General features: G+C 41.8%; 47 protein-coding genes, 10 tRNA genes and 2 rRNA genes. 16 read left to right on the top strand and 43 right to left on the bottom strand.

Features of this window, described 5'->3' with window-relative positions; all coding sequences use genetic code 11:
• Window positions 1-460 precede the first annotated feature (460 nt).
• From BMZ06_RS13705 to BMZ06_RS13695, 3 genes are all read left to right on the top strand, one after another.
• Window positions 461-3283, top strand: coding sequence for an EAL domain-containing protein (locus BMZ06_RS13705; RefSeq protein WP_089752656.1), 2823 nt, complete (start codon window positions 461-463; stop codon window positions 3281-3283).
• A complete protein-coding gene (locus BMZ06_RS13700; protein ID WP_089752654.1) occupies window positions 3280-4914 on the top strand; it encodes a thiamine pyrophosphate-binding protein in 1635 nt (544 codons plus the stop codon). The genes BMZ06_RS13705 and BMZ06_RS13700 overlap by 4 nt, the downstream gene beginning before the upstream one ends.
• A 155-nt stretch (window positions 4915-5069) precedes the next feature.
• A complete protein-coding gene (locus BMZ06_RS13695; RefSeq protein WP_089752651.1) occupies window positions 5070-5870 on the top strand; it encodes a DUF2935 domain-containing protein in 801 nt (266 codons plus the stop codon).
• A 25-nt stretch (window positions 5871-5895) separates the two neighbouring features.
• Here the strand turns inward: BMZ06_RS13695 and BMZ06_RS13690 are convergent, their stop codons facing one another.
• A complete protein-coding gene (locus tag BMZ06_RS13690) occupies window positions 5896-6492 on the bottom strand; it encodes a flavin reductase family protein (protein WP_089752649.1) in 597 nt (198 codons plus the stop codon).
• A gap of 153 nt (window positions 6493-6645) precedes the next feature.
• Between BMZ06_RS13690 and BMZ06_RS13685 the strand changes: the two genes are divergently transcribed.
• Window positions 6646-8058 carry an alanine/glycine:cation symporter family protein gene (locus BMZ06_RS13685; protein ID WP_089752647.1) on the top strand — a complete coding sequence of 471 codons (1413 nt, stop codon included), beginning with the start codon at window positions 6646-6648 and terminating at the stop codon, window positions 8056-8058.
• Between the two features lie 66 nt (window positions 8059-8124).
• On the opposite strand, the gene BMZ06_RS13680 is transcribed toward BMZ06_RS13685, so the two are convergent.
• A complete protein-coding gene (locus BMZ06_RS13680) occupies window positions 8125-8706 on the bottom strand; it encodes a cell wall hydrolase (protein WP_089752645.1) in 582 nt (193 codons plus the stop codon).
• A gap of 182 nt (window positions 8707-8888) precedes the next feature.
• Here BMZ06_RS13680 and BMZ06_RS13675 point away from each other — a divergent pair, with 182 nt between their 5' ends.
• Entirely contained in the window at window positions 8889-9470 is a 582-nt protein-coding gene (locus tag BMZ06_RS13675) for a CDP-alcohol phosphatidyltransferase family protein (protein ID WP_089752643.1), read from the top strand.
• A gap of 15 nt (window positions 9471-9485) precedes the next feature.
• Here the strand turns inward: BMZ06_RS13675 and BMZ06_RS13670 are convergent, their stop codons facing one another.
• The 9 genes from BMZ06_RS13670 to ribF form a co-directional block, all read right to left on the bottom strand.
• Window positions 9486-9953, bottom strand: coding sequence for a nucleoside deaminase (locus tag BMZ06_RS13670; RefSeq protein ID WP_089752641.1), 468 nt, complete (start codon window positions 9951-9953; stop codon window positions 9486-9488).
• A gap of 38 nt (window positions 9954-9991) precedes the next feature.
• Window positions 9992-10948, bottom strand: a complete 957-nt coding sequence (gene uvsE, locus BMZ06_RS13665) for a UV DNA damage repair endonuclease UvsE (protein WP_089752639.1) — start codon at window positions 10946-10948, stop codon at window positions 9992-9994.
• 157 nt (window positions 10949-11105) lie between these two features.
• Entirely contained in the window at window positions 11106-12479 is a 1374-nt protein-coding gene (locus BMZ06_RS13660; protein ID WP_089752637.1) for a hypothetical protein, read from the bottom strand.
• Window positions 12480-13048: 569 nt separating this feature from the next.
• Window positions 13049-13873 carry an aldo/keto reductase gene (locus tag BMZ06_RS13655; RefSeq protein WP_089752636.1) on the bottom strand — a complete coding sequence of 275 codons (825 nt, stop codon included), beginning with the start codon at window positions 13871-13873 and terminating at the stop codon, window positions 13049-13051.
• Between the two features lie 100 nt (window positions 13874-13973).
• Window positions 13974-14486, bottom strand: coding sequence for a DUF4362 domain-containing protein (locus tag BMZ06_RS13650; RefSeq protein ID WP_089752634.1), 513 nt, complete (start codon window positions 14484-14486; stop codon window positions 13974-13976).
• A 65-nt stretch (window positions 14487-14551) separates the two neighbouring features.
• The gene (locus BMZ06_RS13645) at window positions 14552-15391 is read right to left on the bottom strand and encodes an SAM hydrolase/SAM-dependent halogenase family protein (protein WP_089752631.1); all 840 of its coding nucleotides are present in this window, start codon (window positions 15389-15391) and stop codon (window positions 14552-14554) included.
• Window positions 15392-16419: 1028 nt separating this feature from the next.
• Window positions 16420-16908, bottom strand: coding sequence for a DUF1189 family protein (locus BMZ06_RS13640; protein WP_089752629.1), 489 nt, complete (start codon window positions 16906-16908; stop codon window positions 16420-16422).
• A 14-nt stretch (window positions 16909-16922) separates the two neighbouring features.
• Window positions 16923-17171, bottom strand: coding sequence for a YuzB family protein (locus tag BMZ06_RS13635; RefSeq protein ID WP_089752627.1), 249 nt, complete (start codon window positions 17169-17171; stop codon window positions 16923-16925).
• Window positions 17172-17196: 25 nt separating this feature from the next.
• On the bottom strand, window positions 17197-18135 hold the full coding sequence (ribF, locus tag BMZ06_RS13630) for a riboflavin biosynthesis protein RibF (RefSeq protein WP_245756015.1): 939 nt from the start codon (window positions 18133-18135) through the stop codon (window positions 17197-17199).
• A gap of 146 nt (window positions 18136-18281) precedes the next feature.
• On the opposite strand from ribF, the gene BMZ06_RS13625 reads away from it, so the two are divergent.
• On the top strand, window positions 18282-18821 hold the full coding sequence (locus BMZ06_RS13625) for an HD domain-containing protein (protein WP_089752623.1): 540 nt from the start codon (window positions 18282-18284) through the stop codon (window positions 18819-18821).
• A 41-nt stretch (window positions 18822-18862) separates the two neighbouring features.
• Here the strand turns inward: BMZ06_RS13625 and BMZ06_RS13620 are convergent, their stop codons facing one another.
• The 3 genes from BMZ06_RS13620 to BMZ06_RS13610 form a co-directional block, all read right to left on the bottom strand.
• Window positions 18863-20356, bottom strand: a complete 1494-nt coding sequence (locus BMZ06_RS13620) for a UDP-N-acetylmuramoyl-L-alanyl-D-glutamate--2,6-diaminopimelate ligase (RefSeq protein ID WP_089752621.1) — start codon at window positions 20354-20356, stop codon at window positions 18863-18865.
• Window positions 20357-20761: 405 nt separating this feature from the next.
• Window positions 20762-22897: a heavy metal translocating P-type ATPase gene (locus BMZ06_RS13615; protein WP_089752619.1), complete on the bottom strand. Its 2136-nt coding sequence runs from the start codon at window positions 22895-22897 to the stop codon at window positions 20762-20764.
• A gap of 14 nt (window positions 22898-22911) precedes the next feature.
• Window positions 22912-23250 carry an ArsR/SmtB family transcription factor gene (locus BMZ06_RS13610; protein WP_089752618.1) on the bottom strand — a complete coding sequence of 113 codons (339 nt, stop codon included), beginning with the start codon at window positions 23248-23250 and terminating at the stop codon, window positions 22912-22914.
• Between the two features lie 194 nt (window positions 23251-23444).
• On the opposite strand from BMZ06_RS13610, the gene BMZ06_RS13605 reads away from it, so the two are divergent.
• A complete protein-coding gene (locus tag BMZ06_RS13605; RefSeq protein ID WP_014641488.1) occupies window positions 23445-24104 on the top strand; it encodes a type 1 glutamine amidotransferase domain-containing protein in 660 nt (219 codons plus the stop codon).
• 203 nt (window positions 24105-24307) lie between these two features.
• On the top strand, window positions 24308-24730 hold the full coding sequence (locus tag BMZ06_RS13600; RefSeq protein WP_089752616.1) for a VOC family protein: 423 nt from the start codon (window positions 24308-24310) through the stop codon (window positions 24728-24730).
• Window positions 24731-24974: 244 nt separating this feature from the next.
• Here the strand turns inward: BMZ06_RS13600 and BMZ06_RS13595 are convergent, their stop codons facing one another.
• From BMZ06_RS13595 to BMZ06_RS13585, 3 genes are all read right to left on the bottom strand, one after another.
• Window positions 24975-26099 (bottom strand): NAD(P)/FAD-dependent oxidoreductase, encoded by a 1125-nt coding sequence (locus BMZ06_RS13595; RefSeq protein WP_089752659.1) that lies wholly within the window; start codon window positions 26097-26099, stop codon window positions 24975-24977.
• 403 nt (window positions 26100-26502) lie between these two features.
• Window positions 26503-26883 carry a carbonic anhydrase gene (locus BMZ06_RS13590; RefSeq protein ID WP_089752614.1) on the bottom strand — a complete coding sequence of 127 codons (381 nt, stop codon included), beginning with the start codon at window positions 26881-26883 and terminating at the stop codon, window positions 26503-26505.
• 121 nt (window positions 26884-27004) lie between these two features.
• The gene (locus BMZ06_RS13585; RefSeq protein WP_089752613.1) at window positions 27005-27949 is read right to left on the bottom strand and encodes an MBL fold metallo-hydrolase; all 945 of its coding nucleotides are present in this window, start codon (window positions 27947-27949) and stop codon (window positions 27005-27007) included.
• 129 nt (window positions 27950-28078) lie between these two features.
• Here BMZ06_RS13585 and BMZ06_RS13580 point away from each other — a divergent pair, with 129 nt between their 5' ends.
• Entirely contained in the window at window positions 28079-28453 is a 375-nt protein-coding gene (locus BMZ06_RS13580; RefSeq protein WP_217646824.1) for a hypothetical protein, read from the top strand.
• A gap of 127 nt (window positions 28454-28580) precedes the next feature.
• Here the strand turns inward: BMZ06_RS13580 and cydC are convergent, their stop codons facing one another.
• The 6 genes from cydC to BMZ06_RS13550 all read right to left on the bottom strand — a co-directional run bounded on the left by cydC (window position 28581) and on the right by BMZ06_RS13550 (window position 35223).
• Window positions 28581-30290, bottom strand: a complete 1710-nt coding sequence (cydC, locus tag BMZ06_RS13575; protein WP_089752611.1) for a thiol reductant ABC exporter subunit CydC — start codon at window positions 30288-30290, stop codon at window positions 28581-28583.
• Window positions 30287-32026 (bottom strand): thiol reductant ABC exporter subunit CydD, encoded by a 1740-nt coding sequence (gene cydD / locus BMZ06_RS13570; protein WP_089752608.1) that lies wholly within the window; start codon window positions 32024-32026, stop codon window positions 30287-30289. The genes cydC and cydD overlap by 4 nt, the downstream gene beginning before the upstream one ends.
• Before the next feature lie 174 nt (window positions 32027-32200).
• Window positions 32201-32722, bottom strand: a complete 522-nt coding sequence (locus tag BMZ06_RS13565) for a P-loop NTPase family protein (protein WP_089752606.1) — start codon at window positions 32720-32722, stop codon at window positions 32201-32203.
• Window positions 32723-32755: 33 nt separating this feature from the next.
• Window positions 32756-33298, bottom strand: coding sequence for a GNAT family N-acetyltransferase (locus BMZ06_RS13560; RefSeq protein ID WP_089752604.1), 543 nt, complete (start codon window positions 33296-33298; stop codon window positions 32756-32758).
• A gap of 21 nt (window positions 33299-33319) precedes the next feature.
• On the bottom strand, window positions 33320-33775 hold the full coding sequence (locus tag BMZ06_RS13555) for an NUDIX hydrolase (RefSeq protein WP_089752602.1): 456 nt from the start codon (window positions 33773-33775) through the stop codon (window positions 33320-33322).
• Between the two features lie 668 nt (window positions 33776-34443).
• Window positions 34444-35223, bottom strand: a complete 780-nt coding sequence (locus BMZ06_RS13550; RefSeq protein ID WP_089752600.1) for an alpha/beta hydrolase — start codon at window positions 35221-35223, stop codon at window positions 34444-34446.
• Between the two features lie 251 nt (window positions 35224-35474).
• Between BMZ06_RS13550 and BMZ06_RS13545 the strand changes: the two genes are divergently transcribed.
• The 5 genes from BMZ06_RS13545 to BMZ06_RS13525 all read left to right on the top strand — a co-directional run bounded on the left by BMZ06_RS13545 (window position 35475) and on the right by BMZ06_RS13525 (window position 41521).
• The gene (locus BMZ06_RS13545; protein ID WP_089752598.1) at window positions 35475-36431 is read left to right on the top strand and encodes a glycosyltransferase family 2 protein; all 957 of its coding nucleotides are present in this window, start codon (window positions 35475-35477) and stop codon (window positions 36429-36431) included.
• A complete protein-coding gene (locus BMZ06_RS13540; protein WP_089752596.1) occupies window positions 36400-36786 on the top strand; it encodes a GtrA family protein in 387 nt (128 codons plus the stop codon). Before BMZ06_RS13545 ends, BMZ06_RS13540 begins: the two co-directional genes overlap by 32 nt.
• A 12-nt stretch (window positions 36787-36798) precedes the next feature.
• Complete coding sequence (locus BMZ06_RS13535; protein WP_089752594.1) at window positions 36799-39384, top strand: YfhO family protein; 2586 nt, start codon at window positions 36799-36801, stop codon at window positions 39382-39384.
• A 128-nt stretch (window positions 39385-39512) separates the two neighbouring features.
• A complete protein-coding gene (locus BMZ06_RS13530; protein WP_089752592.1) occupies window positions 39513-40223 on the top strand; it encodes a GntR family transcriptional regulator in 711 nt (236 codons plus the stop codon).
• 137 nt (window positions 40224-40360) lie between these two features.
• Window positions 40361-41521 (top strand): M24 family metallopeptidase, encoded by a 1161-nt coding sequence (locus BMZ06_RS13525; protein WP_089752590.1) that lies wholly within the window; start codon window positions 40361-40363, stop codon window positions 41519-41521.
• A gap of 408 nt (window positions 41522-41929) precedes the next feature.
• Here the strand turns inward: BMZ06_RS13525 and trxB are convergent, their stop codons facing one another.
• A complete protein-coding gene (trxB, locus tag BMZ06_RS13520; RefSeq protein ID WP_089752588.1) occupies window positions 41930-42883 on the bottom strand; it encodes a thioredoxin-disulfide reductase in 954 nt (317 codons plus the stop codon).
• A gap of 389 nt (window positions 42884-43272) precedes the next feature.
• Here trxB and BMZ06_RS13515 point away from each other — a divergent pair, with 389 nt between their 5' ends.
• Window positions 43273-43542 (top strand): phospholipase, encoded by a 270-nt coding sequence (locus BMZ06_RS13515; RefSeq protein ID WP_089752586.1) that lies wholly within the window; start codon window positions 43273-43275, stop codon window positions 43540-43542.
• Window positions 43543-43606: 64 nt separating this feature from the next.
• Here BMZ06_RS13515 and glmS read toward each other — a convergent pair whose 3' ends face one another.
• From glmS to sigW, 6 genes are all read right to left on the bottom strand, one after another.
• Window positions 43607-45409, bottom strand: coding sequence for a glutamine--fructose-6-phosphate transaminase (isomerizing) (glmS, locus tag BMZ06_RS13510; protein WP_089752583.1), 1803 nt, complete (start codon window positions 45407-45409; stop codon window positions 43607-43609).
• A 472-nt stretch (window positions 45410-45881) separates the two neighbouring features.
• Entirely contained in the window at window positions 45882-47234 is a 1353-nt protein-coding gene (gene glmM / locus BMZ06_RS13505) for a phosphoglucosamine mutase (RefSeq protein WP_089752581.1), read from the bottom strand.
• Window positions 47235-47370: 136 nt separating this feature from the next.
• On the bottom strand, window positions 47371-48327 hold the full coding sequence (locus BMZ06_RS13500; protein WP_089752579.1) for a CdaR family protein: 957 nt from the start codon (window positions 48325-48327) through the stop codon (window positions 47371-47373).
• Complete coding sequence (gene cdaA / locus BMZ06_RS13495; protein ID WP_089752578.1) at window positions 48320-49129, bottom strand: diadenylate cyclase CdaA; 810 nt, start codon at window positions 49127-49129, stop codon at window positions 48320-48322. Before cdaA ends, BMZ06_RS13500 begins: the two co-directional genes overlap by 8 nt.
• 158 nt (window positions 49130-49287) lie before the next feature.
• On the bottom strand, window positions 49288-49950 hold the full coding sequence (locus tag BMZ06_RS13490; RefSeq protein WP_089752576.1) for an anti-sigma factor family protein: 663 nt from the start codon (window positions 49948-49950) through the stop codon (window positions 49288-49290).
• 13 nt (window positions 49951-49963) lie between these two features.
• Window positions 49964-50527 carry an RNA polymerase sigma factor SigW gene (gene sigW, locus BMZ06_RS13485; RefSeq protein WP_089752574.1) on the bottom strand — a complete coding sequence of 188 codons (564 nt, stop codon included), beginning with the start codon at window positions 50525-50527 and terminating at the stop codon, window positions 49964-49966.
• A 160-nt stretch (window positions 50528-50687) separates the two neighbouring features.
• On the opposite strand from sigW, the gene BMZ06_RS13480 reads away from it, so the two are divergent.
• Window positions 50688-50861: an aspartyl-phosphate phosphatase Spo0E family protein gene (locus tag BMZ06_RS13480; protein WP_089752572.1), complete on the top strand. Its 174-nt coding sequence runs from the start codon at window positions 50688-50690 to the stop codon at window positions 50859-50861.
• Between the two features lie 24 nt (window positions 50862-50885).
• On the opposite strand, the gene rocF is transcribed toward BMZ06_RS13480, so the two are convergent.
• From rocF to BMZ06_RS13415, 13 genes are all read right to left on the bottom strand, one after another.
• Entirely contained in the window at window positions 50886-51788 is a 903-nt protein-coding gene (gene rocF, locus BMZ06_RS13475) for an arginase (protein ID WP_089752570.1), read from the bottom strand.
• 211 nt (window positions 51789-51999) lie between these two features.
• Window positions 52000-52072: transfer RNA gene (locus BMZ06_RS13470), tRNA-Ala, on the bottom strand.
• A 3-nt stretch (window positions 52073-52075) separates the two neighbouring features.
• A tRNA-Gly gene (locus BMZ06_RS13465) sits at window positions 52076-52150 on the bottom strand.
• Window positions 52151-52188: 38 nt separating this feature from the next.
• Window positions 52189-52261: transfer RNA gene (locus BMZ06_RS13460), tRNA-Lys, on the bottom strand.
• A gap of 324 nt (window positions 52262-52585) precedes the next feature.
• Window positions 52586-52660 (bottom strand) — tRNA-Gln (locus BMZ06_RS13455).
• Between the two features lie 123 nt (window positions 52661-52783).
• Window positions 52784-52869 (bottom strand) — tRNA-Tyr (locus BMZ06_RS13450).
• Window positions 52870-52889: 20 nt separating this feature from the next.
• Window positions 52890-52965: transfer RNA gene (locus BMZ06_RS13445), tRNA-Thr, on the bottom strand.
• Between the two features lie 17 nt (window positions 52966-52982).
• Window positions 52983-53058: transfer RNA gene (locus BMZ06_RS13440), tRNA-Val, on the bottom strand.
• Window positions 53059-53064: 6 nt separating this feature from the next.
• Window positions 53065-53139, bottom strand: a tRNA-Glu gene (locus BMZ06_RS13435).
• A 20-nt stretch (window positions 53140-53159) separates the two neighbouring features.
• Window positions 53160-53231: transfer RNA gene (locus BMZ06_RS13430), tRNA-Thr, on the bottom strand.
• A gap of 3 nt (window positions 53232-53234) precedes the next feature.
• A tRNA-Asn gene (locus BMZ06_RS13425) sits at window positions 53235-53309 on the bottom strand.
• A 39-nt stretch (window positions 53310-53348) separates the two neighbouring features.
• A 5S ribosomal RNA gene (gene rrf, locus BMZ06_RS13420) occupies window positions 53349-53462 on the bottom strand.
• Window positions 53463-53556: 94 nt separating this feature from the next.
• A 23S ribosomal RNA gene (locus BMZ06_RS13415) occupies window positions 53557-53690 on the bottom strand; the annotation flags it as partial.

Raw genomic sequence — 53690 nt, 5'->3', positions numbered from 1 at the left:
CCTTTCTGCTATAGCAGGGTCCGTTCGCAGCATTATAGTTGGGTTGGTGGGGAAATGATGAGACTCCCATGGGAGAAGGAACTAGGTGAGATCCCACAGGGCTGTTAAGCCCGAGGAAGCTCACCGTTCCCCCATAGGAAAGCGAGTTATTTCCCCACCAACCCTCATCCCCATTTTAGTAACAGACCCATTTATCTCGAAACTGAGTCTTCAACAAACGGGAGCTTTTCTTAAGTAATAAACACTTAAATTTAGCAGATTTCTTTTATTAGCATTCAAACATTCTTATGTCCTTTTATCCTGCTCAAATCCTAATACTTTTAAATTGTATAAATAAGTAATTTAAGCATGACTTTCGACCCTTTTTTTAATAGAGAACAGAATAAATAGGCTTCTAAAGCAGGAGGTTCTTTCCAGAAGTCGAACAATATCATAATATGACGAGTATGGAGGTTATAAAATGGCTGAAGAACAAACTAGATATTCTCGCCTTGCGCAAATTACCAAGCTTATCAATACCAAACTTGATTTGCGCGATGTTTTAGAGCACGTCGTAACAGCCATATCCGAAGAAATCACGCGTTGTGATTCCGTTGGGATTTACCTGCCACAAGAAGATGGCACCTATAGAGGCTACGTTGGTAAACCAGCTCTTATAAATGGAATGACTCTTGATATGCATATTGTAGATCCAGAATACGATCAACTTGCAAAAGAAGTCATTGAAACGAAGAGCACCATTTACATTCCAGATACTTCAAAAGACAATCGTCCTGACTCAAGGGCGGTAAATGCGTTCAAAATTAATTCTTTACTTGTAGCCCCTATTTCCTATGAAAATGAACTTTATGGATTGGTATTTTTATTCGACTATGGAATTCCTATGGATTTAACCGATGATGAAATAGAGTCCATCAAAGCTTATGTAAATATGGCTGCTGTCGCTATTCGAAATGCCACTAATTTGACACGTAAAGAAGATTTGATTGAAGAAAAGCAGCTATTACTAGATGTAACCCGCGAACTCTCACTCTGTTCTTCTCTTCAAGAAGCCATTGACAAATGTTTCTACTACTTAAGTAAAGTGTTAAAAAACAATAACATCGGCGCTCATTTCCTTGATCCCGCAGCTGAGTTGCAGATGAAGCCCGTCAGCTTAAGTAAAAGCAGTGACTGGACAGAAGATGACTGGAAGAACACCCATCAGCAACTAAACGTCGATTTTACAAACGATGCTGCTTTCCGCGAGGTTGTAGAAAAGAAACATTCCATCATGATTCCTGACGTTACCATAGATTCAAGACCGAACCATGAGGCATGCAGGCGATTTGGTATTAAAGGATTATATATGATCCCCCTGGTAGCTGTAGGAGAAGTACTCGGGACAATAGCAATTGTAAATTTACAAGAAAAAGGCTATACATACCCGCGCAATGTCCGCCAGCTTGCTGAATCCATAGTGGATGCCACAGCACCTGTTCTTTTTAATTTAATTTATATGGAAAAACAAGAATGGATCATTAATAAACGCACTTCTGAACTCACGCAAAAGAATAAGGAACTTGAGGAAGCCATCACAGATTTACAAAAAATCAGCAATGAGAAAGAACTTATACTAAATTCAGCCGGCGAAGGGATCTTTGGTCTTAACTTAGACGGAAAAATTACCTTCGCCAACCCTTCTGCGATCGAACTACTTGGTTATCCGAACGAAGATGGAATCTTGGGACTTTCTTACAAAAAGATCTTCTATCACGTTGACCAGGCCGAACATTTCCGTGATTTTGTAGAATCGGATGATTCCGACAACAATCATGTTCATTCTGATAGCTATTTTCAAAAGAAAGATGGTTCATACTTTCCGGTCGAATATGTTATTACACCTCAAAGACAAGCTGAGCAGATTGTAGGTTATGTCATTACATTTAAAGATGTAACCTCCAGAAAACAAATGGAAGAAAAAATAAAATATCATGCCTATTACGATATAGTGACGAATATACCCAACCGTGTTTTATTCCAGGATAGGCTAAAACAGGCCTTAACGTACGCTGAGCTCCACAACCGTTCATTAGCTATCCTGTTTTTGGACTTAGATCGATTTAAGAAGATTAACGATACATTCGGTCATGGATTTGGAGATAAATTACTTCAGAAGGCAGCACAGCGACTGGAATCTGCTATGCCTAAAGATGCTACCGTTTCAAGACAAGGCGGAGATGAATTCATCATCCTTCTACCAAGCGTGAAGGAAGAGCAGGATGCGGTCAATTATGCGAACAAGATTCTCCAAGTCTTCGAGCAGCAATTCACAATTAATAACCAGGAAATATCCATTAAAACAAGTATTGGTATCAGTCTTTACCCATCTGACGGATCAGGTGCCGAAGAGCTTATTAAACATGCCGATTTGGCAATGTACAAAGCCAAAGAGCTTTCAGGGAACCAGTTTCAATTTTATTCATCGGACATCGATAATCGCTCTATAGAAACAATAAAACTGGAGAACGACCTCTACAAGGCTTTAAACGAAGAAAACTCGTTTATGTTACATTATCAGCCTAAAATGAATCTGGAAACCAAAGAGATGATTGGTATTGAAGCTCTAATTCGCTGGAATCACCCTGATTTTGGGCTCGTTCCACCTCATACCTTTATATCTCTTGCTGAGGAAACAGGGTTAATTACGAAACTCGGAGAATGGGTGTTAAAAGAAGCTTGTAAGCAGATGAATCAATGGTACATGAAGGGATATAAGGATTGGACGGTTTCTGTCAATTTGTCTCCTCAACAATTCAACCAGAAGAACTTAGTTAACGTGGTGGAGCGTGTCCTTAATGAAACTCGTCTACCCGCAGAGAACTTGGAATTAGAGTTGACAGAAAATCTTATCATTCACAATACTAGTAAAACTACGACGACTATTAAACAACTGAAGAACCTGGGGATTAAAATTTCAATTGATGATTTCGGCACGGGATATTCATCGCTTGGGTACTTAAAGAACTTTCCTGTAGATACCCTTAAAATCGATAAATCCTTTATCGATGACATTACAACGAATAAAAATAATGCAGCGATCACCAATACCATTATCACTTTAGCGAACAGTCTTAAACTTGATGTAATTGCTGAAGGAGTAGAGACGCAGGATCAGATTGATTTTCTTCAAGACCGTGGGTGCTATTTAATCCAAGGGTTCTATTTCAGTCGTCCTCTCCCTCCCGGTCAACTGATTGAAGAATTTGTAAAAAAACATTCTGCAAAGGGGTTAAAAAAATGAAATCCGTTCGAGCTGTACTGGATTACCTAGCGTCAGGAAATGTGTCCAAAATCTTCGGAATCCCTGCGGGGTCCGTTAATGCTTTTTTTGATGAACTATATGATACACCTTCCATTACGCCTATCATTGCTAAACATGAAGGTGCGGCCGCCTATATGGCAGCTTCTTATGCCAAGTATTCTCAGTCTCTCGGAGTCTGTATTGGGAGCAGCGGTCCCGGAGGTACTAACTTAGTTACGGGTGCAGCAAATGCTATGCGGGAACACTTGCCTGTGTTGTTTCTAACGGGCGCTGTACCTGTAAACACTGTAGGACTTAACGCTTCCCAGGAGCTTCATGCGGACCCGCTTTATCAATCTGTCACTAAGTACAGTAAACGAGTGGATAAGGCGGAAGACCTTCTCTCTGAAATCCATAAGGCAGTAGAAATTGCCCTCACGGGAGTCCCGGGTCCTGTACATATTGCAATGCCAATCGATGTGCAGCTGCAGGATATTCCTGCCCACCAGATTCCAGCTTTCCCATCCCGCACTCCCTTACTGCCGGATGACGAGTTAATCAATGAAACGGTTGATAAAGTGACCGAAGTCAAAAGTGGTTATATTTTTGCTGGTCAGGGTATCCGGGGTTCAGTTAATGATGTTCTTGAATTAGCCGAAACTCTCAACTGGCCGATTGTCACTACCCCGCAGGCCAAAGGGTTAATTCCGGATGATCATCCACTGCTCACTGGTGTATTCGGGTTTGCCGGTCATGAACAGGCTTCCCAGCTTATTAATGATCGTACAAAGGAAGCGGTTCTTATATTAGGATCCAGTCTCGGAGAAACGGCTACCAACAATTGGAACCCTAATATTAATAAAGACAAATGGACCATCCAGGTCGATTTCGATGCCTCTGTTTTCAATCGAAAATACGTCGTAGATACGGCGATTCACAGCGATGTCCAACTTACAGTTTCCTCCATTATCACAGAATTAAATGCACGTGGAAAGAAAAGAAATGCTTATCCTGCGGAGAACAGGGCTAAAGTTTCTTTGACGGAGGAGTACAATACCTCAAATGTGCTGCTTAAATTACAAGAAATATTGCCTTCATCTTCAAGATATACAATTGATATTGGAGAATTTATGGCCTACGTCATTAACCACATGAATGTATTTTATGAAGATTCCTTTGACATAAACGTGCATTTCGGAGCTATGGGAAGTGGTATCGGGAGTGCTATTGGCGCCAAGATTGCTGAGCCGGAGCGGCCAACGATTAGTATTACAGGAGATGGATGCTTCTTTATGCACGGAATGGAGATCCTTACGGCAAAAGAATATGATATTCCCGTACTGTTTGTAGTCATGAACAATTCACGTCTTGGCATGGTTCATCATGGACACTCCCTTCAATATAAACGAGCCCATGAACGATTTTCTCAACAACCGGTGGATATTTCTCAAATGGCTGCCTCCCTGGGTGTCCCGTGCTTTCGAATTGATCATCTAGGTGAACTTACTGAAGAAAAGGTTCAACAATTGCTTCAAAGCACAGGCCCTTCCTTACTGGAAATATCTCTGGTAGATGATACAGTTCCGCCTATGGGAGACCGAGTGAAATTTCTTTCATCTTTTGGAAAATAATTATACTGAACCATTCCCAACTCCAGATTATCAGGAAAAAGGTTCAAGTTTGTTTCAGCTCGCATCTGCGAGCTTTTTTTTATGAAAGCCCTTCGTATGAGCGCCTCCCTTTTTGAATAGTTATGGAAGGAAGCTATAGACAAGGGGTGTAGACAATGAAGACCTTTCAAGAAACTGCTAAGTTCGAGCATCAATTCTGGCTGCAAATTTTAGGGGACCACGCAAGGTTTATCAGAGATTCGTTATACCCGGAAGAAAAAGAAACAATTGAATTAGCTCAGTCTTATGTACAGCTATGGGATCATTATCTTAATCTATCCAGAAGTGGCGCCATACAGGATTGGATGACCTTCAGCCTTCAAGTTGGTGAAAAAGTACGTGAATTTCACCGGTTTAAGCTTAATTTAATTGAGCGCTCTCTTTTTAGTCAGATCAAGATTCACCTTCCTCCCACTTTTATTAATCACATGGTAAATGAACTGGAAGAATATATGCTGGTTATTGGCTATTTAGGAAAAAGAGAAGTACCGCCTCTCTTTCATGAGCTGCATCACCATCTCCTTTGGTTAATGGACGCTTCAGGACACGCAGGAGCTATTAATGATGAACTTGACGGCGTGGAAAAGCGCCTGAAAGAAAAAAGCGATAAGTTCACAAAGCACTTTGAGCAGTTTTACTTAAAAGCCGTAGAAATGAAAGGATATCTGCGCACAAATCGCCAGTCCTTTCCAGCATTAAAACGATTTAACGATGAAGTAGCTCTTGAAATGAAGATTTTTAAAACCTTCCTGAGGGAGCTGGAAGAAATGGAAATGAATGCTGAACTACTAGGTACTTTTTCTACTTTAATGGCAGACCATATGGCGCGCGAAGAATGCTATTACTTATATAAAATAGCTGAATCAACCCAGGGAGAATACCCTTCCTGTGACCCTACAAAGCCCCGTACAGAATAAAAAAGCACCCACATTGGGTGCTTTTTTATTCTGGAAAATTCTCATTTGGAAGCTTGTAAAATTCACGGATATAACTATAATCTCCGGCCATACGCCCCACAGGTTTCAATTTATAAGGGTCAATCTTATCTGTTTCCATATACACTTCCTCCCTAACATGATAGCCAACAACCTTTCCAAGAATTAGCTGGTTGAGCCCTAGATCAATGATCCTGTCGAGCTCACACTCCATGCTTACGGGTGAATCAGTAACTAGTGGAGCTTTTACATACGCCGCTCGTTCTGTCCTGGTTCCTGCTTTTATGAATTCATCTGTTTCTCTCGGGTGAGCTTTGCTGCTTTCATGCATCTGATTAGCCAGCGACTCAGATACGATATTCACGACAAAATGGCCGGTCTCTTTGATATTAGTAAGTGTATCCTTTTCCCTATCTACACTTCCCACTGAAAAACATAACGTAATAGGGTCCATTGAAGCTACTGTAAAAAAGCTGAAGGGCGCTAAATTGCGTACCCCATTCGTACTTTCTGTAGACACCCATGCAATCGGTCTCGGTACAACTGCTCCTTTGATCAACTTACTCATATTATGATCTTTAAACTGATCCTTATGGATTAACAAAACTTATCCCTCCTGAGAGCCTTTATAACCATCATACGCGAACCGTTTTTTGTTCTCACCTCTCTTGCTCAGTTTGTGTTTAATCACTACATTTTAGGGAATATATGGATTAATTCACACAAAATTTACAATATTTAAAAGGAGGCCCTTTAATTGGGACAAATATGGAGCAATATAGAGCAAGGGATCGCAGACTTGTCAGGGTTTTTATGGACGTATCCACTTGCTATTATTCTGATTGCAGGAGGTATTTTCCTCACCATAAGAATCAAATTTTTTCAATTTCGCTTTTTTGGTCACGTTCTTCATCAAACCATCGGTCAAATCTTCAAGAAAACTGATAAGAAAGGTACCATTACCCCCTTTCAAGCATTCACCTCTGCCTTAGCCTCTACAGCAGGAGCGACCAATATTGTGGGTGTGCCGATCGCCATCTCCTTAGGGGGACCCGGAGCATTATTCTGGATGTGGATTATTGCTCTGATTGGAATGGCCACTAAATACTCTGAAATCCTGCTGGGTATGAAGTACAGAGAAAAGAACGAAAAGAACGTTTGGGTCGGGGGACCTCAATATTACATAAAAAAAGCCCTCGGCTGGAAATGGCTTTCCTCAGCCTTTGCATTTTTCCTTATGATTGAATTGATACCCAGTACGATGGTGCAGTCCAACTCTATTGCTACCCAGGCAGAAGGAGCATTCGGATGGCCTGTTTATATTACAGGTGCTGTCGTATGTATCGCTATAGCCGCTGTCGTGTTTGGAGGTATTCAGCGTATTGCCAAGGTAACCGATAAATTGGTGCCGGGGATGGTACTTATTTATTTGGCCGTCTGCCTGTATGTAATCTTTGCCAATGCCGGGCAGCTACCTGAAGTATTTGGACTCATTTTCACCCATGCTTTCACACCGGTTTCTGCAACAGGCGGCTTCGCAGGAGCAGGTATTGCTCAAGCTTTACGCTGGGGGATTGCGCGCGGTCTGTATTCTAATGAAGCAGGACTTGGAACAGCTCCTATCGCTCATGCTGCTGCCAAGACAGACCACCCTTCCAGACAAGGTCTCTGGGGAATCTTCAGTGTCTTTATTGACACGATTGTCATCTGTACAATTTCGGGCATAACCGTTTTAGTTACCGGAGCATGGAAAGAGGTTGGGGGCACGGATGCTTCCAACATGATTAACATTGCCATTGGTACAGAGTTTGGAGACGTCTTCGGAAGTACATTTATCTCCATTTTTCTATTATTCTTTGTCATGACCACTATTGGGATCTTGGTATTCTATGGCGAAAAACAAGCGGAGTATCTATATAACCTTAAATTTGCTCGTGTTATGAGAATCGTATATATTTTAGCGGTTTTTGTCGGAGCCATCGGCGGGCTGAAGTTTGTGTGGCAATTCCTTGATTTGCTTCTTGCCTTTGTACTGCTTGCTAACATTATTCCGCTCCTCTTCCTGCATAAAGAAATTGCAGCCCTTACAGATGATTATGTGAACCGAGTATATAAGAAACGTAAAAGTAACCAAGAAGTCGAATTGTTTGATGAAGAAGAAGCTGGTTAAACTAACGTGCATAAAATAATCATCAAAAAAGCAAGCATGGCGATCCATGCTTGCTTTTTTCAATTTCTAACGTAAGAATACGTGATTACCAATAACCGTGGTTACTTCTTTGCTGCTCAGGTAGCTGCTGGAGGCTTTCGCAGGGTTATAAAAGAAAAGAGATTCGTTATCATATCCCTGATAAGCTACAGCTTCCTCTACAGCCTGTTTGGATTCCTGACTGGCAGGCTGCTCGATCGTCCCGTTCAATACTGGAGAGAATTGAATTCCATCATAAACCACTCCATAAATTGAGTTAGGAAATTCATTGCTTTCTACACGATTCAACACCACTGTAGCTACACCAACTTTACCTGCATAACTTTCTCCTTTAGCTTCCGCCTCAACTAATCGGGCCAGTAAATCTTTCTCCCATTTTTCCGGCAGCACAGGCATTTGCAACTGTTCTCCCGGATAAATCATGGAAGACCACTTATCATTGACCGCCTTCAGCTGATGGGTAGAAATCCCATAGTTCGATGCAATACTATATAAGGAATCGCCCTTTTGGACGGTATATGTTTCTTCGGCACCTTCCGTCTTCGCAGGGAAAGCAAATGTGAAAATTCCAGCAAACACCAATAAAGAAACCATTAAATTCTTAAACATATGCAAACCAACCTCCCTGAAATAATCTATTTAACACATTAACATGAGAGGTTAAAATTTTTCACTATTAATTCTTTCCAACATTACCAGCTGTGTAATGTACGGAATAGGAGCTTAAATGATTTTATGAACTACTAGAAAGGGTTAAAATGAGAGAAATAGAGAAAAAGCAGGTGATTTGAATGTTAGACACGCATGCCCGAAAGTATGTACAACCATCTATAGAAAAAACCGCTTCTTTTTTACTAAGAAGAGGGAGGACCCCTAACCAGATAACCATTCTCGCACTTATTGTAGGTCTTTCTACCAGTCTTCTCTACTTAAGCGGTTATCCAATAATGGGAGTAATCGTATTATGGGTATCAGGTTTTTTAGACGCTGTTGACGGGACGATGGCACGCCATACTAAATCATCTCCCTTTGGAACCGTCATGGACGTTACGTTCGATCGAATTGTGGAAGTAGCAATGATTGTGGCAATTGCCTATTTACATCCCGAAATCATGTGGCCATTACTACTGTTAAGCGTTTCGATCATTATTTCCATGACTGTTTTCCTAGTGGTAGGGGCAGTCTCTGAAAAGGCAGGGATCAAGTCATTTTATTATCAAGCAGGAGCGGCTGAACGATCAGAAGGCTTTATATTCTTTAGTATTATGCTTCTATTTCCCAACTTCCTTCTATGGTCCACTCTTCTTTTCTTCGCTGTGGAATTGTTTACAGGAATACAAAGATTCATAGAAGCAAAGCGAATCCTGCAGTAAATGGAAAGGAAAAACTTAATACGCTGATTTATTTTCTTTACTCTCCCACTTTTTAAACGGAAGCGCTGCATCCTGTACGTTTATCCTGCGGAAAGGTAGGGATCTCTCCTGTGGATCTTTTGAAACTTCTTTATAGATCAGATTATCATCAAAACCTGCACGTGACGCATCATCTCTTCCTGCAGCAAAGTACACCTGCTCAGGACGCGCCCAATAGATAGCTCCCACACACATGGGGCAGGGCTCACAGCTTACATAGAGCTCGCATCCTTTTAATTCAAAATGGTTCAGAGTTTCGCACGCTCTTCGAATCGCCTGGACTTCCGCGTGCGCTGTTGGATCCATCTTCTCTGTCACTCTATTACCTGCTTCCGCAATGATAGCCCCTTCTTTTACTACAATGGCAGCGAATGGACCTCCATCGCGATCCACATTGTCAGCGGCTAATTGAATCGTGTACTTCAGATATTCTTCTTCAGTCATCTGGCTAACCTCCTCTTGTTGGTGGGTTTAATCTACTTTTAAAAATCAAGCTCTCCCCCTTTTAACCGCTTCACACCTCTCTGAGCGGCCAGGTCTTCTACAAGCTTCAATAGCGCACGATCCTTTTCCTTAGCCTCAATCATGACATCGATTGGCTGCTCTGTCTGTTTCACTACCTTTAAAAAAGGAGTTACAAACGTTTCATCTACGTGATCTGCATGACTACGGTAAGCTTCTTCACTCTTTGGAGAAGATAAGTGAACTTTAGGTGGAAACCTGTATCCTGCCCATGTTTCGTAAAACCTCGGCAAAAGTTCAGCTAAATCTTCTTCAGCGGTATGATTAGCCATGTAATGATGATAGTCAAACACCATGGGGATCCCTTCTTTTTCGCATACTTCTAAGGTTTCTGTAGTGGTGTAGGTTTTATCATCATTCTCTAAGGTCATTTGCTTTTTAATTGGATTAGGTAATTGCTTTAAATTTTCATGAAAGCGCTCAAGTGCAGCTTCTTTATCCCCATATGCTCCTCCGATATGAAGATTAATATGAGATTCATGGTGGAGCCCCATCGCTTTCAATAAAGCATAATGATATTCCATGTCTTTCACGGCATTCTCTGTCACATGTGTTTTATCACTCGTAAATAGTGTGAATTGATTAGGATGGAAACTCGTTCTTAACTGATGTTTCTTTACGAGCTTACCAATTTCAGCATATAACTCCTTGAATGGTGTAATATAATCCCACTCCACCTCCTTATGGGTGGCTAACGGAACAAGTGCAGAAGAAAACCGATACAGCGGTATTTCATGTGCAATATTGTAATGAATGGCCCTGAGTGTATGCTGTAAATTTAGACGGGTAATTCTTTGCAGCTCAGGGATCCGCTCTTCTTCTTTTAATTTTTTGTATCTCGAAAAGGTCATGGTTTTTGCAGGGGTAGCTTCCCAAAGGGAGAGTGCATGGGCTACGTAGCCGAATCTTATGATCATTTAAATAAACTCCTTCTTCACTCCTTGAATATCTATAAATATATTCCCCTTTTACCAGGTGTTTAATATAAATACAGCATTTTCATTCATGTTTTTCAGCTACAAAAAAAGAATCTTCATCAAGAAGATTCTCCTATCTCATACAAACACTGGACTTTTAGTAAATGGAAAGCGTAATTAACGAAACAATTATACCTATGAATCCGCACATCAAGGTGTACGGAAGATTTTTTAAAACGATTTGATAGGGATTGACGCCTAAACCAACAGACGTAATCGTTACAATAAGACCATATGGAGCTGAGGGCACCGTAGCAATTGCGCAGCTTGCGAGTAAAATCGTCAAAGTTACCGAAGGCAGTGCTTCTGTTAACAGGCCGCTGACTCCACCAAAGATCCCCATCGTAGCAATTGGATGCACACCCAGCAGAGTTAACACAAGAAATGCAGCTTGAATAAACAACATAATGAGTAGAGGGCTGCCTTCTAAAGCAACAATCGGATCCTGTAAATATTGTAAAAACGGAGAAGCATTCAATGCCTCCGTAAAAAACGATAATGATAATAATAACACGATGAAATTATTTAAATTATTCGTCTGTCTTTTCCAAGTAGGCCATCCAATCTGCAAGAAACTGTTTTTTCGCTGTTTTACTACCGCCCATATAAAAGCAAATGGGAATATAGCAATGGTGACAGCAAACAGAAAGTCAAGCTGAACAACGTTCGCTAAGAACACAACCAACACTAGAAATAGAATAAGAGCAGCAATAAATTCCATTAATTTCTTTTTATTTGATTGGGGAGAGCTTCCATCAAGTGGATTATTTCCTATATCATGTTTTCGAAAAATGAGCTTTCCCACAGCAGAGTCCAATATAATTCCGATCAGAGCAATAAGAAGCATCCACGGCAGCACTTCTAAGTAATTCGCACCTGTTATAAAAATCGATGTAGCCAATAAAATTTCCAATGGACTCCACAGTAGTGCTAGGGAATATCCCCGAAGCGTCGCCATGGCTATGAAGCTATTTTTAACTTTAGTTTTAGCCTCTTTTAGTTGATTTTTTAACAGGTCTTGTGAAATTGTTGCTGATGATAAATTCAAAAAAGCAGCCAGCGAGACCATCGTTACTTCACTTCGTATGTACAAGGCTCCCATACCATTCACATTCCCGCCAAGCAAAGACTGCAGCAATTTATTATATCTACCAGCTTTCACTACACTATTCATCCATGGGAGCATAGAAAGAAGGAAAAGCAGACTTATGTTCCCAGCAAAGAAAGAAGGTACTTCATTTACTGAGACGTCACTCGATATAAAGAAAAAAATGCCGACTGCTAACAGCACGACACCAAGGATTCGGAACACCCTGTCGGCTCTTGGAAAATTAATGATCAACATAATTATACCCATGGCCCCAATGACAAAGAATAGAATATCATTTGCCCAGAACACGTGAACAATATTTAGTAAGAACACCAATGAGTAAAAGATGTATAAATAATTTGTAATCTTTAAATTGTGCATAACCTCACCTGCCCCTAGGCTAACGATATATTGGATATAGGATGAGTCCGTCTACTTATTTTTACCAATGTTCTTATCCTATCGGTTACACTGATTATTTTCAAGAAACTTGAACTTCAGGATTGAGTTTATTTCTTATCCTTAAAAAGGGCCATCATCAACTTCGATTCAATATTTCCTTCCCCTTCTGCTAGGATGCTTTTTCAATACTCATCCCATCTACTAACTCTTGAAGTTCATATGTTAATTGATTTAGCTGGCCAACAACAGTTACTAATGCCTAAGACATTGCCAGCTGTTGTTGGGAAGCTGCGGCTATTTGCTCACTGCTTGCTTCGTTTTCTTTAGCAGCTATTTTTCAGCTTTTGCATTGAAGCTTAAATACCAGCTCCACTTGCACGGACTTGGGAAGAACGCTGCCCCGTATCTTTTATCCGGTTAGTAACTTCCGACGCAGCTTTCTGGATACCCGAGACAACTTTTTGAATAGATTGTGCAGAGCTCCTCTGCCTTTTTGTATAAAAAAAGCTGCCGGAAAACCAGCAGCTTCATTCTTTCCTTCATTCTTTTTATCGGATGTTCATCTCAGAAGGTTTAGGTCCTTTTCTTTCTCCGCGGTCTAATTTATTAATAGATTTCATATCCTCCGCAGTCAGTTCAAAATCGAATACATCAAAGTTTTCTTCGATTCTTGAAGGTGTGACTGATTTTGGAATAACAATGGTCTCGTTTTGTAAATGCCAGCGGATAATGACCTGGGCAGCTGTTTTATTGTGCTGCTCTGCTATTGATTGAATGGTTTCGTCATTCAGCACTTCTTTTCCTTGCATTAGGGGACTCCACGCTTCCAGATGGATACCATTTTTGCGGCAGAAATCTTTTAGTTCATTCTGTGCAAGGTAAGGATGGCATTCGACCTGGTTAACGGATGGTTTTACTTCACACTCTTCCATCAGACGCTCCAGATGGTCAATATCAAAGTTGCATACGCCGATCGCTTTTACTTTTCCATCCTTCTGCAGTTGTTCCAGTGCTTTATACGTTTCTACATATTCATCGTATTCAGGAGTCGGCCAATGGATAAGGTAAAGATCCACATACTCAAGGCCCAGCTTATCCAGACTAGTCTCAAGCGCTTGAATGGTGTTGTCATATCCTTGGTCGGCGTTCCATACTTTAGTCGTAATAAATAGTTCGTCACGGCCTAAACCGCTTTGCTTAATAGCTTCGCCCACTTGCTCTTCGTTTTTGTAGGCAGCAGCCGTATCTATATGACGGTATCCTGTTTCAAGTGCTTTTGATACAGCAGCTACCGCATCTTTCTGTTCTACTTGCCATACTCCAAATCCTAGTTGAGGCATTTCCACAGTGCTATGAAGTGTCATGGTTTTCATAAAAAACTCCCTTTCTTATTAAAGGTTTACAGAGGCAGTGTAGCACAGATGGATTTCCAAATGCTTCTATTCTGCTTACCTTATAAGAAAGAGAGGCTTCTTAATATTCATTATATGCGGTTTGATAAACTTCTACAGATCTTTCATGACCACAGGTTAGTTGATAGGCGAGCGTGCCTCCCTGCTCTTCCTTATCAATACTCTGACATGTCTTAGTCGTTATTTGCCCATTCCCTAGCTTATCTCTTCGATTATCGTGTTTATAATTAATCTCTTCCCCATTAAAAATAAGATCAATAAAAATGGGATCTCCTTCTGTCGTACGTCTCACAATGTGTACCTCGTCCACGGTCCCCTGCTGAACATTCTGAATAAAAGCATCCAGCCCCTCAATAATCTCAACTGGTTTTTCTACAGCTTTTTCCTCAGGTTCTTCTTTGTTTGCATCAGCAGAATCCTTCGCATTTTTTTCTTCTTTATTATCAGCTTCCTGATCTTCCTCCTGGTCCATCGTGACATTTCCCTGATCCTTGGAGCGGTCAGTTCCCTCTTCGGTGCTCTCAGCACAGCCGGTTAGCAATAAAGCAAGCAATAAAACTCTCCACACTTTCATGCTTGATCACCTCTGCTTCATTAGACGAATCAAATGAATTTACGTTACAACCGGCCGCGAGAAGCTCAGCTTTTTAGTAAGGTAATCTGCCAACTGGAGCCAGTTCCAATATTATAAGCATTAGCAAACGAACCCTGGTTAATGGCTACACCTAAGTTATCAAGTGAATTAACGTACACTAAAGGCTCACCCTTGTGAGTATCAGCAAAAGAACGACCAAAAGTCATCGAGTTACGGTAAGCTTCCCGGCCATCGTGAGTTATCGTTACCTCCAACGTGTCTCCATAACCAACGCCAATTTGTTTGAAGAAATCACGGGGGATGTTGGTCCACAGGTTTCCAAAACGTATGTCCAGTATGTCGATGCTCCCCGCTGCAAAATTTCTTCCTATACTTGGTTCCTGAATAGGTAGTTCCTCCAGTGATTTTAATGGTACTTCAGGGCCTACTTCTTCAAACGAAATTACTCCAGAGGCAAGTCGTGCTCCTGTATAGGCATAAATATCTCTTCCATGAAACGTATAGGACTCCCCTGACCTCGGAAGCCGATTAATAGTTTCATCAATTTCACGTGCCTGTACAATACCTTCTGTACGCTTAATATGGGTCAGTGTTCCGTTATCAGGAGTGATCACAAAGTGACCTGCTCCTGTTTTTACTCCGAGACTCCTTCTCGTCGAACCTACACCGGGATCCACCACTGAAACAAAAACCGTACCTTCCTTCCAGTATGCGATTGTCTGCCACAATCTATAGGAGGCTTCCCATATATTGAAAGGAGGGATATCATGCGTTAAGTCAAATATTGATAACCCCTCAGATACGGAATAAGCCACCCCGTGCATGGCGCTGACTGCCCCGTCACTTCTGCCAAAATCAGATTGTAGAACTAACGCTTGATTCATCGAATCCCGCCTCTTTTTTTAGTTATAAATTATTGATAGTTTATCCAAATCCTTCAGCAAAATCAACAAGTTTATCGTTTATGAAGACTTTCAAAAAAAGATTCTAATTTTATTTGTTAAAACGATTATCCTTCACAGCCAGCCACAACGAGCTTAATCATTAGCTTCTTTAAATCTTCATATTGATTCGTAAAGATAAGCTCCCATTACTTGAAGACTTGATTTCGAGACATTTGTGAGAATTAGGTCCTCCGGGGGACGATTTCGCTTTCCGGCCCTGCACGACGCAGGGTCGTTCGACGTTGCCACACGAGGTGGCGTTCTTAGTCGAACCTCTTCTGTGCTGAGCTTCCTCGGGCTTAACAGCCCTGCGGGATCTCACCGATCATGTTCATCCCGCAGGAGAGTCTACATCGTCCGAGAGGCTAGGCACCGAAACTAGCCTGGAGCTGGCGGAGATAAAGGAAACACGAAGAGCGGAGCGATTCGATGTTGACTTATCGTACAGAAGTGAGGGAAGTCTCACTAGCCGCTAGGTGCTGGAGCTGGATAGCACTCATCGTCGTTTATGTCCTGATTTACGCTTATAACTTATGAACGTATAAGAGCGGGAGAAGGGATTAGGTGAGATCCCGCAGGGAGTGAAACGAGCGAGGAAGCTGATGGTAAAGGGAGGATCGACTAAGATCGCCACGTCATGTGGCAACGTCGATCGACCCTACATCGTGTAGGGCCATAGGAAAGTGTTCAAATGTGGAATCACCCCGAAAGACACGACCAGCATAAGCCGAGCATCAAAAGGAGGGTGGTTTTTCCGTCCGTTGATGAACGGCTTATGTCTCGAGTGTCTGGGTGATGGAACAAGACGAGTTATTTCCCCACCAGCCCTCTTCCACTTAGAGTAGCGGACCCAATTTATCTCGAAACTGAGTCTTACAGTAACCGGCCCTATTGTTTAATAAGGTTATGGTGAAAAGTGAAGAAAATTGGTTAATAGAGCCCAATAATAAAATAACCAAACGTTACAGTTAACGTTTGGCTTTCTTCTTAGGATATATAATGATCATGCGAAACATGATATAAATAAACAAGGAAAAAAATATAAGAGCACTGATTCCATTGGGAACTGGTGTGTTTTTTAAAAGGATACTCAAAACCAGCGGCACGGTTGCAGCATACGCTGTCATCTTCCATAACTGCTGATAAGTCAGTTTACGATCCAGCTGGTTCGTCATGAGTAGAGCCGCACCTGCAAGAGCAGATACCCCCACAAGAATTAAAAATATAATCAGCATTGGATAGAAGACAAATACCTGTACCAGATAGAGGCCGCGGGACACTTCGGTCAAGTTTGAGTCAAGACGTATAATCGTTCCGATCATATCTGGCAGAAATAGAACCGTCATTAAAATGAACAAGTACAAGATCGTACTTGTAATTCCCTTCCGATTTAGACGAAACATCGCTTCCTTCTTAGGTAAACGTACACTATTCCATAATGAATCAAAAAACTCCATGTTATTCTCCTGCCTTAATCTGCATACACAGCAAGTTCTTCTTCAATCTTTGTACGGATTTTATCCAGAGCTTCTTCTGTCGTTTTAGCAAAAACACGTGTTCCATTGACAATAGCATAAGGTCTGACTGCACACATGCCGCAGAAGGAAAGGCATTCATTCATGAGTACCGCCACTTCAGGGTATTCGGACTCAATAATATCTTCAATATCAAGCTCAGTTATTAAGTTTCCGTCACAAACTTCTACTACTACTACCCCCATGGTTAAATACTCCTTTCTGTAATGACTAAGATGATAATCCTAAAATTTCTCGTGCATGACGTTCGTCCTGTTTCATCTCTTCTACCAGTGCTTCCATTCCTTTAAAATCCACCTCATCCCGAAGATGACGCAGGAACTTTACGGATACAGTCTGGTCGTACAAATCTCCTGAAAAATCCAGAATGTAAGCCTCAACTTTATAGGAATCACCGTTTACCGTTGGACGGTAACCAGCACTAACTAACGTATAATAATGTTCGGGAGCCTCCCGGTGAAGTTTAACCACTCCTAGATAGACAGCCGGTTTTACTTCTACATATTCCTTAATATCTCCCAAATTCAAAGTTGGAAACCCTAGTTCGCGGCCAAGCTGCTCCCCTTTTTCTACTACCCCTGTAATTTCTAAAGGACGTCCAAGCATGGATTGAACGGCTTCCATTTTTCCTTCGTGAACGAGAGATCGTATTCTTGTACTGCTGATCTTTTCCCCATTCATTTTTAGGTGAGGCACAATTTTCACAGGTATGTTTATTTCTTTACAGATGTCAGCAAGCCCCTGTGCATCAGAACCTCTTCCCTTACCGAAGCGAAATCCTTCCCCGACAAGAATATGTGAGATGTTTAATTGACTTAAATGCTCAAAGACAAATTCTTCCGGAGAGGTTTTAGCGTATTCTTTTGTGAAATGTACATGATAGTAACGATCAACTTCGCACCCTTGAAGCGACCTTATTTTATCTTGGTAAGAAGATAGAGATGAAGCATATTCAGGATCTCCTTTTAACACCCATTTAGGATGATCGGAAAATCCATAAACAGCAATTTTATCCTCAGAGGAAGCCAGCTTTTTTGCCTCATTCAGAAGGTATTGGTGCCCCAGGTGCATTCCGTCCATTTTACCAATAACTAATACGACAGGCTCTGAGTTTTGCGGCGGCTGTGCCGTTACTTCAAATATCTCCATCTCCATTGCTCCCCTTTAGTATAATGATTAAACCTATTAATTATATAATACCATGTCCTATTTAAGCAACACTCGCTCCCATTTGCAACTGTTCTGCACGTCATGTTTAATAACAGACAGGAAGCTCTTACATAGGAGGCGATCTGATGATTGAGAAAGCGAGACATTTTGCTGCAGAAGCCCACAAAGGACAAAAGCGAAAAAATTCAAATACTGATTATATCGTCCACCCTGAACGAGTGGCAGAATCATTACTAAAGGCAGGGTTCAGACCAGAAGTAGTATGTGCGGGATACCTTCATGACGTAGCAGAAGACACGTCTTATACACTGCAAGACATTGAAGACGAATTTGGAGAAGATGTTAAAGCATTAGTAGCCGCTCACACAGAAGACAAGAGCAAATCCTGGGACAAACGTAAAAGCCACACGATTCAATCTGTTAAAGAAGGTTCGATGGAGATTAAAGCATTAATAGTCGCTGACAAATTGGATAATCTTCAATCACTGACTCAGGATCTCGAAGTATATGGGGATGATGTTTGGAATAACTTTAACGCTGATTACGAACATCAGAAGTGGTATTATCAGTCTATATCGGACGTGATGGCCGACGGATTAAAAAAGGAAGATGTTCCGGCTTTTTTTAATAAATACCGGGTACTAGTTAAACAAACGTTTGATTAATCCAAAAGGAAGGCTCGGAATGTCTCCGGCCTTCCCTTGATTTATAACATAACAGGACGATAATAGCTGGCAATGATCTCTTCATCAGAATGAGGAATTTCTTCTCCTCTTACAATCTGGGCATTATTTATACAGCCACTGGTAAGAAGAATAATGTCATTTTCCTTACCGAGCTCCAGAGATCTTTTCACCCCTTCAGCGCGAGTCTGCGCTGTATGAATATAAGGAGCTTCAGGTTCTTTGAAACCAGTCATTACCTGGTCGATGATGACCTGAGGATGGTGGTAACCTGGATGATCCACAGTTACAACCACTTGATCGGCTTTTCCTTCAATCGCGGCAGCCATTTTGGGCATTTTATTAAAGTCACGAATTCCTATGCCGGCTATCATAACAATTAACCGGCGGTAATCCAGTTTCTTTACTTCTTCCAACAACCTTTCCAGAGCGACCGGGGTGTGAGCATAATCCAGAATAACTTTCTGGTTGTGCGGGGTTTGAATCACCTGGAACCTTCCTTCTGGTCCCTCAAGCTTTGGAAGAACATTTAAAACTTCACCTAGCGTAAATCCAAGCAGAAGGGATGTCCCTATAGCGGACAGTACATTTGCGACATTATAGGTTCCATACACAGGTACATAAACCTTGTCCGTAGTTCCATTGAAAGATAAATCAAAAATTGAACCTTCTTCTCTCACTTCAATATTTTCTGCTTTAAGGTCAGCCTCGCTGTTTGATTGAATACTGTAGGTAATCATGTTTTCATCGTGGAGTTTTAAGAGATCTTTCCCCATTCCATCATCATCTATATTAACCACTTTATGAACGGATTGATGGAAGAGTCTCATCTTGCACTCTCTATAATGATCAATGGTTTTATGGTACTCGAGGTGTTCTTCGGAAAAATTAGTGTGAATGGCTACATCAAAAGTTATTCCTTCTACACGCTGTTGATCAAGAGCAATGGATGATACTTCCATAACTGCCGCATGGTCACCTTCCTCAACTAGATCACGAAAAATATGATGCAAGTCTAAAGATTCAGGCGTAGTAGGAGTACTCTTTTTATAAACGAACCTTCTTTGCGACGACCAGATTCCCGTTGTTCCAATCGATCCCGTTTTCATGCCTAGAAGTGTTAATAGTGAACGCACGTAGGCCGTTACTGTAGTCTTGCCATTTGTACCTGTTACCCCAATCGTCGTCAAACGCTCATCTGAATTGCCGAAGAAAAATTTTGAAAAAGAAGCCATGGCTTCTCTAACATCATCCACCACCACAAATGTACAATGAGGGTAAGTTTGACTAAGCTCCAGAAATAACGATTCGTTCACGCCAATAATAAGTGATGCGCCATTTTGAACCGCTTCTGCTGCATACTGATCTCCATTAAAACTTTCTCCTTTAATACTGAAGAAAGCAAAATTCCTCTCTACTCGTTTGGAGTGAAAGGCGAGATGCACCACCTCCTGGTAAGCAGGCCCGTACATACGCTTTATATTCAAATGTTTGAATTGATCAAAATGTATCATCATAGCTGTTTCCTCACTCATAATATAATAGTTAGCGTCGTCAGATTCGCGTTAAAATATGTATGTTCTCTCTATTTGATTAACGGAAATAAACCCATCATCTTCCGGACTCCAATACCTCCGCGCCCACACTAAAATTAATTAGACCTTTTCCCTTATTTTAACGTAGCCAAACGCTTTTGACTTCTAATAAATGAAAAACAGTCACAGCGCCCAGGTAATTGCCAAATAAACCCACCTCAGGTCATCCATATTCTGGAGGACCTGAGGTGGGTTTATTTTCCTTATTTCTTAGAATAAATCTTTATTCGATCGGAGAACTTAAGCGGTAACAAGCTTTTAGGAGGTATGGAGTGGTATGAAGAAATAAATTATATCCGCAGTAACACTCCTGCTGCGGCAAATTAATCAGGTCTTAAACGGCATGTCAGCTTCTTTATTTACTGCAGAAGTTGAAACAGATGTTTTCGACAGCATTACAGTTAAGCTGATGAGGGTAACAAGAATTGTAGCCCCCATATCTGACAGGATAGCTACCCATAGTGTAAGCCAGCCTGGAATCGTCAGTAGTAATGCGGCAAGTTTCAATCCTAAAGCAAGAGAAATGTTAAGCTTAACCACTCGATTCACTTGCTTGGCAATTCTTATAGAACTTGGCAGTTTACCCAGGTGGTCCTGCATAAGGACAATATCTGCTGTCTCAATCGCACTATCGGTTCCTTTCCCCATCGCAATGCCAAGATCAGCTGTAGCTAAAGCTGGTGCATCATTAATACCATCACCTACCATAGCAAGCTTGGTACCTTTACTTAGTCTCTTCACTTGTTCTACTTTCTGCTCAGGAAGCAAACCAGCATATACATCGGTTAACCCAATTTCACCAGCTACTTTTTGAGCTGTTTTTTCATGGTCTCCTGTAAGCATAATCGTATGCTTAATCCCTGCCGAATGAAGGTCTTTAATTAAGGACTTACTTTCTTCTCTTATCTCGTCAGCGATTCCGAATAAACCAAGAATCTTTTCTTCACTTGAAACAATGACCAGCGTAAATCCTGCCTCTTTCAATGACTCAATATCCTTTTGCTGTTCTTTAGATAAATTCAAGTGAGTAACCGTCTGTTCGCTGCCCATATAGTAAGGGTTGTGATCAATTTCAGCGTATATCCCTTTCCCTGGTAACGCTTCTACTTTTGAAGGCTCTTTCAATGCTGAGTTCTTAGCGTTAACTTCAACCATAACGGCTTTGGCAATCGGATGGGATGAATTTTTTTCAATAGACCCAGCTATTGAATAAAAGTGTTCCGCATCATATATTCTCGCTGTCTGAACGGCAGGTTCTCCCTTAGTTAATGTGCCTGTTTTATCAAAAGCTATGCTTTCTACTTTACCTAGCTGCTCTAAAAATACGCCGCCCTTTACCAATATCCCGTTGCGGGCGTTTTTTGTAATTCCGGACACGATAGCAATTGGGGAAGATAAAATAAGCGCGCACGGGCAGCCCACAATTAAAACCGCAAGCCCCTGATAAAGTGCTGATCCCCATTCCATACTGAATAACAAAGGCGGAAGGACCATAACCAGAAGGGAAATTAACATGATAGCCGGGGTGTAGTACTTAGCAAAACGATTAATAAACAATTCGGTCGGGGTTTTCATTTCCTGTGCTTCTTCAACTAAATGTAATATTTTCGCTAACGAGGAATCTTCATAAGCTCTGGTTATTTTCACTTTTAGAAGGCCTTCGTTATTAATGCTCCCTCCATACAGGTTTTCACCCGCCGCCTTTTCGACTGGCAGTGATTCGCCAGTAATAGCCGATTCATTCACCGAACTGAACCCTTCCAGTACTGTCCCATCTGACGGGATCTTTTCACCAGCTTTTACGAGTACTAAATCATTCTCTTGGAGGGATTCGATTGGTACGACTCTTTCGGAGCCATTCTCAAGTATCAGAGTGGCCTGTTTAGGAGCCACTTTTAGCAGCTGCTCCATGGAATTCCTTGCTTTTTCCATACCGAGACCTTCCAAATATTCATTTAAACCAAACAGGATAGCTACAATAGTGGCTTCACGCCATTCTCCAATAGCTACGGCTCCAACCAATGCAATTGTCATTAACGTATCAATATTAAATTTCAGTCTCACTAAATTTCTGGCACCTTTAATAAACGTCTGGTAACCACTGAGAGCCATGGCAGCTACGTACATCATAATTAACACATAGCCTGAAACAGAGCTTTGTAATAAAAACGTAAGACCGAAGATCACGCTTGAAAGAAAAACCAGCATCTTCATATTGGAACCGTGAGAGTGATTGTGACCGTGGTGACCTTTCTCTCCATGCTCGTTCGCTTCTACGAGCGAGGCTCCATCTGATTTTAATATTTGGCGCACTTTATTTAAGTTTACTTGTTCATCGACGATAAGTTTACTTGAATTAAACTTCAGCTGTGCAGCGTCTCCGTGATCTAACTTTTTAATTTCGCTTTCCATTTCGGCTGCACAATTTGCACAGGACAACCCCTGGAGTTTATATTCCTTCATTCTTTCCCTCTCCTTTAGTGATGCAGAGCGTGATTGATCGTTTGCTGTAGGACATTGATGACGTGCTCATCATCATGAGAGTAAAATAGTGTTGTACCTGCTCTTCTGTATTTAACTAAACGCAAGTTCTTCAAAAATCTCAGCTGATGTGAAACGGTTGACTGTCTCAACTCTAAAGTATCTGCAATTTGGTTAACGGACATCTCCTGTTCGCAAAGAAGATGTAAGATTCGTATACGTGTCGGGTCAGATAAAGCTTTAAACGTTTGGGAAACAACGAACAGCGTCTCCTCGTCCAGCCCTTCTACTTCTTGCTCTTCCTTTTGATCTTCTTTTTTCGATTCATTATCCATATTACTCTACACCATCCTTATATGCACATATATTCATATATACATCTATCGTATGCAGGAAGGTGTTTCTTGTCAACCATGTTCTTGCCCATGTTTATTCCACATTTTTATTGGGAATTATTCTTTTAGCGCGTGATGCTGCGTTAAATAAAAAACTTATATAAACGTTTCTTATATTAAAGGAGGATTTTTGTATGGCTAAGAAAGTATTAATGGTGCTTACTAATCATGATAAAATCACTGATGAGACACCTACAGGCGTATGGCTTTCCGAATTCGGAGAGGCTTACAATGAATTTAAACAGCACGGTTATGAAGTAACTGTAGCAAGCCCAAACGGCGGAGTGGTTCCTGTGGATCCAAACAGCGTGAGCGAAGATGAACCACAGGAAATTTTAGATACCAAGCCTCACCTGGAAAGCACAGCACCAATCGCTGATTTCTCAGCTGAACAGTTTGACGCTGTTTTCTTGCCAGGCGGACATGGAACCATGTTCGATTTTCCTGATAATGAAACTCTTCAAAAACTGCTTCGTAACTTCTACGAAGCTGATAAATATGTAGCAGCCGTCTGTCACGGTCCAGCCGGACTTACAGGTGCAACTCTATCTAATGGAGAGCCACTGGTTAAAGGCAAACGTGTCAGTGCCTTCACGGACTCAGAAGAAGCTGAAACAACTCTTGATCAGTACATGCCTTTCCTATTGGAAAGTAAATTGAATGAGCTAGGAGCCACAGTTTCTTCAGGACCTAATTGGAGTACTCATTATGAAGTAGACGGTTACTTGATCACCGGTCAAAATCCTCAGTCTACTGAGGCTGTCGCGAAAGAACTTGTTAAACAACTAGGCTAATAGTAGAGAAAGGCTGATATCCGAGCAGGATGTCAGCCTTCTTTATGTAGGGAATCACCCTCGGAAAGGGCACTTTAAAAATTACTCAGGTATTATTTGTGGTGATGTCGACCGCAAACACAGTCGAAGAGTCTGCGAACAGAAAGTAGATAATAAAAAAGAGTCCTATGGTAGAATGATTTGTACAAAGAAGGAGGTCTTGGATGAAGAAAAAATTAGACCATATCGGCATTGCCGTTCGAAATATAGAAGACAGTATCGAATTTTATACGAATGAATTGGGCGGGACGTTAATCGACCGCTACCGAAGCGAAGCAGAAGGCGTTGAAAGCGAAATTGCCATCATTGATATTGATGGTGACAGGACTGAACTTCTCATGCCTACTAATAATACAACTTCTCCTATTGCCAGGTTTATTAAGCAGAAAGGAAAAGGCGTTCATCATGTGGCCTATCATGTAGGAAATCTTGATCAAGCTTTGAAAGAACTTGAAACCAAAGGTATCCGCACACTAGAGTGGTCACTTCGAACAAATAAGCATGGAAGGCGTTTAATTTATTTAAACCCAGCCGATACAGAGGGAACTATTATCGAGTATTGTGATTATCCAGAACTAAAATCTTAGGACCAGCACCTTATTAAATAGGCCCTGGTCCAACATTTTCTATATTCATTAAAACTTCCATTTATTATCATAAAGGTGAAAATAGGAAGGTTCACTAGGTTCTTCAAATGTTCATTCCCGTTCCCTTGTCCTAGCATGAAAAAAAGACCAAATCTCATCGTGATTTGGTCTTTTTTTCGCCAAGCTTTAATATATGTTTTCTCTAGTGAGAGTGAACGGCGTACTATTAGGATCGTCACTCATTCTAGTTCATGATCTCTATCGCTTCTGATAGATCATAATCAGCAGGATCAAGATCTGTTTCCTGACCTAGAGCAAGCTTTGCAAGTTCAGCCCCAAGAAATGGGCCAGAAGTTAATCCAGATGCCCCGAGACCGTTAGCTGCCAGCAGGCCGGGGTGCTCTGGCACATAACCAAACACCGGAAGAAATCCAGGTGTAAACGGCCGGAATCCTACACGTGTCTCAAGAAGGGAACTGTTATATAAGCCTGGTGCGTAACTAAGTGTTTGGTCAAAAATTTCATGTATACCTCCCGCTGTCGTTCGACGATCAAATTCCGTATCATCTTCATGTGTAGATCCAGCGACAATTCTTCCTCCACCGAAAGATAACAAATATTTATTGGTCGGGGGCATAACTACAGGCCACTCGCTTGTGTCCTTTCCCGGTAGTTTCAAATGGACAATTTGCGCCTTTTGGAAGGTAACCTTAAAATCAATACCTAAAGGAGTAAATAACTCTTTGGCCCAGGCTCCTGCTGTCACGATCACTTGATCGGCAGCGTAAAACTGACTATCTACCTGCACACCTCTAGTACCTTCCTCTTTATATACAAGAGAAGCTTCTCCTTTAATCAGAACAGCCCCATGTTTCTTGGCTGCATTAAGCAGAGCATCTCTCATTAAGCGCCCATCCACTCGAGCACCTCCACTTACGTGTACCGCTCCATATTCCTCTGATAATACTGGAAAAAGCTTATACGTTTCCTCAGGAGAAAGCCGGGTTACTTCTCCGATCTCAGGCGCATCATCTCTTCGTTTTAATACTCTTTCTACCATCTTATCCAGCTTAGCTTTATCGGTATGCAAACTGATAGCTCCGACTCTCTTGTAGCCTGTTTCTGCTTCTCCATCGTCTTGCAGCGATTGCACTAAGTCCGGATAATAATTAGCGCCTCCTCTGACAAGCTGATACCACTTTTTATTTCGACGCTGAGAAAGCCACGGGCATACAATCCCCGCGGCCGCTTCTGTGGCTTGCCCCTGATCCTCTCGGTCCACAATGAAAACCTCAGCCCCCGTTTTTGCTAAGTGATATGCCGTTGAAGCACCAAGAATCCCTGCGCCTACCACAATATATCTAGTCACATCTAACACCCTGTTTCCTCTTAGATTCACTAATCAGTTATTTTACAACAGATGAGAAGGTGTCTCAAACGTGAACATACCTGACAGAGCAACTCTCTTTATTCTAAGCAGTTAGCTCTATGATCTGGACTGAGCACATGTGATCCGTTAGCTGCACCTCGCGAATGCAAGCATTTCTTGTTGAACTTCAACAGCGCTCGCTATATTCACAAAGGCAGCGGTAACATTGGTCTATGATACTTACACAATCATGTACGTTTTCATTTTCTATTACATAAAGACTATAACTATTTTTCGTGATGGTAAACGGGTGGATTGTGACCGTACGGCAGTTATCATTGGAGAGCCTTTGCAGTTCTAGAAAAATAGGATCCCATTCATCTTCTACTATTTAAAACTTCTTCTATAAAATAAACTCTACTTCCCACTGATCATTTACGTAGAGACCAATAACCTCTGCTTGATAGCCCCATGATTGAATAAGCTTCACCGATTGCTTGATCTGATTTACTTTTTCTTCTCTTGGAACAGGGTTACCTGCACAGTCATGGTGACCCACTACTGCAATAATGTCAGATCCGTGTTTTTCACAGGAAATTCCCACTTTAGCTTGCATAGCTTCTAAATTGTCCGGTGAACCTTCAAGTAAATAACGAGTCGGTCCTGCCTCAGTAATCATATCTACGTATTCAGCATCGTACTTCTCCTTCATCCAATGGATGACCGGCAGCTGGACTCTTCCGTCCATGCAATTAATAGCTGTCACAAATTCTCTTTTGCTCATAACATTACCTCCTGAAATTTATGGTCTATTTAATAGTTTATCAAATTTCCAGTAAAAAAGTATAGAACAGGCACGCCACATTAAAGTCAACCGCCCGAAATAAACGTGTTCATAATAGTCATTATAACTGCTTGCGAAGGTAATCGGCCAATCCCATCGCGCAGACTTCAAAGTCTAAGCGCAGCAATTCAAAAACCGGATGTTCTTCTGTAATATTTTTTTCATATAAATACTCCGCAATGCGTCTATGGAGCCGCTGTTCAATACCTGCGATCCCTTCGTTCTCACTCCATGCTGTACGTGCTTCCTCCACAAAAATCGGAATCCACTCCATGACTTCATCAAAAGCTTCTTCAGGGTTTTCAGTTTTACCAAAGTGCCCGAAAAACAGCCGCTTCGGGTTCATGGTGCGAAAACGCTCAATCGATTGCTTCATCGCTTCCGGGTCGAATTGATTCGGTGATGTAGTAGGCAGAAAAAAAGTTAAGCCAGTATGCTCAGTTTGATGATAGCGGATGCCTGCAGTGTCTCCGGTAAAAACCCCCTGGCTTGCTGAATCAAAGATCCCTAAGTGGTGTTTCGCGTGCCCAGGAGTATCATAAAAAGTTAAGCAACGGTTCTCACCAATATTGAGCGTCTCTCCATCCGATTTCGTAAGTATTTTTTCTTCAGGAACAGGTAGAATGGGATCAAACAGCTGATTAAATTTATCCCCGTAAACAGCTCTGGCGCCCGCAATCAGCTTGGAAGGGTCAACTAAGTGCCGCTCCCCCCTTTCGTGCACAATAACTTTAGCATTTGGGCATTCCTGAAGCAGCAAGCCTGCCCCACCTGCATGATCTAGATGGATGTGAGTTAAAATAATATACTCAACCTGTTCAGCATCGAGCGATAAATCCTTCAAGCCTTCAAGAATTCTTGGCACAGAAGGGCTCGGACCTGTTTCTACTAAAGTAAGCTTCTCTGCCTGTAAGACATATGTACCTGTGCGGCCTTCAAACCCTAAGTCAAACCCATCAATTAGATAGATATCGTTTCCTAGTTCTATCGGTGCTTTCTTGTCCAATGCCTCCACCTCACCTTTCCTTTTTTTACATTTTACTAAAATATGGATAGAAAAACACCCTGGGCGCTGGATGTTTGTCACAAATTTTTGATGGGTGAATATCATGGTTTTGTGAGGAGTTGATTAACAATGGCAGATGAAAAGTATATGTACCAGCAGGCGTCTCACATGAAACCTACTTACAGCGAGTGTGAGAAACACAAGTATTATCACGTTATGGTTACGCTTGAAGATGGAAGCACAGTAGATGGCATTATCATTGATGTAAAAAATGATAAAGTCACGATGCTGATCAGTGAAGATGTTATGGTAGATGAAAAAGGTGAAGCTCAAAGCTCAAGTTCGAACGATCGTCAATTCGGTTATGGTGGTTATGGTCGAAGAAGAGCTCGTCGTTTCCGGCGGTCTGTACTGCCAATTGCAGGATTAACTGCCCTTGCCCTTTTCCCTTATTTTACCCCTTATCCTTACTATCAGTATCCATATTATCCGTACTACTATTAATCGTGAACCGAGCGGCAATCAGGGAATCTCTCCATGTCTCCTTCCTGATTGCCGGAAAATTAAACCACCTCAGGTCATCCATTTTCTGGATGACCTGAGGTGGGATTTTTTTACTTCATCTTGTTTTTTAACCGAAGATAGTTTTTTCGATTTGCTTCATTTCATAGAAGTAGCCTTGCTTATGCATCAATTCATTGTAAGTTCCTTTTTCCACAATCGTACCTTCATCCATCACAATAATCTGATCCATGAGTTCAAGACCTGTAAGACGGTGACTAACCAGGATCAAAGTATCCTTTTCCGCCTGGTTAAACAAACGTTCATAAATTTTCCGTTCAGTTAGAGCATCTATAGAAGAAGTAGGTTCATCCAGTATCCAGAGTTGTTCTCCTTTCAGCAACGCCCGTGCCATTGCCAGACGCTGTTTTTCTCCCCCAGAGAGATTTTCTCCCTTTTCAAACACGGGATAGTCCAACTGGAAAGAGCCAAGTTCTACGTCACGGAGGGCGTCCAGCATTTGCTCATCCGTAAGGTCATCTTTAGCTAATTGCAGGTTTTCCCGAACAGTACCAAAAAAGAAGTGATTTTCCTGCAGAACGACGTTGCTTTTGCTCCAAACACTCTCCTCATCAATTTGAGCCATTGGATGTTCATTAAGAAGGATCTCCCCTTGGTTTGGGGTATGAATTTTTAAGAGCAGCTGCAGTAAAGTTGATTTACCTGACCCACTTGGACCAACGAGAGCGGTCTTGGAACCCGCTGGAATCTTCAAATTTACTTGCTGCAAAGTCTGCCGCTCTTCCTCAGGGAAACGAAAATCTACTCCGCTCAATTCAAATCCGTATGACTCCCCGCCGGCCAGATGGAGCCTGCCATTATCCTCAATCATTTCATCGCCTATGGAAAACAGTCGCCTGGAAGCACGTTTACTGTCTTCTAAGTGACTGGGAAGTACGGCCATGGGAGTAGCATTTTCAAATACCGTCAGCGAAATCATCACAAGCATCGCTAAGAACAAGCCATTTAAATCGCCCCTGGCAACAAGATAAGCTCCGAGTCCCAATACAACCCAGGAGATTAGTAAAGACACCAGCGTATTAACTGAATGGCTGAAGATTCTCTGCATACCCTCCCTCTCCTGTTCTCTAATATAAGAAGAAGAGGATTCATGCAGCCGTTCTTCTTTATCCTCCAATTGCTGATAAATTTTCAAATCTCGGAATCCATAAAGAAATTCCGTTACATCTATCGATAATTCTCCTCGTGATTCCCTTACTCTATTTTCAATCGTTCTCTGCCGTAATGAAAATAAAAAAGGAACAAAGACTCCCGTAAGGGTCAATCCAAGAAGCAGTACGATCGCAATTGATGTAGAAAAGACCGATGTAAACACAATCGTACTTAAAAAGATGACAACGAGAACTACTGGAGGGTAATAGACCCTGAGGAAAAAGTTCTGCAGACTTTCCACATCTCCCACAATCCGGGCCAGCAGATCACCACTCCTGTATTTTTGAAAAACACGCGGAGCATAAGGCTCCAGCTTCTCAAAAAAAGCCACCCGAATATTACTTAACATCGTGAAAGTCGCGCGGTGGGAATAGTAACGCTCCGCATAACGTCCCAAAGCCCTTGCAAACCCGAATAATTTTAAGAAGGCAATCAGGACCGTGAGGGCGTATAGCGGCGGCACAAGAGCGGCTCGCGAAATCAAATAGCCGCTTGAGGCAAAAAGGCCCACAGCCGCCATTCCAGCTAGAAACCCAAACAAAATCGATAATAGAACGTCTTTTTTCTCTATGGCCACAAGTTTAATCATTTGGCTGATGTCTTTCATGCTGGCGTTCCTCCTTGCTGAAGACGTACCATTTCCTTATATTCCGGATGCCTCTCCATTAATACTTCATGAGGTCCTAAAGCAGCCAGATTCCCTTGATCTAAGAACAGGATCTGGTCGGCGTTTTTGATCGTATGAAGACGATGCGCTACTGTAATAACTGTTGACGTTTTAGAGAGCTCCTTCATAGATTCCTGCAAGATACGCTCTGTCTTTAAATCCAGTCCTGTGGTTGGCTCATCAAAAAGGATAACAGACGGACGTTTTAGAAAAGCTCTCGCTATCGCAAGCCTTTGTTTTTCTCCACCTGAAAGTCCGCGGCCTGCCTCTCCTACAGGAGTTTCATAGCCCCGCTCCAAAGATTCAATCAATTCTGCAATCCCCGCTCTCTGAGCAGCAGCTTTAATGTCGTTCATCGTATGATCACCACGACCACCAATCGCAATATTTTCAGCAATGGTTCCCGAGAATAAATAAGGATGCTGTGAAATATAACTCACTTCCTTAAACCATTCGTGCTCCTGGTAAAAGGAAAGAACTTCTCCATTTACTTTCACTTGCCCTTCTGAAGGCTGAATCAGCCCAGCTACCACATGGAGTAATGTAGATTTACCTGAGCCGCTTCTTCCGACAATCGCGGTTTGTGAATAAGCGGGAATGGTGGCCTGAATATTTTCAAGTGCAAATAACCCCTCTTCTTTTCCATAGCTGAAATGCACATTCTCAAGTTCTAAAAATGGCGGGTTAGACCCTGCAGATAGTTTCTCTTCTCCCCACTCTACATAAGATTCCGTTTCACTCAGTTCCTCTGCCAGCTGATTGGCAGCACCCGAACTTCCGCGTCCTGTATGAAAAGCACTGCCGAAATCTTTAAGAGTTAAGTAAAATTCAGGGGCTAATACTAAAATGAAAAAAGCAGAGAAAAATGGAATGCTTTCATATACAACCAAACGAATGGCAATCTCCAGTGCAATCAAGCCAATACTGAGCATGGATATAAACTCAAGCATAAGTGATGAAATGAAGGCCACCTTCAAAACGCCCATGGTAGCATCACGAAAACCGAGGCTGCTCTTTTCTATTTCATCTTTCTGCTTCTGAGCTCTTCCGAAAAGCTTTAACGTAGTTAAACCTTGAAGAGTATCTAGAAACTTACCGGAGAAAGCCGAAAGTTTCTCCATTTGTTCTTCTGACTTTTTCTTCGTCATCACTCCGACAATAGCCATAAAAAAAGGGATAAACGGAGCGGTAATCAGCATGATGAGTCCGGAATAAATATGCTGCGTAAACACAACAATGAGAATCATAAGCGGGATGACAGCCGTCTGAATCATTTGAGGTACGTAATTACTAAAATAGCCATCTATTTCGTCTACTGAATCCATAAGAACACTAACTTTACGACCCGACTGCCCTTTCAAAGAAGCCTGAATAGGATTTCTTGAAAATTTTTTAATAATAGCCTGACGGAAATGACTCTTTGCGCGGGCTGCCATTTTCACACCGGTACGACCATGGAGCCACGTAAATCCTGCCCGTCCAGCCAGAACAAGTAATAGACCAGCGAGCAGAGGGACAATCTCCTGAAACGATTGCTGCTCTAAAAATATACGGTCCACAATGGCTACAAAAAAGTAAGCCTGTCCTATGATCGTTCCACCAATGATAAGAGAAATGATGAACAAAGCCAGAATCACTTTTCTTTGACCAAAGGCTAATTTGCTCAAATGTTTCATCTATATAAACTCCTAACTGAAGCTATTTGTGAATTATTTCACACATTAATTCCATTATAATGCATCCTGCTCCAAACTTCTAAGGATAGAACTGATGAATTTATGACAATTTCTATTCATTTTTTCCCTATCATTCCCATTGCATACCATCTCTTTGAAAGTCCTGGACTAAACTTAAGAACCCAGGCGCTTAAAGAAACCTCTGATTTCCTTCCTGCTTTTTAAAGCAATTATCTTTTTTTCAGGGCTCATGCTTTTAAACGCCTTCAGCCTCTTTTTCATTTTCTTCTTTCGAGGATAATAGGTGGTAACAATGAACTTAATAAATTCAAGATCAAGTTTCTCTTCACACCCTTCCCCAATGTCGTCACGCGTTTTTCCGCGATGGAACCACCACCTTTTCATTACACGGTAGAGACAAAGAAGAAGCGGCAGTTCCAGATAAATAATTGTATCTGCATGGGAAGCTCTCAGGTCGTAGGTCGAACTATAATTCCCTTCAATGATCCAGGAGTCCCTTCCCACCACTTCCTCCTGTTTGCTTTTGAATTCTGGCAAGCCTGCTTCGATCCAGCCTGGTTTCCAGTAGAAAGCATCGAGATGATAAACACCTATACTTAACTGGTCTCCCAGTTGCCGTGCAAAGGTAGATTTTCCTGCTCCTGCAGAAATTCCCATCACCATAATCCGTTTCAATCCTTTCCCTCCGTTCACTAACCGAAAAGTTTTCTAACTATGCCATTCCTGCTCCAAGATGGCATATAGATACGAATCACGCCACTGGTTATCCACCAGTAAATCTTCATGCAGACGGCCTTCTTTTTTCATAGCATTTTTTTCTAAAACACGGTAGGATGCCACGTTTCTTACATCACCGGTCGCATAAATTCGATGAAGGTGGTGTTTATCAAAACCATATTCAATTAGCATACCGGCCAGCTCGGTCGCCAGCCCCTTCCCTGAAAAATCAGGATGAACAATATATGAGAGTTCTCCCTGTTTATTGACTTTACTTCTAATATTCAACTCACCTACGCCTAAAAACTGATGGTTCTCTCTATCCAGCACACCAAATGCATACCGCGTCCGTGATTGATGCAAAGCCTCTCTAATGATCTGATTCACGTATCCCTTGGATTGTTCTTCTGTATTTGGTCCCCAGGGCTGGTATTGGCTCACAGATGGAATGGATGCATAAGAGTGAACAGTCCGCCAGTCCTCTTCTACTATTTCACGCAAATATATCCGGCTCTCTTTCCAAGAATTCAACATTCCCCACCTGCTTTCCTATCCTTATAAAGAACTTCGATATGTTTCCAGGATGTACCTTGCTCGCTCATCTAATTTTTCAGGCAGATCCTCATAAGAGAAATAGCATAATCTCAAACTCTCGGCATCATTTATCTTTAAGGTCCCATCAATGTTAGAAGCAAGGAATACACCGATAACATTGTAGACTTCATCTCCGTTTGGATACTGAAAATAAAGTTCCTTTCCAGATAAAGTTCCAAGATGCAGGTATTTCAAGGCTACAAGTCCTGTTTCTTCATATAGCTCTCTTTCTGCCGTTTCAAGGAAACTTTCACCTGGCTCCATAGCTCCTCCAGGCAGACCCCATTCCTTTGTATCCGACCTGAATTGGAACAAAATTTTACCATTTGGATTTTGAAGTAAGATTGTAGACCCTGCAATAATAAAGGGGCGGGTTCCAATTAGACTTCTCATATCTTTCACGTAGTCTTTCACCATTTCACATCCCTTCTTAGTACTTTATTTTCTGCGAGCCCGGCAAACGTTTGTTTCAAGTTTTCGTTATCAAGTCATTCAGTTAAATTATAAAACCAATAGGTTTATAGTAATTGTCCATCATTATTTATATACAGGAAAAGTTTATTGTTGATTTTTCATAAGAGGCTTATTACGCAATAGGTCCGGTTACAGTAAGACTCAGTTTCGAGGTAAATTGGGTCCGTTACTCAAAGTGGAAGAGAGCTGCTGGGGAAATAACTCGTCTTGTTCCATCACCCAGACACTCGAGACATAAGCCGCTCATCAACGGATTGGAAAACCGCCATCCTTTTGATGCTCGGCTTATGCTGGTCGTGTCTTTCGGGGTGATTCCACATTTGAACACTTTCCTATGGCCCTACACGACGTAGGGTCGGAAAGCGAAATCCTCCCCTGAAGGACCTTCCGCTCAACAAATGTCCCGAAACTGAGTCTTCAACAAACGGGAGCTTAACCTTAAAATCAACATTGAAGTTTAACAAAGTCACTCCAATAAAAAACCCCGCCTCCAAGAGTACACTCCTGGGGGTGGGATCACTATCGTGGTACCGCCCAGTTCATTAATGTGCCCTTACGCTAACCTTACCCAGTACGGCCCCAGCCGCTACAGAAGAGTCATCTCACCAGTCCTACTTCCATCCCTCTATTAAAAAAGGGAAAAATTCTGGAACTCGGCGGCGGAAATGTGTGTAGTTATGCTCCCCGCCCTCAATAATCTTAAATTTAGAAGGTTCGATCTTAGGCTTTACTATATCGAACATGCGCTGATTTGATTCTATGAACCCCTGATTAATAGTTTCCTCATCGCTCCCCGCTTCGAGAGTTCCGCAATCAACATAAAACCTTTCCACAGGAGATAAATCAGCTCTATGAGCAAGTTGTTCCATTTCCTCCTGATTACGAAAAAAAGCAGATGATATTGCTGCCGCTCTTTTAAAGAGGTTTGGATATTTACACATAGCATAAGTAGAGATTAAGCCACCAAGTGAAATTCCAGCCATGGCTGATTGATCCGGCCGGGTATGGTAGTTCTTGTCAATATACGGCTTTAATTCCTGAACAACAAATTCTATGTACTGTTTTCCACCTCCACCGATTCGACTTTCATCTTTCATCATGTTACGGCTATAATCCCCGTTTTCCCATGGGCAGTATTCGACTTTTCTCTGTTCTCCAGGCTTTGAATCTATTCCAACCACAATAACTTCATTCTTATTTCTGTCCAAAAAATGTTCTAAGTTCAGAGATATGCCACCTATAGCTGATTGATCGCGAAAAACGTTTTGACCGTCATGCATATATACAACAGGATAGCTTTTTTCTATTTCACCATAATCATCCGGTGTATAGACTCTGACTCTTCGTGAATCATTTAAACACATCGAGTTTATTGAAAGAACTTTTAACATCTATTTCCCACGCCCCTTCATCACTATTACTAATAATTCACTTACGTATTAACTCATGTAACGTTTCACGGTTTACATTTTCCTATTCCCCATTAATCAGAATAATAGATTTATATAATAAAAATCAGGAAGGAAGTACCTTTCCACTTTCTACACGCTTAAAAAATCAAAATTAAGGGAAGATGTTAGAGGAAAAAAAGAAAAGGAAGTATAATCATGGGTCCTTGACCATGTAATTTTGAGGTGAAAGAATGAATAAATCATTAATATCGTTAATTCTGCCTTCTTTTAACGAAGAAAAAAATATTCCTATGATCTATGAGGCTATACATAATCAAATGGAGCCGCTCTCCTACAATTATGAACTCATCTTTATTGATGATGGCAGCCAGGATCATACGTTAGAGTCGATTCAGATGCTTGCTTCTGCTCATGACCAAGTAAAATATATATCCTTCACTCGTAACTTCGGGAAAGAGGCAGCTATGCTGGCAGGGCTTGAAAAATCGAAGGGGGAAGCTGTTATCATTTTGGATGCAGACCTTCAGCACCCGAGCTCTCTCCTACCGGCCATGGTTGAAGGATATGAAGAAGGATATGATCAGGTAATTGCCCGTCGCACGCGCACGGGAGAGTCTCCTCTCCGCAAAGCCCTGTCATCAACCTTCTACAAAATTATCAATCAGCTGGTAGACGTAACATTAGAAAATGGTATTGGTGACTTTCGTCTATTAAGCAGAGATGTCGTCAACGACATTCTAAAATTAAGTGAAGGGAACCGTTTCTCTAAAGGGCTGTTTTCCTGGGTCGGATACGAAGAAAAAGTGATTAACTATGAAAATGTGAGCCGCCAGGAAGGGGATTCGAAGTGGTCGTTTTCAAAACTGTTAAACTATGCAATTGACGGCCTTGTTTCCTTTAATACCAAACCACTGAGGGTTTGCTTTTATGCAGGTCTCCTCACTTTATTACTATCACTTGGATACATCAGCTTTATTTTTATAGAAATTATCAGAACAGGTATTGCGGTGCCTGGTTATTTCAGCACCATCTCAGCGATCCTTTTTCTTGGCGGCGTTCAATTGCTAAGTCTTGGTGTCGTCGGAGAATATATAGGCCGCATCTATAATGAAGTCAAACGCCGTCCACACTATCTTGTAAAGGATACGAATATTCATGACACTAAAGATCAATTCACTCAACAATGAACTTACACGTTTTATCCTCGTTGGAGGAATGAACACTCTTAATTACTACATTGTGTTCTTATTCCTCCACAACTTACTAAATTTTCATTATATGGTTGCTCATATTACCGGCTTTCTCATAAGCTTTGTTATATCTTTCTTTCTTAATACCTATTTCACTTATAAAGTAAAACCTACCCTCAAAAAGTTCCTGCAGTTTCCATTAACTCAAGTGGTCAATGTGGGAGTTTCATCACTTCTGGTCTTTGTGCTGGTCGATTTACTCAGTTTAAACAGTAATATTGCGCCGCTGATTGCTGTGTTTTTCACCGTACCTGTAACCTTTATCGTCACAAGTAAAATATTAAAACAATAATGGTGGTCCCTTATGAATAAACAAAAAATCACGATACTACTTTTTGCAAGCCTCCTTGTCGCCACCTTCTCCCATCTTTTCTTTTTGAGAGAGTGGATGGGAGGCACATTTATGGCTGGGCCCAATGACGGGCTGAACCAAATGATTCCCTTCAAACAATTTATATACGAGAACTATACGAGCGGGAATTTCTTTTATTCGCTCGATTTCGGTTTTGGAGGAGGATTTTTTGGGCAGCTGGGATATTACTTCTCTACGAATCTGTTCTTCATTATGACGGTTGGTGTGGTATTTCTATTAGAATTGCTGCACGTGATCGGTGCTCCCGACTCGTTATTCTGGGCTCAGGCTATTATCTTCAGCAGCATTATTCGCATGACCCTTGTCATTTTGCTTACAACCTACGTTTTCAGATATATGTCGCTTCATACGATTCCGTCTTTTATTGGGGCTACTCTTTACGGTGCTTCCGTTATTTACTTTCGTCATGTATCTTACTGGGAATTTTTTGCAGATGCCTTTTTATTCGTCCCCCTTTTAATTCTAGGGATTGAAAAAATCATCCGTGAACAAAAGCCAGGCTGGTTTATTTTCGCGATTGCCGTAACTATGTTTAACAATTTCTACTTTGCTTATATCAGCTTCATTTTCGCTGGCATTTATATTCTTGTTCGCTGGCTTATTTCCCTGCAGAAAGAAGAAACAGGGAAACTTCAGCAGCTTAAGCTCTATGTCATTTCAGTAGTACTAGGAATGGGATTCGCTTCTGTTTCTTTTGTACCTACCTTATACGCTTACTTCCATAACTATAGACCGGCGTTCAATCAAGAACGACCACTTTTTGACTTCAGCGATAACATGCTGCTCGACAGCCGCACATTTTTGCTGTCGACCATTGTGGTGCTTTTTCTATTTCTTTTTTCTTTTTATAAAAATAAACTATTCCGGTTGTTTGCTGTCCTGACACTATTATTTATTATTTTTCACTTCAGTCCTTTTATGGGAAGCGCCTTTAACGGCTTCTCTGCCCCACGACACCGTTTTGAATATCTCGGCTTTTTTGCAGCCGGCGGGCTAGCCGCAGCGGGCCTGCAGGTAATAAATCAGGTAAAGAGATGGGAAGTTTTCGTGGCGATCTTTCTGACAGGTCTAAGCTATTACTTTTTTGCCTGGAAAGATCCTTATTATCAAATCGAAAGCGTATTTGATCAATACATGCTGTATCAATTAGGAATCTCTATAGCAGCTTTCCTGTTGCTTAGTATTCAGCATAAAAAAACCTGGGTAACAGGAGGAGTCATCATTGTGCTTCTGAACGCGGGGATGATGAACGTTTATCAGCATGACAAACTTTATAAAGCAGGAAATCTAGAAGAAACCACTAAAGATTATATCCTTAGTGATGGCTATGCTTCTCCTGAACAGCAACAGCTGGTGAATCGCGTCCAGGAGAAGGATCCAAGTTCCTTCTATCGATTCGAATGGAAAGGGATGGATGACCGTAATAATATCCCGTTAATTCAGGATTTTAGCGGAACCAGTGTCTATTCGAGTATATTAAATGAACACATTCTCTATTGGTATTATGAGGATATGGAAGTCGATATGAAGCAAGAGAGTATCAGTCGTTATTCCGGATTCGGTGACCGAGCCAATTTGTACAGCTCCTTAAGTGGAAAATACATTATGACTAAAAAGGGTTCTGACAGAAATATGCCTTATGGATTTGAGCCTTATATAGAAAGCAGTAACTATCAAGTCTATCGAAATACAAAGCTGCTGCCCTTTGCACGTACGACAAGCAAGGTTTACAGTGTAGATTCCCTATCAGATGCTTCCATGATTAAACGAGAACAAGCTATGCTTGAAGGAATCATTTTAGAAAATCCGGACTACGAAACTTCTCCCGTTAATCCGCTCCCTGATCTGATGGATAACGCCGAGGTAAAAGCAGTTGGAGGCACTTACCAGGATGAGCGGCTGCAGGTAACCGAAGAAACAGGCGGTTTAGATTTGCAGCTCAACTCGCTCCCTAAAAATGCAGAAGATATTTATGTATCCTTTTATATAAAAAATAACGTCAAATCCGCTCCGTGGTTTCCCTTGTATGTGAATGATTACCGAACATCCAGAAAATCGCGGGAATCCTTTTATCGAACTGGAATGAACGATGTGACGATCCGTGTTCCAGCTGACGAAAAAATTTCCATACGTGTACCTAAAGGCGATTACCAACTGGCCGAACTGGAATTGCACTACGCAACCTATGAAACACTTGAGAAAGCCTATGATAAATCCGATCAGGTTTCCAGCGTCGCTGCGAAAGGAAACCAAGTAGATATTCAGTTGAATAACAACCAGAAGGATCAATTCCTTACGATTCCTGTCCCTTATGAAAAAGGCTGGCATGTGGAGGTGAACGGAGAAACAAAGAAAGTCTTACGTTCGAACTATGCCTATCTTGGCGTGGAACTTGAGGAAGGGCAGAACCAGGTATCCTTTACGTATTATCCACCTTACTTCAAAACTACGCTTGCTGTATGTCTATTATCCGCTCTCCTCTCCTTCTTATGGATCCGGAGAACACACAAATGGTAAAAAGGACGTCCTCCTCAGGGCGTCCTTTTTATTATGGTGGATTGCAAGCAGGTGGCACGAATACACGAGCTCCTTTAAAATAAAAACAAGAGCTAACGATTTAATCTATTTTGAAGGAGTCTTTTATCATGGCCGATAACCAAAGAAAACTGCCTTTATATATTCAAATTAAAAATAAAATGATCCACAACGTGAAAAATGGGCTATGGAAACCAGGAGATGCCATTCCTTCTGAAAGTCAGCTGATTGAAATGTACAACGTAAGCCGTACCACGATTAGGCAATCGATACGGGAACTCGTCCAGAACGGCGTGTTGGAAACTCGTAGAGGAGCCCCTGCTAAAGTGCGCACGATCCCTCCAGAAGAAGGAGTAAATCCCGGCGTGCTCCATCATGAAAAAGGGACCCACTTCTCTATAAAAGTAATCCGCTCCGGTAAAGCTTCTTATGCGCTCCACGCCCGTAGTTCCCTCGAGTTAACGGAAGAGGAAGAGATGTTTCTGATTGAAAGAATCCGATTAGCTGATGGAAAACCAATTGCATACCAACAATTGTTTCTTCCCTACTCTATCGGTAAAACTATTGAAAATGACATAGATACGTCCTTTGATATCTTTCCGAGGTTAGGACAACAAGGAATTTTTTATACGAATATTCAAGAAGATGTATCTGCATCTAATGCCACTTCGTTTGAAGCTGATGTATTAGGGATCATTCCCGGAGAAGCTCTCATCGATATTGAACGTACAACAACAGGAAGCGGATCTAAGCCTATTGAATACAGCCGCACTAAATACATTCCTTCCGGCTTTAATTATAAAGTAGAAATTGGCAGCTAGGTCTCCTTATCACCTATTGCAATAAGTTAAACCTTATTGTAATATGTTAGTTAATACACAAACGTGAATGAGGAGGAATTATTATCTCTAAACTGACGAGTAACCGACATGATAAAACTCAGATTGACCTTGTCCGTATGCGTCAATATAGGCTTGGCCGTGTTCGTGACCAACTAAAAGCGCTAGGGTACGGAGGTATCGTCATTTTCGATCCAGTGAACTTGCGTTATGCGACAGGCAGCAGGAACATGCAAGTATTTATGCTGAGGAATCCAGGCCGCTATGTATTCATTCCAACAGAGGGACCTATTACACTGTTCGATTTCCCTAATTGTGAACATCTCTCAGAAGGACTGGAAACCATTGATGAAGTTAGACCAGCCATCACTCTATCTTATGTAGCCTCCGGTGAGAATCTTTATGATAATGCGAAAGAATGGGCAAAAGAAATTGCTGATTTGATGGCTCAGCATGCAGGTTCTAACAAGAAACTTGCTGTCGACTATATCCCATCTGTAGGAGCTGTGGAGCTTGCCAAACAAGGAATAGACGTCCGCGACGGGCAGGAACCAATTGAGCATGCCCGAAGTATTAAAAACAAGCAGGAAATCGAAGCAATGAAAATTTCTGTTCGTACGGCAGAAGAAGGTATGATCCGTATGCAGCAGGCTCTTGAACCTGGAATTACTGAAAATGAACTGTGGTCCCACCTTCACCAGGTAAACATTGCTCAGGGAGGGGACTATGTGGAAACACGCCTTCTAAGCTCTGGAAACCGTACGAACCCATGGTTCCAAGAATGCAGTGACAAGGTGATTAATGACGGGGAACTTGTTGCTTTTGATACAGATATGAATGGTCCCTTCGGTTTTTTCACCGATATTAGCCGGACATTTCTGTGCGGGGATTCCGAACCTTCAAACGAGCAGAAACGCTTGTATCAGACCGCTTATGAGCAGATCCAGTATAATATTGACTTATTAAAACCAGGTATGACCTTCCGAGAGTATGCTGAAAAAAGTTGGAAGATTCCGGATGAGTTCTTTCCAAATCGTTACTTTACTGTTGCTCATGGTACCGGCTTAAGCGGAGAATATCCTTATATTGTTTATCCGCAGGACTTCGAAGAAAAAGGATATGATGGGGTCATTCAAGAAAATATGGTACTTTCTGTAGAAAGTTATATTGGCTCTCCTGGTGGCAAAGAAGGAGTCAAATTAGAGGAACAGCTTCTCGTAACGAAAGATGGCGTAGAAAATTTCTCTGACTTTCCTTTTGAGCATCGTTTACTCAAATAATTTTTCACTTAAAAGCCTCAACCTCCCTTTGATTTGGGAAGTTGAGGCTTTTATTAATTGTTCTAATCATTTTCCGAATTGCTTATTACAATAAAGCTCCCGTTTGTGTAAGACTCAGTTTCGAGATAGTTGGGCCCATTACTCTATGTGGAAGAGGGTTGGTGGGGAAATAACTCGCTTTCCTATGGCCCTACACGACGTAGGGTCGAACGACCCTGCGTCGTGCAGGGCCGCGGAAAGCGAGCCGTTCCCTGGAGCCCCTTTCTCCAACCAATATCTCGAAACTGAGTCTTATAGTAACCGACTCGTTAGTGGAATAACTTGCCGGTGAAGTTTAACCACAACGTTTAACAGATCCATAAAAAAACCACCCTTTACTTGTACGCAGTAAAAGGTGGTTTTTTGGTTTTATGATAAGTTTTGACTCCAGTCAATGACGGCTTCTCCTTCAAGGAAACGCTCAGAGTCCATAGCAGCCATACAACCTGTACCTGCTGCCGTAACTGCCTGCCTGTATTTCTGATCCTGTACATCACCGCAGGCAAATACGCCGGGGATATTTGTATCGGTTGTACCGGGCTCTACTAAAAGATAGCCTTTATCATCCATGTCCAACTTACCTTTTAAGAATTCGGTATTTGGATTATGTCCAATGGCTACGAAAATTCCGTCTGTTTCAATTACTTCCTCTTCCTCTGTTTCATTGTCTTTCACTTTCAAACCTGTAATTTTCATTCCATCTGAAATCATTTCTATTGGTGTTTTGTTAAGAGCCCACGTGATCTTATCATTGTTTTTCGCTCTCTCCTGCATAATCTTCGACGCACGCAATTCATTGCGGCGATGCACGACCTGCACTTCACTAGCGAACTTAGTCAAGAACGTAGCCTCTTCCATTGAGGAATCGCCGCCCCCAACGATGACCACTTTTTTATTACGGAAAAAGAAGCCGTCACACGTAGCACAGGTACTTACACCTTTGCCGATGTTTTCCTTTTCTCCCGGGATGCCAAGCAGTTTAGCAGACGCCCCTGTAGATATAATGAGGGTTTGCGTCTCTAGTTCACCCAAGCCATCTACGTTTAATTTAAAAGGACGTTGATCCACATTGACATCCGTAACCCAGCCTCGTTTAAAAGTAGCACCAAAACGTTCCGCCTGTTTCTTCATATTATCCATTAGTTCAGGTCCCATGATTCCATCAGGAAATCCCGGAAAGTTCTCTACTTCTGTCGTTAACGTAAGCTGTCCTCCTGGTTCTGGACCTTCAATAACAAGGGGCTCCATATTCGCTCTAGCTAAGTAGACAGCAGCTGTCAACCCTGCTGGACCGGTTCCTAATATAATTGATTTATAAGCCATATTGATTCCTCCTTACAATATAATATCCGCTCTTAGTGGTATAACCTGTTTTAGGCATCCTCATTCACTTTTTTAATCCTTGTTTCATCGTATGCAGTCATCTTGATCAATTTGCAAGTAGTTAAAATGAAAGGAGATCAAGCAGAACTTCTTTTAATTCTGATTCAGATCTTATCAAAGCTGCCTATTAGACCATACCCGCTCCATTAAAATTTTTAACAACCCTTTCGAGGAATTCTAGAAATTCTTACGATACGCTCCTTATCTTTACATTTTACATAAACATTCCTCCTTGGGCTGATGAAGAGACTAAATAGCAGAAGGATCATATGATATAGCACATGCTGTCATACGCACGGTTTAGCTTTTATGGAGCAGGAGGAAGTAAAATGAAGCGCTATAACCCCTTATGTTTATTCCCGGGATATAAATACTGCGGGCCGGGATGCAGTGGGCCGGGGACGCCGGTCAACGCAGTTGATGCAGCCTGCAAGGTTCACGATGAATGTTACAGGTATTATGGGAATTATTGTGAATGTGACATAGCTTTTATTCGTCAATTAGAGCAGCTGCAGAACCGTTATACGGTTGAAGGCCGTCACGCACGAATGATGTACAAATACATGAAAATGCAGCGTCTTTTCACCTGCGCGTTTTAAATTTCATCAAAAAAGACAGCTGAGTATTAAAACTCAACTGTCTTTATGTCTTTTAACGCGTATATTATTCTACGGTCACACTCTTAGCTAAGTTACGAGGCTTATCAACATCGCAATCGCGATGAAGCGCGGCGTAATAAGAAATTAGCTGCAGAGGAATAACAGAAACAAGCGGTGTAAGAAGGTGATGGACATGAGGAATGACAAATGCATCTCCTTCTTTATCCAGCCCCTTCATACTTATAATTAAGCTGTTTGCCCCACGAGCTTCAACCTCTTGGACGTTACCACGGATAGAGTAATTAACGTTCTCCTGAGTGGCAAGGGCTATGACAGGGGTTCCATCTTCAATTAGTGCGATGGTTCCGTGCTTCAATTCACCGCCGGCAAAACCTTCCGCTTGAATATAAGATATTTCTTTTAATTTCAAGGAACCTTCAAGTCCTACATAATGGTCGACACTGCGACCGATGAAGAAGCAATTACGTGTAGTCGGAAGGTATTCGCGAGCCAATTCCTCGAGTTCTTCCTTCTGATCCGTTAAAGCCTCCATAGCATTGGCAGCAATTCCTAATTCCTGCATTGGATCAAACTCGAGCTCAAGACCTTTAGCACGTGCGGTATCAACCGCAAGGATAGCCAGGACGGCCATTTGTGCTGTATAAGCTTTTGTTGATGCAACTGCAATTTCAGGCCCTGCATGCAGGTGCATTGTATAATTTGCTTCCCGGGAAAGGGTGGATCCAGGTACGTTTGTGAGCGTTAACGCTGGATGACCAAGTTCTTTTATCTGGACAAGTACAGAGCGGCTATCCGCTGTTTCTCCGCTTTGAGAGATAAACAAGAATAAAGGCTTTTCAGAGAGAAGCGGCATGTTATAAGAGAATTCACTGGCCACATGAACTTCTACTGGAATATTCGCTAATTTCTCAATGAATTGTTTTCCAAGAAGTCCTGCGTGGTAACTCGTTCCAGCGGCAATGATATAAATGCGGTCACAATTTTTCATAGCCTGACGAATATCAAGGTCGAGCTTGATTTCATCATTTTCATTTTTATATTCTTGAATGATTTTACGAATAACGAATGGCTGTTCATCAATTTCTTTAAGCATAAAGTGCGGGTATGTCCCTTTTTCTATATCTGTAGCATCCAGTTCTGCTGTGAATGGTTCACGTGTTACAGTAGTACCGTCCAATTTTTGAATTTCTACGCTATTCCTTTGAACGATAACCGTTTCTTTATCCATCAGCTCCAAAAATTGATCCGTCACATGTAATGCAGCCATAGAATCGCTGGCAACAACATTGAAATCGTCACCAAGACCAACTAACAATGGGCTCTTATTCTTAGCTACATAAATCGTATCTCTGTTCTCACGATCAATTAAAGCGATAGCATAGGATCCGGATAGTAATTCTACTGCCTTACGAAAAGCAGCTGCTACATCGTCCATTTGCTCATTTAATACTTCGATAAGCTGGACAATGATTTCTGTATCCGTCTCACTCTTCATATTCACATTAGCCAGATACTCATCACGAATATCAATATAGTTTTCAATAACACCATTATGAACAATAGTGAATCGCTCAGAAACACTTTGGTGCGGGTGAGCATTTTCACGACTTGGCACACCATGTGTTGCCCAGCGGGTGTGGCCGATTCCAAGAGTAGCTTTATTATTTTCATCAACAGCTTCTCTTAAAGCAGCAATGCGGCCCTTTACCTTAAATACGTTCACACCATCATTGTTCAAAGTGGCAATCCCTGCAGAGTCATACCCGCGATATTCTAACTTCTCAAGACCATTCAATAATATATCTTTCGTATCCTCTTGTCCTATATATCCTACAATTCCACACATAAATTGTTGTCCTCCTCAGGTTATGGAGTAAGGGCAACGAATGAGCGTCAATCTACTTCAGGGGCTGATTCGCTGCCCCTCTCCCGTTACATTTCTTTATTTTTCAGCACTTTGTTCAAAGGATTTGAGCAAAGAGTCGCCTCTTTGGTTTAAGCTTTGAACTTCCAGTTGAGTGCGGCAACTGGGAGGCATCCGCCGAACGTTCGATGAACCTCCTCCTCGTCAACTGTGCTGCTACTTCAGCGCACAGTCCTGGCGCTTTTCAATTAATTCCTTCTTCTCTCCTTTTCTATGCTTGAATAAGGCCTTTAACTTACATTACCAAAACAAAACTGCTGTAAACTTATTTTTATAGGCCAGCTTTTATTTTACCTGAACTTTTATTTGCAGGTCAATCTTTATTATGAGGGTCTTGAAAACCACGCTATATAGTATGCACAGGATGCACGTACGTGCATCCTGCATCTTGTCCTTATTCTTCCTTCATACCCAATTCTTCTTCTACTACTTTAACTACTTTATTCACGTAAGTTTCACATTGTTCTTCAGTTGGTGCTTCGACCATAATCCGAACAAGCGGTTCAGTACCTGAAGGGCGGACCAGCACCCGTCCGCTGTCTCCCATTTCTTCTTCTACTGCCTGAATGGCTTCTTGAACACGAGGATGAGTCTGTACTCTATTTTTATCAATGACTCTCACATTCTTAAGCACTTGTGGAAATTTCTCCATTTCACCGGCAAGCTCTGACAAAGGCTTGCCGGTCTCTTTCATAACATTAACAAGCTGGAGTGCAGAAAGCAGCCCGTCGCCAGTTGTATTATGATCGAGGAAAATAATATGGCCTGATTGTTCACCGCCCAGGTTATAGCCGCCGCGGCGCATTTCTTCCATTACATAACGGTCGCCTACCGCGGTTTTATCACTTTTCATGCCTTTGGATTCTAACGCCTTGTAGAATCCAAGGTTACTCATAACCGTTGAAACGACTGTTGAATGAGTAAGTGTTCCACTCTGATTCATGTACTGAGCACATATATACATAATGCGGTCGCCATCCACAATATTTCCCTTTTCATCCACTGCAATTAACCGGTCTCCGTCTCCGTCAAAAGCAAGACCAATATTCGCTCCTTTTTCCTTAACCAGTTCCTGAAGCTTTTCAGGATGGGTGGAACCTACACCTTCGTTAATATTCAGCCCATCTGGTGATGCTCCGATAGAAGAGATATCAGCTTCTAAATCAGCAAATAGATGAGAAGCAAGGGAAGAGGTAGAACCGTGCGCGCAGTCTAATGCAATATGCAGTCCATCAAAGTCGTAATCGACTGTCTGCTTAAGGTGCTGTAAATACTTTTGTCCACCTTCAAAATAGTCGTTTATTTGACCTAAATCAGAACCGGACGGACGTGGAAGTGTATCTGTTTCCCCATCAATCAGCTCTTCAATTTCTTGTTCCTGAGCTTCTGTTAGTTTGAAACCATCTGGTCCAAAGAATTTAATCCCATTATCCTCCACAGGATTATGAGAAGCAGAAATCATAATTCCCGCTTCTGCCTGAAGCGCCTTTGTTAAGAAAGCTACCCCCGGAGTAGAGATGACGCCCAAACGCATAACCTCCGCGCCAATGGACAGCAAGCCAGAAGCAAGAGCACCTTCCAGCATCTCTCCTGAGATACGCGTATCACGCCCTATAAGGATTTTAGGCTTGGTAACCTCTTTTGTTAGTACATAACCTCCATATCGCCCGAGTTTAAATGCAAGTTCCGGGGTCAGTTCTTTATTAGCAACACCACGGACCCCGTCTGTACCAAAATATTTTCCCATAAATAAAACCTCTCTTTCTAAAGTGAAACTGTTTGTTATTTAGCTGCATTTATTGTGATCGCAGGAAAGAACCCTTATTAATCTGCGCTATGATTAAACGATTCCGCGAAAACTTTTATTGTAGGTGATTACCATTTCATTCTTCCACATCTATTTCTACTTCAAGCTTTTCTGGTTCCACAGAGGTAACCCCGTTTGGAACCGGGATATCCACTTCCTGTGTCTGATCTTCCGTAACTTCCGTTATATCTACTGGGATTTCCTCCAGCTTATTGATAACCGCCAAGACATCTTCTGGACCGTACAACGTAACTGTTTCTGTAGAAGTAGTTACTGAATTGACCACCACACCCTCAGGAGCCCCGCCTTTTGGTGTAACCTGTACAGGAACTTCTTTTTTCCTTTTGGATAGTGGAACATTTACTTTAACCGTTGTAGGATCGACCAGCACGTTCAGTTCGTTGCCTTGTTCATCATAGACTTTCACGGGTGCTTCCAGATCTTCAAGTGAACTCTGAGCTGATCCAACATCAACTACAGCTTTCACAGACGCCACTCGATCTACCACAGAAGCTGATCCCGTAATGGTTGCCATTTCCGGTTGTACCGTTGGTTCTTCTAGCACGAGCTCACTGTCCAGTCTGCTTTCATTCAAGTAATCAACCTTCACTTCGAAATCCTCACTGACTTTTTCTTCAATAGTAACTTCAATCGTTTTAGGTTCGAGAGAAACAGACAGTTGATTCGATATCCCTGAATGCTGTAGAGAGACTTCGTGCACTCCAGGACCTAATCCGTTTAAGTCCACAAAGACCGTGAAGTTTTTCTGGCGTACTACAGGAGTAACTACACTAGCCTGACCTTCCACTGTCACGGAGACCTCTTGAGGCAAGCCACTTACTACATATTCTTCACTGTCGAATCGGATCTCAAGTGGAATATTGTCCATTGTCTCCATATCAGAGGAATTTTCATTAAAAAACAAAGAATCAGAATCCATATTATTATCTACATTCACTGTAATCCATAGTAAACCTGCCAGAATCAAGGAAATAATTCGGATGAACCAAATACTTTTCAACCAATTATCCATTCTTTTTCCCCCTCCAGTTCCAGGTCTTCACTGCGGAGGAATAGTCAAGCTCCGTCCGGAGGATTTCTTCCAGTTTTTCCTGGTCGAGGTTTCTGTGAAGTTCCCCGTTTTTTGTACAGGAGATCGCTCCAGTCTCTTCAGAAACCACGATGGTTAATGCATCGGTAACCTCACTGATCCCCATTGCTGCCCGGTGCCTTGTCCCAAGCTCCTTCGAAATAAAAGGACTTTCAGACAACGGCAAGTAGCAGGCAGCTGCGACAATTTCATCATTTTTAAGTATTACGGCGCCATCATGAAGCGGAGTGTTAGGGATAAATATATTGGTCAGTAACTCATTTGAAAGGTGGCCGCCAATGCGAATCCCCGTTTCAACGTAGTCTCCCATTCCCGTGTCCCTTTCAATTGTTATAAGGGCTCCTATACGGCGTTTAGCCATATAATTACATGATTTGATTATAGCCTGGATTGATTTTTCCGTTGTATCCTCTTCGGAGGAGTTTCTGCTGAAGAAGCTCCCTCTTCCCAATTGCTCTAATGCACGTCGGAGTTCGGGCTGGAAAAGTATAATAATAGCTAGAAAACCCCATGTAATGGCCTGGGACATTAACCACCTTAACGTGGTAAGTCCAAATAAATTACTCAATAACCATATACCCAGAATAACGAATATACCTTTTAGCAGCTGTACGGCTTTCGTCCCCTGGATCAGCATGATTAATTTATATACAACAAACCAGACAAGGGCGATATCAACCGTAATCAAGAAATAATCTAATACATCAAATCCCCCATCAAGCATGCCTACACTTCCTTTTAATTTTAAAATCAAGCAATTTTTAGAAAAAATTTACCTGTATTATTATATCACACTTCTATTTATCGGAATATGAGAAGCATTATTCAATTCAAACAAACAATTTAGTATAAAAAAACCAGGGTGTAAGTTCACCCTGGTTTTTATTCCTCCTGATCTTCTTCAAACGAAAAGAGATCAGAAACTATATGCTTCGTTTGGTACCATACCCACTCATAAATTTGATTGACCTCGGTCAATTCACCCGTATAGGCACGGAGGGTAGATGAATCTAAATTATTTTCGATGTCACCCTTTGGCTTTCCATTTATAATGTCTCCATTAATGATGGTAACATCACCATTTATTTTTCCAAGAATTTTCAAATCTCCATTCCGGACGACCAGATCGTCGTTAATCGTGACACCTTCAGGAACGATTACGGTATGATCCCTGATCTCCAGATTTTCCTGTTTAGACACCGTTACGTGGTGATCCTGATTCCAAGCGGAAAAAATGCCACTGAACATAAGAATGAAAAATACGGCTGCAGCTGTTAAAATCGGGTGACGCTGCATGGCTCGAATATAGTTCTTCCGCTTTTTCTCTTTAGGAAGGCTGCTCATTACGTTTGCAGTAAAGTTACTCGGTGCCGAGGCAGGACCTGTATTTTTTATAAGCGTAATCGAACGCTTTAATTCATGGAAATGATTTTGACAGGACGCACAGGTTTGCAGATGGTTTCGCAGTCGTCTCTCTTCTTCTCTATTTAGCTCTCCATCCAAATATTTATGCATGAGTGAAATAGCTTCTTTTTTACAATTCATTCCCTCAACTCCTTTACACATGGCGAAGCCTTTTGCGCAATGCTTCCCTGCCGCGGTGAACTCTGGTCTTAACTGTACCCACGGGGATGTCCAGCACTTCTGCGATTTCCTGAAGTGCTAACTCGTCTAAATAACGTAATACGATCACACTACGGTATTTAGGCGGCAAGGCCAATATTTCCTTATGGATATAACTCTGAAGTTCAAGGCTCTCTACCTCTTCTTCCGGCAAAGCCTGGTCAGCTGCCAATTGAGAATACATATCCAGTCCATCCGTTCCTCTGACCTCAGCATCGAGGTGGTAATCCGGTTTCTTTTTACGGATTCGGTCGATTGTCAAATTGGTTGCAATTCTATATAACCAAGTTGAAAATTTCCTTTTCTCATCAAACGTATGGATATTTGTATAAGCACGGATAAAGGCTTCTTGTGCAAGATCTTCAGCTTCATAGGCGTTCCCAACCATACGTAAACAAATATGGTACACTTTAGTCTGGTAAAAAGATACGATATCTTCAAACGCTGATTGGTCCCCTTTTTTCACTTCTTTAATTTTCTGTTTAATCATGGATTCCATCTGCTATACCTCCGCTTTACTTGCGGTCGATATCCTTTACGGATGACCTCAGGGCTAAGTTTCAAAAATTATATAAAAATATATCTTTTTATAAGTTTAACTTCTATTAGTATGGGTTATAAGAGAGTAAATGTAAAAACTTACATAGGAGGAATGTTCCATGGAACAGGAAATATTTTTAATTAATGAAATTGAAATGTGCCGTGAAGAAATGAGCAGGGCAGCGAGAAAGAACTCATTAACATCTAAAGAGGTCCTGCAGATGAGTATTCGTTTGGACGAACTTATGAACCAATATGAAAACCTTAAACAAAAAGAACAGCAACCTGCCTGAGACAGATTGCTGAAAATAAAATTCTTATTTTAAACTTTCTCCAAATAAAGACCCCATCAAACCGACTGCGACACTTGCGGTCTTATTTTTTTCATCTAAAATCGGGTTAACTTCCACAAACTCCGCAGAAGTAATCATTTCTGACTGATAAAGCATCTCCATAGCTAAATGACTTTCTCGATAGCTTAGTCCACCAATTACAGGTGTACCGACTCCAGGCGCTTCGTGAGGATCCAATCCATCAAGATCAAGACTTAAGTGAACACCATCCGTACGCCCTTTTAAGTATTCTACACTTTCTTCCATTACTTTAGTCATGCCCATACGGTCTACTTCGTGCATGGTATAAACTTTAATCCCACGTTCCTTAATGAGCTCACGCTCACCCTCATCTAATGAACGCGCTCCCACAATGACAACATTTTCGGGCTTGATTTTAGGTTCATAACCATGGATACTTGTAAGCTTCTCATGTCCGATTCCCAGGCTTACAGCTAAAGGCATACCGTGAATATTACCGGAAGGTGAACTATCAGCCGTATTTAAATCACCATGCGCATCATACCAAATAACTCCTAAATTCTCGTAGTGTTTGGCAATACCTGCTAAAGTTCCCATAGCTATACTGTGATCCCCGCCCAATACCAGCGGAAAGCGTCCTTCTTCCACCACTTTATCTACTTCTTCAGCTAAACTTTGGCTGCCTTCAGAAATTTCATTCAAGTTTCTTAAATTATCAAGTTTCTCGCTTCCTGTTTGAGGAGGTAAAGGAATATCAATATCTCCCAAATCTATTATGTCATATTTTAATTGTTCTAAGCGCTCTCTCATACCTGCATATCGAATCGCGCTCGGCCCCATATCGACGCCTCTTCTCATTTGGCCCAAATCCATTGGTACCCCGATTACGGAAATTTGTTTATTCATTTATTTTCCTCCTTTATTCACTACTCTAATTGTATCCTTTTTTTGATAAATGACTCAACTAGACATCTTAGTGTATATATATGCGGCTATAGGCATCATAAAAGAGGGACACATGCATGATTACTTACCTTGCGTGCAAGTTTTGGCTGAAACTAAAAAACTGACATCAGTAATAGATGTCAGTTTCGTAATACATTCTTAATCTTGTAAGTGGAGCCTAGCGGGATCGAACCGCTGACCTCCTGCGTGCAAAGCAGGCGCTCTCCCAGCTGAGCTAAGGCCCCATATGGAGCGGGAGACGGGATTCGAACCCGCGACCCCCACCTTGGCAAGGTGGTGTTCTACCACTGAACTACTCCCGCATCAGTAGAACGGTCCCAAAATTAAAGTATTGAAGGAATGAGCCATGAAGGATTCGAACCTTCGACCCTCTGATTAAAAGTCAGATGCTCTACCAACTGAGCTAATGGCTCCCAATGTTAATTAAGATCTTATTATGAGTTCGAAAGATGCTCGTCGTGTTGCAAGTTTACCCTAAGAAGCCTCACTCCTCGCAAGCCTGCGAAGATGGCTATTCAAGTAGTAGGCTTGCTCTACCAACTGAGCTAATGGCTCCCAAATTAGAATGAGATTTTATATCATTTGCGAATTCTCATAGTAAATTTTGCTCTCTATGAGTTAATAACTTGCAAACCGAATTATTTATCCATACCCCCGCTTATGCTGCCGATAAACTACAGACATAGAGCTTATGTATTGAAAAATAAAAAATCCCGTCAATTAATGAAGGAATTAAATGGCTGGGCCAGCTGGATTCGAACCAGCGCATGACGGTACCAAAAACCGTTGCCTTACCGCTTGGCTATGGCCCAACGAGTACAATGTTAGTATGGTCATTGAATTTAATAATATACATAAAGGTATATATTTTCTCATAAAAATATGCTGATTTATGTACTATCAGCAATCGACCATGCTCTAACAACTAAAATAAATGGTGGAGGGAGTAGGACTCGAACCTACGAACCCGATGGGAGCGGATTTACAGTCCGCCGCGTTTGGCCAACTTCGCTATCCCTCCACGTTAGTCAAAACATTTAGTGGTGCCGGCCAGAGGACTTGAACCCCCAACCTACTGATTACAAATCAGTTGCTCTGCCAGTTGAGCTAGGCCGGCTAATTATGAAATTAAAATGGTGGAGGATGCAGGGATCGAACCTGCGACCCCTTGCTTGTAAGGCAAGTGCTCTCCCAGCTGAGCTAATCCTCCATCAATTGGTGACCCGTACGGGATTCGAACCCGTGATACCGCCGTGAAAGGGCGGTGTCTTAACCACTTGACCAACGGGCCTTCTTACGATTACTTCTGAGAGCTTCCAGCCGGATTTGAACCGGCGACCCCTTCCTTACCATGGAAGTGCTCTACCACTGAGCTATGGAAGCAAGTGGCTCCAACGGTAGGATTCGAACCTACGACCAATCGGTTAACAGCCGATTGCTCTACCACTGAGCTACGTTGGAATAATATAAAGCTTCGAGATGCTAAGTATAAGGGAAATGACGTGGCGGCGTCCTACTCTCACGGGGATCGACCCGACTACCATCGGCGCTGAAGAGCTTAACTTCTGTGTTCGGCATGGGAACAGGTGTGACCTCTTCGCCTTCACCACCACATCATATACAGTTTGAGGTAAACCCTCAAAACTGGATAAGGCAATCATTCAACCATCGGACGAGCGAACGTCTCTTCCGACTTCTTTATTAAAGGATAGATAAGTCATCGATCCATTAGTATCCGTCAGCTCCACGTGTCACCACGCTTCCACCTCGGACCTATCAACCTCATCGTCTCTGAGGGATCTTACTTACTTGGCGTAAGGGGAAATCTCATCTCAAGGGGGG

Origin of the sequence: Halobacillus alkaliphilus, from assembly GCF_900113125.1 — a bacterium.
Lineage (GTDB): Bacteria > Bacillota > Bacilli > Bacillales > Halobacillaceae > Halobacillus > Halobacillus alkaliphilus.
The sequence above is the reverse complement of the archived record's forward strand: the minus strand, read 5'-3'. Positions and strand labels throughout refer to the sequence as shown.

What these genes read in the sequence shown, in the direction of transcription:
- glmS (WP_089752583.1), bottom strand. Translation starts at nt 45,409, where the DNA reads ATGTGTGGAATTGTAGGATATATAGGACAAGAGGATACGAAAGATATA.
- BMZ06_RS13535 (WP_089752594.1), top strand. Translation starts at nt 36,799, where the DNA reads ATGAATAAACAAAAAATCACGATACTACTTTTTGCAAGCCTCCTTGTC.
- sigW (WP_089752574.1), bottom strand. Translation starts at nt 50,527, where the DNA reads ATGGAATCCATGATTAAACAGAAAATTAAAGAAGTGAAAAAAGGGGAC.
- BMZ06_RS13645 (WP_089752631.1), bottom strand. Translation starts at nt 15,391, where the DNA reads ATGAATCAAGCGTTAGTTCTACAATCTGATTTTGGCAGAAGTGACGGG.
- BMZ06_RS13560 (WP_089752604.1), bottom strand. Translation starts at nt 33,298, where the DNA reads ATGTTGAATTCTTGGAAAGAGAGCCGGATATATTTGCGTGAAATAGTA.
- BMZ06_RS13695 (WP_089752651.1), top strand. Translation starts at nt 5,070, where the DNA reads ATGAAGACCTTTCAAGAAACTGCTAAGTTCGAGCATCAATTCTGGCTG.
- BMZ06_RS13650 (WP_089752634.1), bottom strand. Translation starts at nt 14,486, where the DNA reads ATGAAAGTGTGGAGAGTTTTATTGCTTGCTTTATTGCTAACCGGCTGT.
- BMZ06_RS13670 (WP_089752641.1), bottom strand. Translation starts at nt 9,953, where the DNA reads ATGACTGAAGAAGAATATCTGAAGTACACGATTCAATTAGCCGCTGAC.
- BMZ06_RS13545 (WP_089752598.1), top strand. Translation starts at nt 35,475, where the DNA reads ATGAATAAATCATTAATATCGTTAATTCTGCCTTCTTTTAACGAAGAA.
- BMZ06_RS13530 (WP_089752592.1), top strand. Translation starts at nt 39,513, where the DNA reads ATGGCCGATAACCAAAGAAAACTGCCTTTATATATTCAAATTAAAAAT.
- trxB (WP_089752588.1), bottom strand. Translation starts at nt 42,883, where the DNA reads ATGGCTTATAAATCAATTATATTAGGAACCGGTCCAGCAGGGTTGACA.
- BMZ06_RS13580 (WP_217646824.1), top strand. Translation starts at nt 28,079, where the DNA reads ATGGCAGATGAAAAGTATATGTACCAGCAGGCGTCTCACATGAAACCT.
- BMZ06_RS13605 (WP_014641488.1), top strand. Translation starts at nt 23,445, where the DNA reads ATGGCTAAGAAAGTATTAATGGTGCTTACTAATCATGATAAAATCACT.
- ribF (WP_245756015.1), bottom strand. Translation starts at nt 18,135, where the DNA reads ATGGAGATATTTGAAGTAACGGCACAGCCGCCGCAAAACTCAGAGCCT.
- BMZ06_RS13550 (WP_089752600.1), bottom strand. Translation starts at nt 35,223, where the DNA reads ATGTTAAAAGTTCTTTCAATAAACTCGATGTGTTTAAATGATTCACGA.
- BMZ06_RS13610 (WP_089752618.1), bottom strand. Translation starts at nt 23,250, where the DNA reads ATGGATAATGAATCGAAAAAAGAAGATCAAAAGGAAGAGCAAGAAGTA.
- BMZ06_RS13640 (WP_089752629.1), bottom strand. Translation starts at nt 16,908, where the DNA reads ATGGAGTTTTTTGATTCATTATGGAATAGTGTACGTTTACCTAAGAAG.
- uvsE (WP_089752639.1), bottom strand. Translation starts at nt 10,948, where the DNA reads ATGATCATAAGATTCGGCTACGTAGCCCATGCACTCTCCCTTTGGGAA.
- glmM (WP_089752581.1), bottom strand. Translation starts at nt 47,234, where the DNA reads ATGGGAAAATATTTTGGTACAGACGGGGTCCGTGGTGTTGCTAATAAA.
- BMZ06_RS13615 (WP_089752619.1), bottom strand. Translation starts at nt 22,897, where the DNA reads ATGAAGGAATATAAACTCCAGGGGTTGTCCTGTGCAAATTGTGCAGCC.
- BMZ06_RS13555 (WP_089752602.1), bottom strand. Translation starts at nt 33,775, where the DNA reads ATGGTGAAAGACTACGTGAAAGATATGAGAAGTCTAATTGGAACCCGC.
- BMZ06_RS13635 (WP_089752627.1), bottom strand. Translation starts at nt 17,171, where the DNA reads ATGGGGGTAGTAGTAGTAGAAGTTTGTGACGGAAACTTAATAACTGAG.
- BMZ06_RS13600 (WP_089752616.1), top strand. Translation starts at nt 24,308, where the DNA reads ATGAAGAAAAAATTAGACCATATCGGCATTGCCGTTCGAAATATAGAA.
- BMZ06_RS13625 (WP_089752623.1), top strand. Translation starts at nt 18,282, where the DNA reads ATGATTGAGAAAGCGAGACATTTTGCTGCAGAAGCCCACAAAGGACAA.
- BMZ06_RS13480 (WP_089752572.1), top strand. Translation starts at nt 50,688, where the DNA reads ATGGAACAGGAAATATTTTTAATTAATGAAATTGAAATGTGCCGTGAA.
- BMZ06_RS13655 (WP_089752636.1), bottom strand. Translation starts at nt 13,873, where the DNA reads ATGAAAACCATGACACTTCATAGCACTGTGGAAATGCCTCAACTAGGA.
- BMZ06_RS13540 (WP_089752596.1), top strand. Translation starts at nt 36,400, where the DNA reads ATGACACTAAAGATCAATTCACTCAACAATGAACTTACACGTTTTATC.
- cydD (WP_089752608.1), bottom strand. Translation starts at nt 32,026, where the DNA reads ATGAAACATTTGAGCAAATTAGCCTTTGGTCAAAGAAAAGTGATTCTG.
- BMZ06_RS13525 (WP_089752590.1), top strand. Translation starts at nt 40,361, where the DNA reads ATGCGTCAATATAGGCTTGGCCGTGTTCGTGACCAACTAAAAGCGCTA.
- BMZ06_RS13705 (WP_089752656.1), top strand. Translation starts at nt 461, where the DNA reads ATGGCTGAAGAACAAACTAGATATTCTCGCCTTGCGCAAATTACCAAG.
- BMZ06_RS13700 (WP_089752654.1), top strand. Translation starts at nt 3,280, where the DNA reads ATGAAATCCGTTCGAGCTGTACTGGATTACCTAGCGTCAGGAAATGTG.
- cdaA (WP_089752578.1), bottom strand. Translation starts at nt 49,129, where the DNA reads ATGCTTGATGGGGGATTTGATGTATTAGATTATTTCTTGATTACGGTT.
- BMZ06_RS13620 (WP_089752621.1), bottom strand. Translation starts at nt 20,356, where the DNA reads ATGATGATACATTTTGATCAATTCAAACATTTGAATATAAAGCGTATG.
- BMZ06_RS13675 (WP_089752643.1), top strand. Translation starts at nt 8,889, where the DNA reads ATGTTAGACACGCATGCCCGAAAGTATGTACAACCATCTATAGAAAAA.
- rocF (WP_089752570.1), bottom strand. Translation starts at nt 51,788, where the DNA reads ATGAATAAACAAATTTCCGTAATCGGGGTACCAATGGATTTGGGCCAA.
- BMZ06_RS13680 (WP_089752645.1), bottom strand. Translation starts at nt 8,706, where the DNA reads ATGTTTAAGAATTTAATGGTTTCTTTATTGGTGTTTGCTGGAATTTTC.
- cydC (WP_089752611.1), bottom strand. Translation starts at nt 30,290, where the DNA reads ATGAAAGACATCAGCCAAATGATTAAACTTGTGGCCATAGAGAAAAAA.
- BMZ06_RS13490 (WP_089752576.1), bottom strand. Translation starts at nt 49,950, where the DNA reads ATGAATTGTAAAAAAGAAGCTATTTCACTCATGCATAAATATTTGGAT.
- BMZ06_RS13500 (WP_089752579.1), bottom strand. Translation starts at nt 48,327, where the DNA reads ATGGATAATTGGTTGAAAAGTATTTGGTTCATCCGAATTATTTCCTTG.
- BMZ06_RS13590 (WP_089752614.1), bottom strand. Translation starts at nt 26,883, where the DNA reads ATGAGCAAAAGAGAATTTGTGACAGCTATTAATTGCATGGACGGAAGA.
- BMZ06_RS13515 (WP_089752586.1), top strand. Translation starts at nt 43,273, where the DNA reads ATGAAGCGCTATAACCCCTTATGTTTATTCCCGGGATATAAATACTGC.
- BMZ06_RS13660 (WP_089752637.1), bottom strand. Translation starts at nt 12,479, where the DNA reads ATGCACAATTTAAAGATTACAAATTATTTATACATCTTTTACTCATTG.